Here is a 55,842-nt window from a genome sequence, read left to right as displayed (position 1 = left end):
CATCAAGGCTACGGTGGATGGCAAGCTGGCGTTCTGGGGCCCGAAAATGGGCGCTGACGTTCCGGCCAAGACCATCGTGCCCGGCGTACTCAAGGGCCACAGCCTGACCCTGGAAGGGCAGAAGCTCGAAGTCATCGGCCTGGACGGCAAGCAACCGGATCGCAGCTTTGTCTGGATTCCGTCGATCAAGGCGGTAGTCGGTGGTGTGGTGGTCGCGGAAAACATCCACGTATGGATGGCCGATACCCAGACCCCGCAGTCCCACCAGGACTGGCTGAGCACCCTGAAGACCATTGAGGGCCTGCAGCCCAAGACTGTGATCCCCGGGCACTTCCTCGGCGACAGCGCACGCTCCCTGGCCCCGGTGCACTTCACCGCGGACTACATCAAGGCCTTCGATGAAGAGACGGCCAAGGCCAAAGACTCCGCTGCGCTGATCGCGGCCATGAAAAAGCGTTACCCGGACCTGGGCGAAGACAGTTCCCTGGAACTGAGCGCCAAGGTTGCCAAGGGCGAAATGAAGTGGTGAAACCGGTTTGACCCGCTCCCCTCGGGGAGCGGATGCCCCTGTACTCTTTCAGAACCCAGCCAACTGGAGACATGTCATGAGCAAGATCGCAATCATTGGTGCCACCGGCCGTGCCGGCAGCCAACTGTTGGAAGAGGCCCTGCGTCGTGGTCACAGCGTCACCGCCATCGCCCGCAACACGGCGAAGATCGGCCAGCGTGCCGGCGTGCTCACCCGCGAAGTGGATGTGGCCGACAGTGCTGCATTGCAAGCGGCGGTAGCCGGCCACGATGTGGTGATCAGTGCCGCGCATTTTTCCACCATCCCGGCCGATGCCATCATCGATCCGGTGAAAAAGGCCGGGGTCAAGCGTCTGCTGGTGGTGGGCGGTGCCGGTTCGCTGTTGCTGCCCGGTGGTGGCAAGGTCATCGACAGCCCCGGTTTCCCGGAGGAGTACAAGGCCGAGGCCAGCGCCGGTGGCGTGTACCTGGACACCTTGCGCAAGGAACAGGATCTGGACTGGACGTTCCTCTCGCCATCGGCGGAGTTCGTTGAGGGTGAGCGCACCGGGCAGTTCCGCCTGGGCCAGGACGATCTGCTGGTCAATGCCCAGGGGCGCAGTTGGATCAGCTTCGCCGACTACGCCATCGCCATGCTCGATGAAGTGGAGAAGCCGGCCCACCGCCGCCAGCGCTTCACCGTCGGTTACTGATGAGCGGCCGATTGCCCCGGTAGCCGCCTGCCGTTGGCGGTTATCGGGGAGTTCCGATCAGTGTTGAAGGCCCTCGCGGGCCTTTTTGCTGTCTGCCGGCAGCAGGGGTTTCTCATTCAGCGCTGTTTGGCCTGCTCCACCAGCCAGTCCAGCAGTTCCTGCAAGGCCGCCGCAGGCCCTGGGTGCTCCGGGTAGACCAGATAGTACGCCTGGCCCGTCGGGATCTTCAGTTCAAAAGGCATGACCAGCCGTCCGGCACTCAGGTCGTCGCCAATCAACGCCCAGTCGCCAATCGCCACGCCCGTTCCCTGGGACGCCACGGACATCGCCAGGTCCAGGGTCTCGAAATGCTGACCCTTGCCCAGGGTATTGAGTGGCGTGCCGGCGGCTTTCAGCCAACTTTGCCAGTCCCGTTGATCGTGGGAGGGATGCAGCAGCAAGTGCTGTTGCAGGTCCGCCGGGTTCTTGAGGGGCACCGGGCCCTCCAGCAGCGGTCGCGAGCAGACCGGCGTCAGTTGTTCATTGAACAGGTGACGCGAACCCAGGGTCGGGGACGGCGGGGCACCGTACATGACGGCGGCATCGAAGGGTTCGCGGCTGAAATCCACGCCGTGCTGAATGGTGGTGGTCAGTTGCACCGGTACATCCGGGCGCTCCCTCTGCCACTGCAGCAGCCGTGGCAGCAGCCAGCGCATCACACAGGTCGGCGCCTTGAGGCGCAGGTTGCGGCTCTGCCCACCGATGTCATCCACCGCGCCATTGATCAGTTCGAATACCTGCTGCACCCGCGGCAACCATTGCGCCCCTTCGTTAGTGAGGCTCAAGCCCCGGGCATGGCGCTGGAACAACGGATAACCCAGATGGCTTTCCAGGCCGGCAATTTGTCGGCTCACCGCTCCTTGGGTGATGTGCAACTGCTCGGCAGCGCGCGTGAAATTGCAGCACTGGGCGGTGACCAGAAAGGTGTGCAGTGCGGGCAGGGGAGGCAAGCGTTTCATGGGCAGCCAAGGCATGACGTGAGGACATGGCTAGTATGACTTTTTATCCATTGTTGCGGCTACAGCCTCACCGTTCCAATAGCCCTCCCGACGTCTGCTGAGTTTTTCAGTCGGCAGTCAGTCGGGTATTCCACCAATAAGAAGGGCGATGAGATGGCGACGTGCGGCGAAGTACTGGTCAAGTTACTTGAAGGTTATGGGGTTGAGCAGGTGTTCGGCATTCCTGGGGTGCATACCGTCGAGTTGTATCGCGGCCTGGCCCGCTCGCCCATCCAGCATGTCACCCCGCGCCATGAGCAAGGTGCCGGTTTCATGGCCGACGGCTACGCCCGCACCAGCGGCAAGCCCGGTGTGTGTTTCATCATCACCGGCCCCGGCATGACCAACATCACCACCGCCATGGGCCAGGCTTATGCGGACTCGATTCCCATGCTGGTGATCTCCAGCGTGCAGACCCGCAGCCAGCTGGGTGGCGGGCGCGGCAAGCTCCATGAGCTGCCGAACCAGAGTGCGCTGGTCAGCGGCGTGGCGGCGTTTTCCCATACCCTGATGAGCGCCGACGAGTTGCCAGTGGTGCTGGCCCGGGCTTTCGCCCTGTTCCAGGCTGGACGCCCACGTCCGGTGCATATCGAGATTCCTCTCGATGTACTGGTTCAGGATGCCGATCATCTGCTGGCCAGCGAGCCGGTAACCATTGCCCGTGCCGGTGCTGCCCCGGACGCTGTCGCCCGGATGAGTCAACTGCTGGCGACGGCCAAGCGCCCGCTGATCCTGGCCGGTGGCGGCGCCATTGATGCGGCCGCTCCCCTGACCCGTTTGGCGGAACTGCTGCAGGCTCCGGTGGCCCTGACGATCAACGCCAAGGGCATGTTGCCGTCGGCCCACCCGCTGCTGATTGGCTCCACCCAGTCATTGGTGGCAACCCGTGCCCTGGTGGCCGAGGCCGACGTGGTGCTGGCCATAGGCACCGAACTGGCGGAAACCGATTACGACGTGACCTTTGCCGGCGGCTTTGAAATTCCCAGGGCCTTGCTGCGGATCGATATCGATGCCGATCAAACGGTGCGCAACTACCCACCGAAAGTGGCACTGGTGGCCGATGCCGGGAACGCAGCCCAAGCCCTGCTGGCAGAGCTGTCCCGGCATACCTTGAGCGAGCGCAGCAGCGACTGGGGCCAGGCCCGCGCCGCGGCCTTGCGCAGCGAACTCGAGAACCTGTGGGACACGCCGACCCGGGCCCAGACCCTGTTCCTGGAAACCGTGGTCCAGGAGTTGCCGGAGATCGTCCTGGTGGGCGATTCCACTCAGCCGGTGTACAGCGGCAACCTGACGTTCAATCCTGAGCAGCCGCGGCGCTGGTTCAACTCGTCCACCGGCTACGGCACCCTGGGTTATGCCTTGCCGGCCGCCATCGGTGCCTGGCTCGGGGGCGCTTCCCAGTCCAGCTCGCGGCGGCCGGTGGCTTGCCTGATCGGCGACGGCGGCTTGCAGTTCACCCTGGCGGAACTGGCCTGCGCCGTGGAAGCACGCACGCCGATCATCGTCCTGCTGTGGAACAACCAGGGTTATGAAGAGATCAAGAAATACATGGTCAATCGGGCCATCGAGCCAGTCGGCGTCGACATCTACACCCCGGATTTCATTGCCGTGGCCAAGGGCCTCGGGTGCGCAGCCGAGCGCATCGACAGTGTCGAACAACTGCGTGCGGCCCTGCGCATGGCCGTTGACCGCCAGGGACCGACCTTGATTGAAGTTGACCAGAATCGCTGGACTCAAGGAGTACAGGCATGAGTTCGCCGCACCTGTTGAACGGTGTGTACATCGACGGCCAATGGTCGGCAGGCAGCGAGCACCTGCAGGTGATCAACCCGTCCACCGAGGCGCCCTTGGCCTGGGTGGCGGGCGCCGGGCCGCAAGCCGTGGATCAGGCGCTGCAGGCCGCTACGGCGGGGCTTGCCCGATGGGCGCAAAGCAGTGGCAGCGAGCGTGCCGCGGTGCTGCGCAAGATCGCTGCCGGCGTGGCCGAGCGCCGGGAGCGACTGATGCACTTGCAGTCGAGCAACAACGGCAAGCCGCAGTTCGAGGCGGCCATGGATGTGGACGATGTCATTGCCACCTTTGAGTACTACGCCGGGCTGGCCGAGGGGCTGGACGTTACCCAGGATGCGAATGTGCCGCTGCCCAGTGAGGATTTCAGTGCGCGCCTGCGTCGTGAGCCCTGTGGCGTGGTCGGGCTGATCGTGCCGTGGAACTTCCCTATGGTCACCACGGCCTGGAAGTTGGCGCCAGCCCTGGCCGCCGGCTGCAGCGTGGTGCTCAAGCCCTCGGAAGTCACCCCGCTGCCGGAGCTGGAACTGGCGGCGATCATCGCCGAAAGCGGCTTGCCCAACGGGGTGTTCAACCTGGTCTGCGGGACGGGCCTGGCGGTCGGTGCGCCTTTGGCGGCGGACCCGCGAGTGGCGAAGATTTCCTTCACCGGCAGTAATGCGGTGGGCGTCCAGGTCATGCAGCGGGCGGCGGAAACCGTCAAGGGCGTGAGCCTGGAACTGGGGGGCAAGTCATCCTTGCTGGTGCTGGCGGATGCCGACCTGGACCTGGCGGTGGAACTGGCCTGTGGCGGTGGCTTCTTCAATGCCGGGCAGATGTGCTCCGCCACCAGCCGGGTACTGGTCGCCGACGAGCTGGCCGATGAATTCCTCTTGCGGCTCAAGGCCCGGGCCGAAGGCATTCGGGTGGCCGACCCGTTCGACCCCGAGGTGGTCATGGGCGCCCTGGTGAACCAGGCGCAATACCACAGAGTACTGGCGCACATCGATCGTGGCCTGAATGTCGGTGCCAAGCTGGTCTGTGGCGGCGGCCGCCCGGCCGGGCTGCAGCAGGGCTTTTTCATCCAGCCCACGGTGTTCACCGAGGTGCCGCTGGACAGTGCCCTGTGGCGTGACGAAATCTTTGGCCCGGTGCTCTGTGTGCGCAGTTTCAGCAGCGAGCAAGAGGCGATCGAACTGGCCAATGACAGCGAGTTCGGCCTGGTGGCCAGTGTGGTGGGGGCGGACGTGGACAATGCCGAGCGGGTGGCCAATGCCCTGCAGGCCGGCCTGGTGTGGATCAACGCCCCCCAGGTGATCTTTCCCCAGACTGCCTGGGGCGGCTACAAGCAGAGCAGCATCGGCCGCGAGCTGGGCCCCTGGGGCTTGCAAGCCTTCCAGGAGCTCAAACACGTAATCCGCGCGCTGTAGGCGCCGGCTTGCCGGTGAACCCGGGTTACCCGCCAACCCGCAGGCGCGCCATGTCCCGCAAGGGCGGCGCGCCAAACAGTCGGCTGTACTCACGGCTGAATTGAGACGGGCTTTCATAGCCGACTCGATACCCCGCCGCCGAAGCTTCCAGACCTTCGGCCAGCATCAAGCGCCGGGCTTCCTGCAGACGCAGCTGTTTCTGGTACTGCAAGGGACTCATGGCGGTCATCGCCTTGAAGCGGTGGTGCAGGGTCGACACGCTCAGGTTCACTTCCCGGGCCAGGTCATCGATGCGCAACGGCTGCACGAAATTGCCGTTGAGCCACTTGATGGCCTGGTTGACTCGGTGACCCTGGCTGTTGGCGGTGGCGATCTCGTACAGACGGTGGCCCTGGGGGCTGCGCAGCAGGCGATAGAGAATTTCCCGACGCACCAGCGGCGCGAGCATGGCGATGTCTTTCGGGGTGTCCAGCAGGCGGGTCAGGCGCAGCACGGCGTCCAGCATCGCCGGGTCCAGGCGCTCTACGTACAGGCCCCGTCCGGTGGGCCGGGCGGGCACGCCCAGAGGGCCGGCGTCGGCGATCAGTGCATTGATTTCCCCGGGGTCGATGTCCAGGCGCAGGGCCAGGATCGGCTCTTGCGGCGAAACGATCGCCACCTTGCCGCTCAGTGGCACGGAAACCGACACCACCAGGTAATTCAGCGGGTCGTAGTTGTAGCTTTCATCGGCCAGGCGCACTTCCTTGCGGCCCTGGGCCATGATGCACAGCGCCGGTTGCGCCAGCACCGAGCCGAAGTGATGGGAAGTGCTGTGGCGCGAGACAAACAGCGAGTCGATGGCAGTGGCATAGCTGCCATCTTCAGTGGTGTTGCGCGCAATGATCGCGGCCAGTTCTACGCGCTGGCGTTCCATCTCCGGAGCCAGGGGCGGCGGCAGGGTATCCAGTGATGACATGGGGCGCCTCGGGGTGTTTGCAGTCGACACAGCTTAAGTTTGTGCAAGAGTCGCGGGTAGGCGAATTCTGCGTAAAACTTGCCTGATCCTGCTGCTTGCGCGCGAGATAGACAAGATGAGCCGATGCTCGGGGGCTTCACTTGCTTGAAACACCGTTGTAACGCTTCTGTGCCCTGTCGCCGCCCATGCGCTGCAGCAGCGGGCTTGTCGCAGGATTGGGCAAATCAACGGCAGAAATCGACTAACGCGCAAGTGGGCCCGCCCCGTATCGTTGATTCTGTCGCAGCCCGTCCCCGGCTGCCTCGACAACACCCTGGGAGGGTTCCACATGTCCACGCATATTCCCGTCAGTCACATGGCTTTTGTTCGGGCCCGGGCCGGGCGCTCCACTGAGTTGGGTGCGCGCTTGAGCAGCCTGATCGAACCATCGCGCCAGGCCAGCGGTTGCCTGCACTTTGCTCTGCAGCATTCGCAGTGCGATGCCGACCTGTGGCTGGTGTCCGGCTTCTGGAGCAGCCAGCAGAGCATGACCGCCTATTTCAACTCGCCAACCATGGCCATCTTCGCCGAGCTGGTGCAGGACCTGGTGGTCAACAGCCTGGACTTCCACACCTTCAGCACGGTGTCGGCGCTTGAGGCTCATGGAGAGTACGCGCAGCTACAGCGTGCGCCGCTGCACAAGCTGGCCAGTTGAAGGTTTAGAATGGCCGACTTTCCATTGGCCAGGATCAGCAACATGGCACGTAAAGAGTTTGCACACTACGAAGCAGTTTCCGCTGTGGTTCCAGGGGAGGGGGGATACAGCGCAGCGATCGCCGTCAAAGCCCTGGGCGCTTCAGGGGCTCCACGCTTTCATAAAGTCCTGGTTGAGCAGACATTCAAGACCGCTCACGAAGCCGACCAGGCTGCCGCGCAACACCTCGAACAGCTGGCCGACGTCGATCAAGACGGCGAACTGAGCTTTCACCGTCACTGAGTCGCCGAACTACCTGACCGCTCCTGGGCGGTGCATCTTGAACAGGGCTTCTGGTCCCAACTGGAAGTAGTCCGCCGGTCCGCCGCCGCGCAGAATGGGTTCTGCCGCGGCGGTATCGTAGATCCCGTCCTTGAGCAGCCACTTGGCGATATGCACGGCGACCACTTCGCCGAGGATCAGCCAGCTCGGCACCGGCTCCTTGTCCGCACGCTGCAACTGAATGATCTGGGTGACCTTGCATTCGAAGGACACCGGGCTCTGGGCAACCCGGGGCACGCTGATGATCTTCGAGGCCACGGTCTTCAACCCGGCCAGTTCGAACTCGTCGACCTCGGCGGGGACCGCGGCGCAGCTCTGGTTCATCTGCTCGGCCAAGGGCCGGGTGGCCAGGTTCCAGGCGAACTCTCCGGTGGCCTCGATGTTATTCAGGCTGTCTTTGCGCCCGACGCTGGAGAACCCGATGATCGGCGGAATGTAGTTGAAGGCATTGAAGAAACTGTAAGGCGCCAGGTTCAGCCGGCCTTGTGCATCCTGGGAAGAAATCCAGCCAATGGGACGCGGGCCGACGATGGCATTGAACGGGTCATGGGGCAGGCCGTGGCCTAGGGCAGGTTGGTAAAAGTGGATATCGTCGGACATGGCTCAAGGTTCCTGCTGTGGGGCGAGTGAAGGGCGCCATAGTGCAGTGCGCTCTGGTCGAATTCCAGCGTCCGGGCCTCGGTTGATCCAGGGGGCGAAAGATTTTCCTCGGCCAGAAAAGACTAAGCCCGGCCGAAGCCGGGCTGTGGTGTCAGGTGAATCGATCAACTGATGGTGGCGGAACCGGTGCGGTCATAGCCGTCGGCAGCGAGGGTGGCGGAACCGGTGCGGTCGTAACCGTCGGCAGCGAAGGTAGCGGAACCGGTGCGGTCGTAGCCGTCTTCAGCGAGGGTGGCGGAACCGGTGCGGTCATAGCCATCGGCAGCGAAGGTGGCGGAGCCGGTGCGGTCGTAGCCGTTTTCAGCGAGGGTGGCGGAACCGGTGCGGTCATAGCCGTCGGCAGCGAAGGTGGCGGAGCCGGTGCGGTCATAGCCGTCGGCAGCGAGGGTGGCGGAACCGGTGCGGTCGTAACCGTCGGCAGCGAAGGTAGCGGAGCCGGTGCGGTCGTAGCCGTTTTCGGCGAAGGTGGCGGAACCGGTGCGATCGAAACCGTCAGCGGCGAAGGTATTGGCAGTCAGTACCGACAGGGTCAGGGCGAGGATCAGTTTGCTTTTCATGGTGGTGACTCCAGGTTTGTTGAGGTGTTTGCGTTGGGCTTGGAATGAATCCTACTCCTGTAAATTTGATTAAAAAGCGCAAATTAATGCTAATTAAAATCGAATTTACCGATATGTAGGCCGTCATTCCTGACCACCGATTACCGCACCCAGGCCTCACTACAGATACGTGCCAAGTCGCAACTTGGATTCACTGTCAGACTGCGCATGCGTCATTAACTGATCATTAATTGTTCAGGTGGCGGATAAAACAGCACAAAAAACCTTCAGTGGTTCTTTCAGCCAGCCCCATGACGAGACTCACTCGTAGGCGTCGCCGTGAGTTTCCTTGCCCGTGAACAAACTCCCCCAGATCACTCAGGCCTTCTGGGTCATGAACATCGGCGCGACGATCCCGGATAACACCGCAGGTGATCTGTCGTTGATGGCCCGGCCGTTTGGCGCGAATGTGCGCGACTTCCTCAGCAAGCCCCATGAAAAGGGTGGCCTGGACTTCGGCATCATCGGCTCGTTGGCGGGATTGGCGGGGATTGTGTTGGTGATGATCGTGGGGGCGACCTGGGCCCAGAACCGCTATGGGTGCCAGGGCATCGCCGCACTTGCCTGATCTGTTGATCATCTGTAGGAGCCGGCTGGCCGGCGAAAGCCTCCCCACAGATCGCGCAAAAAGCGCCCGGGCCTTGCACCCGGGCGCCGTTTTTCTATCAGTCGGTCTCGATCCGCGAATGCTTGCGGGTGTCCTTCATGGTCGCGTAGACCAGCAACGAACAGGCAATACAGGCGGTGACGTACCAGTAGTAGCCGGTTTCCATGCCGATGCTCTTGAACCACAGGGCGATGTATTCCGCGGTGCCGCCAAAGATCGATACGGTCAGCGCGTAGGGCAGGCCCACGCCCAGGGCACGGATTTCAGTGGGGAACAGCTCGGCCTTCACCACCGCGTTGATCGAGGTGTAGCCACTGACGATGATCAGTGCCGCCATGATCAGGAAGAACGCGCCCCACCAGGTCTGGATGGTGTGCAGGGTGGTGAGGATCGGCACGGTGAACAGGGTGCCGAGGATGCCGAAGGCAATCAGGATCGGCCGCCGGCCCACCTTGTCCGAGAGTGCACCGATCACCGGCTGCAGGCACATGAACAGGAACAGCGTGGCGGCAGAAATGGTGGTGGAGTCGGAAATGCTCATGCCGACGGTGTTCACCAGGTATTTCTGCATGTAGGTGGTGTAGGTGTAGAAGGCCAGGGTGCCGCCCATGGTCAGGCCGACCACGGTCATCAGTTCCTTGGGATGACGCATCAGGGTGCGCATCAGGCTTTCTTTTGGCTTCTCTTTCTTCTTGGTGAAGGACTCGGTTTCTTCCATGCCGCGACGCAGGTACAGGGCCACGACCGCACACAGGGCACCGATGCCGAACGGAATCCGCCAGCCCCAGGATTGCAGCTCCTCGGTGGTCAGAATGTTCTGCAGCACGATCAGTACTCCCAGGGCGATGAGCTGACCGGAGATCAGGGTCACGTACTGGAAGCTGGAGAAGAAGCCGCGACGTTCCTTGGTCGCCATCTCGCTGAGGTAGGTGGCCGAGGTGCCGTATTCACCGCCCACCGACAGGCCCTGCATCAGGCGCGCCAGTACCAGCAGGATGGGGGCGCCGACGCCGATGGTTTCGTAACCCGGGGTCAGGGCAATGATCAGCGAGCCGAAGCACATCAGCAGCACCGAAGCCATCAGCGCGGCTTTACGGCCTTTGCGGTCGGCGTACAGGCCCATCAGCCAGCCACCGATCGGGCGCATCAGGAAGCCCACGGCGAAGATCGCGGCGGTGTTCAGCAGTTGTGCGGTGGTGTCGCCCTTGGGGAAGAAGACTTTGGCGAAGTACAGCGAGAATGCCGCGTAGACGTACCAGTCGTACCACTCGACCATGTTGCCCACGGAACCGCTGAAGATCGACTTCAGGCGGCTGGCGGTGGTCTTTTCGGTGGCGGATGCAGCCGCCGACCCGGCAGGCAGGGTATTAGAGATATCCATGACGGACCCTTCTATTCATTGTTTTTGTGGAGCGCGCGCAAGCGCAGCCTGCTGGGGCTATAGCAGGACCTGTGCCAAGGACAAGAGGCCCGGGCTAGAGGGGTTTGATCGGTGGTGATGAGCGGAAATCCGCCTATGGGTGCCTGTGGGGTAGGCGGGAAATTGCCGAAAGGTGCGCGGCACCTGGGAGGCGCGTTCGGGCGGTTTGCCGTTTGCGGGTGTGGGTGGGGCTGCACCTGGCTTGAGGGCCTGTTCGCCGGCAAGCCGGCTCCTACAGGCGGGGGTTATGGGTCTTTGAGGAACATTTCCCGGGTCAGGCCGTGACGCTGCATTTTTTCATTCAGGGTCCGGCGCGGCAGTTGCAGTTCGTTGAGCACGGCCTTGATCTCGCCCTTGTGGCGAGTCAGGGCTGCGCGCAGGCACTGGGCTTCGAAGGCTTCTTGCTGCGCGGCCAGGGATTGGCCGGCTTCGAGGACTTCGGCTTCCGGCTCCCCGAGGCCCAGCACCTGACGCTCGGCGGCGTTGGCCAGTTCGCGCACGTTGCCTGGCCAGTCGTGACTGAGCAGGCGGCTCAACTGGGCGCCACTCAAGGGCGCGACGCTGCGCCCCAGGCGCTCGGCGGCGGCCTGGGCGAAGTGTTCGTAGAGCTGTGGAATATCCTCGCGGCGCTCACGCAGTGGCGGCAGGCGCAGTTCGGCGACGGTCAGGCGATAGGCCAGGTCTTCGCGAAAGCGTCCGGCTCGGGCCTCCTCCAGCAGGTCGGGCTTGGTGGCGGCGATCACCCGCAGGTCGACCTTGATGCTCTGGTTGGAACCCAGGCGTTCCAGTTTCTGCTCCTGCAGCACCCGCAGCAGCTTGACCTGCTGGGCCAGGGGCATGCTTTCGATCTCGTCGAGAAACAGCGTGCCGCCATGGGCGTACTCCAGCTTGCCGATGCGCTTGCCCTGGGCGCCGGTGAAGGCGCCGCTTTCATGGCCGAACAACTCGGCCTCGAACAGCTGCTCGGGGATCGCTGCGCAGTTCAGGGCGACAAAGGGCTTGCCGGCCCGGGGACCGAAGTCGTGCAGGCAGCGGGCGATCAATTCCTTGCCGCTGCCGGTTTCACCTCGGATCAGCACATTCACGGGCAAGGCGGCCAGATCCAGTACCTGGCGGCGCAGGGTCTGCAGGGCTCGGGACATGCCGAGCAGGGTGGCGTCGAGCTTGGCCCGGCTGTCAGCCTGCTGGTGCAGGCGACGGTTTTCCAGGACCAGGCGGCGTTTGTCCAGGGCCCGGCGCAGGCTGCTGAGCAGGGTGTCGGGGCTGAAGGGTTTTTCCAGGAAATCATAGGCACCGTCGCGCATGGCCTCGACCGCCATGGGCACGTCACCGTGACCGGTCAGCAGGATGATCGGCAGGTCGGGGTCCAGGCGCTGGACCTGGGCCAGCAGCTCCAGGCCGCTGATACCGGGCATGCGCACATCGCTGAGGATCACCCCGGGGAAGTTCTTCGGCAGTTGCGCCAGGCAATCCTCGGCGCGGCTGAACAGCTGGACCTCGAACCCCGACAGGCTCAGCCATTGTTCGACGGCGGTACGGATGCTGGCCTCGTCATCCACCACGATTACCGAGTTCAGCATTGGATGTGCGCCTCCAGATCGATGGGCAGGCTGAGAGTGAACACCGCGCCCTGATCCTGGTTGGCGGCGCTCAAGCGTCCCCCCAGTTCATGGACGATGGCGTAGGACACGGCCAGCCCCAGGCCCAGGCCATCGCCCACCGGCTTGGTGGTGAAGAACGGGTCGAACACGCTCAGCAGGTGCTCTTCGGCGATCCCGCCGCCGTTGTCGGCGACCCGCAGTTGCCACAATTGGTCCTCGGCTTCGAGGCTGATCTGCAGGTGCTTTTCAGGCTTGTTCTGCATGGCGTCGAGGGCATTGCGCAGCAGGTTGATCAGCACCTGCTCCAGGCGGATGGCATCACCGCGAACCCAGGCCGGGCGGGTCAGGTGCAGCTCGATCTGGATGTTTTCGGCACGCAGCCGGGTTTCCAGCAACTGCAGCGACTGGTCCACCACCGCAGCCAGATCCAGGCGTTCGCGCAGGCCGCTGGGGCTCTTGCGGGCGAAGGTCTTGAGGTGGCTGGTAAGGGCGGCCATGCGGGTCAGCATGTCGTCCAATGGTCGCAGGGCTTTGTAAGCCTCATCCACCCGGCCGTGATCCAGCAGCAGCCGCAGCGTGGCAAGCTGCATGCGCTGGGCGGTCAGGGGTTGGTTGATTTCATGGGCCAGGGCCGCGGACATCTGCCCCAGGGCGGCCAGCTTGGCCGATTGCACCAGGCCTTCCTGGGCGGTGCGCAGATCCCGAGTGCGTTCCTGGACCAATTGCTCCAGCTCTTCACGGTTGCGTTGACGGATTTTCCCCAAGCGCCAGCGTTGGCTGAGGAACAGCAACAGGAACACCAGGGTCAGCCAGGCACCGGCGGCCGCCAGCCCGGCATTGCGGCTTTCCTCGAAAGCGCTGGCCGGCTTGCGCAGCAGGTGCAGGGTCCAGCCTTCGGCGGTCAGTGGCAGGGATTCCCAGAGATAGTTGGCCACGCCCTCGGGGCCTTCGACCTGGACCAGTCTGCTGTTGTCGTCGAATATTTGCAGGGTCGTATGTTGCAGCGCCGTCAGCGGTTGCTTGTCGTACTGACGGGTCAGCTTGATCTCCGCCAGGTCGTTTGCGGACAGCGGTTGCAACTGCCGGTAACGCCAGCCGGGCTGGTTGGCGATAAAGATGATGCCCCGGGCGTCGCTCACCAGCAGGGTGTCGTTGCCCTGGCTCCATTCATGCTCCAGTTCGGGGAACTCCAGCTTGACCACCATGGCCCCGAGGAAGTCCTCGTTGTCGGCCTTGACCGCGCTGGAGAGGAAATACCCCGGAATGCCGCTGGTGACGCCCACGGCGTAGAAACGCCCGCTGCCCTGGCTGCGGGTCTGCTTGAAGTAGGGGCGAAAACCATAGTTGTGGCCGACATAGCTGCTGGGCAGTCGCCAGTTGCTGGCCGCCACGGCCAGGCCTTCATGATTCAGCAGTTCCAGGGTCGAGGAGCGGGCGGCGCCGTTGATCTTTTCCAGTTTGCGGTTCAGTGCATCCTGGGTGTCTGCCGTCACCGGGCCCTGAAGTGCCGAACGCAGTTCCGGGTCCAGGGCCAGCACCGCTGGCAGGGCGCGATAGCGTTCGATCAGGGTGTGCAGCGAGTTGGCATACAGCCCTAGCTGTTCATTGGCTCGGGCGGCATCCTCCACCAGCGTCTGGCGTTCGGCGTGGCGCATGGCCAGGCCGGCGCTGATGACGGTGCCAGCGAGAATAACCAGGATATAGAACGTCAAGCGGAGAGGGCGAGAGATCTGGGCCATGAGTCGGGGCAGGCTGCAATGGGGGCGGGAACGATAGCATGAGCGACGGGTGGAACGTTGATCGCCGACAGTGTCGCGAAAGGGCGCGGCATAAAAAAAGCGACGGGCTGTTGTCTCAACAGTACCGCCGCTTTGGCCAAACGTGAGAAGGGCTTACTGCACTTCTACCGCCAGGCTGTCACTGATCTTTTTCTGCCAGATGGCAGGACCTGTGATGTGGACCGACTCGCCCTTGCTGTCGACGGCGACGGTCACTGGCATGTCCTTGACCTCGAACTCGTAGATCGCTTCCATGCCCAGTTCGGCGAAGGCCAGGACCTTGGACTTCTTGATCGCCTGGGCCACCAGGTAGGCGGCGCCGCCGACGGCCATCAGGTACACGGCCTTGTTGTCCTTGATCGCGTCGATGGCGGTCGGGCCACGCTCGGACTTGCCGATCATGCCCAGAAGGCCGGTCTGCTCGAGGATCTGCCGGGTGAACTTGTCCATCCGCGTGGCAGTGGTCGGGCCGGCCGGGCCCACCACTTCGTCGCCCACCGGATCAACCGGGCCGACGTAGTAGATGAAGCGACCCTTGAGGTCTACCGGCAGGGTTTCACCCTTGTTCAGCATCTCCACCATGCGCTTGTGCGCCGCGTCGCGACCGGTGAGCATCTTGCCGTTGAGCAGCACGGTCTCGCCCGGCTTCCAGCTTTGCACGTCTTCCGGGGTCAGGGTGTCGAGGTTGACCCGACGTGCCGACGGACCGGCTTCCCAGACGATTTCCGGGTAGGCGTCCAGAGGTGGCGCTTCCAGTGCGGCCGGGCCCGAGCCGTCGAGCACGAAGTGCGCGTGACGGGTGGCGGCGCAGTTGGGGATCATGCACACCGGCAGGGAGGCGGCGTGGGTCGGGTAGTCCATGATCTTCACGTCGAGCACCGTGGTCAGGCCACCCAGGCCCTGGGCGCCGATGCCCAGTTGGTTGACCTTCTCGAACAGCTCCAGGCGCATTTCTTCAATGCGGTTGGACGGGCCGCGAGCCTTGAGCTCGTGGATGTCGATGGATTCCATCAACACTTCCTTGGCCATCACCGCAGCCTTCTCGGCGGTGCCGCCGATGCCGATGCCCAGCATGCCCGGTGGGCACCAGCCGGCACCCATGGTCGGTACGGTCTTGAGGACCCAGTCGACGATAGAGTCGGACGGGTTGAGCATGGCCATCTTCGATTTGTTCTCGGAGCCGCCGCCCTTGGCCGCCACGTCCACTTCCACGGTGTTGCCGGGAACGATGGAGTAGTGGATCACCGCCGGGGTGTTGTCCTTGGTGTTTTTCCGGGCGCCTGCCGGGTCGGCCAGGATGGAAGCGCGCAGGACGTTTTCCGGCAGGTTGTAGGCGCGACGCACGCCTTCGTTGATCATGTCGTCCAGGCTCATGGTGGCGCCGTCCCAGCGCACGTCCATGCCCACGCGAACGAACACGGTGACGATCCCGGTGTCCTGGCAGATCGGCCGGTGGCCGGTGGCGCACATGCGCGAGTTGATCAGGATCTGTGCCATGGAGTCACGAGCGGCCGGCGATTCCTCGCGCAGGTAGGCCTCGTGCATCGCCTGGATGAAGTCCACGGGGTGGTAGTAGGAAATGAACTGCAGGGCGTCGGCAACGCTCTGAATCAGGTCGTCTTGCTTGATCACGGTCATGAGTCGCGCTCCTCTAAAAGACGGGAACATTTAATAAGGTGGCTGCAGCAGGGTGTATCGGTCGGTTGCAGACACCTTCTAAGGCACGCCGGACAGACAACTGGCGCGACGCTAAAAAGGCGCGGCAGTATACCGCGCCTGGGGGCCCGGCACACCCGCCAGCCGGGCAAACGAAAGTCGCCCATCGGATGGGCACTGTTCTTGCCTGAATCAGCGGCAAAACCGCAGAACACGGCTTAAAATTTGGATAGTCATTTGCCGGGCGCAGCACTAAAGTTGCAACTGGCCAGCAGGGTAGGAAACTCTTTAAGCCTCCTTTCTCACGGTGAGTCAACGATTGACCCATAAAGCCATCCAGAGCTTGTTACTCAAGCGCTTCACCATTGCTGCGGGCACCTACGGACTGATCCTGCTGCTGTTCTGGCTGGCGGTTCTCGCGGGGCACTATCGCGCCTCCACCAGCAGTGCGCTGTTGGCCTCGGGGTTGGTGTTGGCCACTCAGGGCCTGCTGTGCTGGGTGTTCATCAGCGGGCGCAACCTGCGCTTTGCCGACCCCAGCCTGACTGAAGTCCAAGTGGTCCTGGGCATTGCCTGGCAGACCTGGCTGATCGCCCACCTGGATCAGGCCCGGGGCGCTTTCCTGGTGTTCTATATCCTGCCGCTGCTGTTCGGCCTGTTCCATTTATCCCGCCGGGCCTACCTGCGTTGCGCGGCGCTGATCTTCTTCTGTTTTGCCGGGGTCAACCTGTGGGACGGCTATCGCTTTGTCCTCGACGATCCCCAGCTGGCGGCGCTGCAAGTCTGTGTGCTGCTGGTGATACTGGTGTGGATGTGCCTGTACGCTGCCTATGTCCAGGCGTCGCGTTCGCGCATGCGGCAGCGGCGTTTTGCCTTGCAGGCCCATCAGGACACCTTGCGGGGGATGATGCGGCAACTGGAAGATCTGGTGGCTACCGATGAGTTGACCGGGCTGTTCAATCGCCGGCACTTCCTGCGTATCGCCAGCCGTGAGTTGCAGGCCATGGACCAGGAGCAGATGCATGGGCTGGCGCTGATCGACCTGGATCATTTCAAGCGCATCAACGATCTTCACGGCCATGCGGCAGGAGATCAGGTGCTGCAGGCGTTCGCCGCGGTGGCCACGGCCTGCCTGCGGGACGGTGATGTACTGGCCCGCTACGGCGGTGAGGAGTTTGTGGTGCTCCTGCCCGACTGTGATGCCGAGCGCCTGACCTCCTGTTGCGAGCGTCTGCGCCTGGCCTTCATGGAGGTGCAACTGGTGGGCCTGAATGTGCGTGACCTGAGCCTGTCGGCAGGGATGACCCTGCTGCAGGCCGGTGATGATCTGGACAATGCCCTGCAACGCGCCGATCAGGCGCTGTACCGGGCCAAGCGCGACGGCCGCAATCGTTGTTCCGCCGCCTGGGAAAACCTCGATGCCTGAATTGACCGTGGGCAGCCGGCGCTGGTCGGTGGCACCCGCAAGCAACCTGCTGGATGCCTTGAATCAGGCCGGTGTGGCGGTGCCCTACAGTTGTCGCGCCGGCAGTTGTCATGCCTGCCTGGTGCATTGCGTCCAGGGCCTGCCCAACGACAGTCGGCCGGATGCCCTGAGCGATGAACAGCGCCGCCGCGGCTGGCGCCTGGCCTGCCAGTGCCAGGTGGTGGAGGACCTGCAGGTCGAGACTTTCGATCCGTTGCGCGATGGCCGGCCAGCCCAAGTGGTCGGGCTCGACTGGCTATCGCCCACAGTCCTGCGCTTGCGTCTGCAACCTGAGCGGCCATTGCGTTATCGCGCCGGCCAGCACCTGGTGCTGTGGACCACCAGCCAGATCGCCCGGCCGTATTCCCTGGCCAGCCTGCCGGAAGAGGACCGCTTCCTGGAGTTTCATCTGGACTGCCGGCATCCGGGACAATTCAGCGACGCCGCACGCCAGTTGCAACTGGGCGACCCGATCCGCCTGGGCGAGTTGCGCGGTGGCGCCTTGCACTACGATCCGGACTGGCAGCAGCGACCGCTCTGGCTGCTGGCCTCGGGAACCGGCCTGGCGCCCTTGTTCGGGGTGTTGCGCGAAGCCTTGCGTCAGGATCACCAAGGCCCTATCCGCATCATTCACCTGGCCCATGACGCCACCGAGCATTACCTGGCCAAACCCTTGGCAGCCCTGGCAGCGAACCGTCCCCAGCTGAGTGTGGAGCTGTGGCAGGGGGCGCAGCTGACGACGGCCCTGGCGCAACTGCGACTTGTTTCCCGGCAAACCCAGGCCTTACTCTGCGGGCACCCCGACAGTGTCGATGCCTTTGCCCGACGCCTGTATCTGGCGGGGCTGCCGCGCAATCAACTGCTGGCCGATGTGTTCCTGCCCCGTGGTTGAGCGCTGATTTTTCCAGAGCGAGATCTTCATGACCGATGCCATCGAGCTGCAACGCGAGGGCGGGCTGCTGACCCTGCGCCTGAACCGCCCCGACAAGAAAAACGCCCTGACCCGTGCCATGTACAGTCGTCTGGCGCAAGCCCTGGCCGAGGCGGACGCCGATCCGCAAATCAATGCCCTGCTGATCTGCGGCAGCAGTGAATGCTTTACCGCCGGCAACGACATCGTCGACTTCCTGCAACAGCCGCCCAGGGACCTCGACAGCCCGGTGTTCCAGTTCATGCGCAACCTGCTCGATTGCCGCAAGCCGGTGGTGGCTGCGGTGGCCGGCGCGGCCGTGGGCATTGGCACCACCTTGTTGCTGCACTGCGATCTGGTCTATGTCAGCCGTGATGCACGGTTGCGCATGCCGTTCGTCAACCTCGGGCTGTGCCCGGAATTTGGCTCGAGCCTGATCCTGCCGCGCTTGCTGGGACAGGCCAAGGCCGCTGAGTTGTTGCTGCTCGGCGAAGGCTTCAGCGGTGAACAGGCGGCGGCCTGGGGCATTGCCACTGCGGCCCTGGGAGATGGCGCGGCAGCCCTGGCCAAAGCCAGGGAGGCGGCATTGCGTTTCAGCCAACTGGCGCCGGAGGCGGTGCAAGTGAGCAAGCGCCTGATGAAGGCTCCCTACCGTGAGCAACTGCGCCAGGTAATAGAAGAAGAGGGCGCGCAGTTCACTCAGCGCCTGCGTTCACCAGAAGCCATCGCCGCCTTGTCGGGTTTTTTCGCCAAAGGCTGACACCTGTCGCTACAGGGAAGGACGGACATAAAAAAGCCCCGGGGTTTCCACCACCGGGGCTTTTGCGTTCAGCGAGCCAGGGCTCAGACCATCGGGTCGCCAACGTGCAGGATCTTCATGCCATTGGTGCCGCCGGTGGTGTGGTAGCTGTCGCCCTTGGTGAGAATCACCCAGTCGCCTTTCTCTACTACGCCGCGCTTGAGCAACTCGTCGATCGCAGCCTGGCTGACCTGCTCAGGCGGCAGGGAAGCCGGATCGAACGGGATGGTGTAGACGCCGCGGAACATGGCTGCACGCGCCTGGGTTTCACGGTGCGGGGAGTAGGCATAGATCGGCACCGAGGAACGGATGCGCGACATGATCAGCGGGGTGTAGCCGCTTTCGGTCAGGGCGATGATGGCCTTCACGCCCGGGAAGTGGTTGGCGGTGTACATGGCGGCCAGGGCGATGCTCTGGTCGCAGCTTTCGAACACCTTGCCCATGCGGTGGCTGGAGGTCTTGCTGGTGGGGTGTTTTTCCGCACCGACACAGATCCGCGCCATGGCCTGGACCGCTTCCAGCGGGTAGGCACCGGCGGCGCTTTCTGCCGAGAGCATGACCGCGTCGGTGTAGTCGAGCACGGCGTTGGCCACGTCGGACACTTCGGCACGGGTCGGCATCGGGTTCTGGATCATCGACTCCATCATCTGGGTCGCGACGATCACTGCCTTGTTGTGGCGGCGCGCGTGAAGAATGATTTTCTTCTGGATGCCCACCAGCTCGGCGTCGCCGATTTCCACACCCAGGTCGCCACGGGCCACCATCACGGCGTCACTGGCGTTGATCAGGCCGTCGAGGGTTTCGTCGTCGGCCACGGCTTCGGCGCGTTCGATCTTGGCCACCAGCCAGGCCGTACCACCGGATTCGTCACGCAGTTTGCGCGCGTATTCCATATCGGCAGCGTCGCGAGGGAAGGACACGGCCAGGTAGTCGACTTGCATTTCGGCGGCCAGCTTGATGTCGGCCTTGTCTTTCTCGGTCAGGGCCGGAGCGGTCAGGCCGCCGCCACGACGGTTGATGCCTTTGTGGTCGGACAGCGGGCCGCCGACGGTCACCACGCAGTGCAGCTCGGTGGCGGTGGCGGTTTCCACGCGCATCACCACACGGCCGTCGTCCAGCAGCAGCTCGTCATTGACGCCGCAGTCCTTGACCAGATCCGGGTAGTCGATGCCGACGATGTCCTGGTTGCCTTCGGTTAGCGGGTGCACGGTGGAGAAGGTGAACTTGTCACCGATCTTCAGTTCGATACGCTTGTTGGCGAATTTGGCGATGCGGATTTTCGGGCCTTGCAGGTCGCCGAGGATGGCCACAAAGCGGCCGTGCTTGGCGGCCAGGTCGCGGACCAGTTGGGCGCGAGCCTTGTGCTCGTCCGGAGTGCCGTGGGAGAAGTTCAGACGGGCAACATCCAGGCCCGCGAGAATCAACTGTTCGAGAACTTCCGGCGAGTTACTGGCTGGGCCAAGGGTGGCAACGATTTTGGTACGACGAACGGACATGCACGGACTCCTGAGTTCAAGCGCAACGAGAGGCTACTATGCTCCGAAGTTGTAGTCATTGTTCGTTTGCACTACTTATTGCTTTGTTTGTTTACCGCAACAACCTTGAAGATTTTTGCCGATGAGTCGATACACTGCACAAGACAGGAGATACCCCATGCGATTCGTACTCATTGCTATCTTGGCCGTCAGTGTTGTCGGCTGCACCCGCTGGTCCATGAACCATCATTTGAATAACGCCTACCGCGCTTATGACCGCGGCAACTGCGAGAGCGTGATGCTCGAGTTGAGCCAGGTCGACCGCAACAGCCGTGCGCGGCCTTACATCCAGCCGGAAGTGTCGATGCTGCGCGGGCAATGCCTGGAGCGGCAGAAGTTGTTTGTCGATGCGGCGCAGACTTATCAGTTCATCATTACCCAGTACCCCAGCAGCGAATACGCCTACCGTGCTCGTGCCCGCCTGGACACCTTGCAGCAACTGGGGCATTACCCGGCAAACGGTGCAGCACAAGTTCGCCGTACAGCGTTGTAAGCGATACCGGTCAGGGGCAGTGTAATTGCCCCTCGCGCTTGAGCTAACATTTGTACAGGTTGTTCGAACACTGCACGGTTCCTGCCTGGCGCAGTGGCGTTGAAATCCTTGTGAAGATTTTCCTCGCACCTCGAATCCGGGAGAACGAGCCGCTACTCAAGGCCCGTTCCGAAGCACTAGTGCGGTCATGCTTAATGACCTTTCATAGCGATACCCAGCATGTTCACGGAACCTCGGATCGAGCGGCATCAACTGCCGTCCTACTTGAAAGTCTTCAACCGGTTTACCGACAAGCCTGTCGGTTACCTGGGCAATATTTCCGCTGACGGGCTGATGTTGATCAGCCAGTTGCCGATGCTGATCGGTGCCGAGTTCGAGCTGCGGGTGAAAGTCCCCGGCAGTGATGGACAGACGCAGTTCATCGATTTCAGCGCCTGTTGCCTGTGGTGCCATGAGGACCTGACCCCTCACCAGTACGACAGCGGTTTCAGCCTGCTGCGGGCGACCGCCGAATTCGCTGAACTGGAGCAGGCCTTGCGGCACTACTTCAGCTTCCATCCGTTGCAGACATCGGCCTGAATGTCGCGGCAGCCCACTACAGGCTGCCGGCTTTCTTCCAGCTCAGATACCGGCTGACCAGCTCCGCCCCCAGCTCGCCTGGACGGGCGTCGAGCAGGGCGATGCCGTGGGCGCTCAGGCGTTCATGCAGTTCGGCCCGGCTATTGAGGTAGTTCACGGCGGCGCTGTAGATCAGCGCCTCGGGCAAGGTCTGTACTGGGCTTTGGCGCAACTGATCGAGCACTTCCTCGCGCAGGCTGGCCACCAGTACCCGGTGCTGGCGGCTGATGCGTTTGACTGCAGTCAGCAACTCCTGGTCGTCTTCATCCCGCAGGTTGGTGACCAGTACCACCAGCGCCCGACGCTTCTGCCGCGCCAGCAATTCACTGGCTGCAGCCTGGTAGTCGGCTGGACGCTGGCTGGTGTCCAGGTCGTAGACGCCGTTGAGCAGCACACTCAGTTGGGCCGAGCCCTTGACTGGCGCAAGGTAGCGCGAGCGTTCTCCGGCAAAACTGTAGAGGCCTACTGCATCCCCCTGGCGCAGCGCGACATAGCTGAGCAGCAGGCAAGCGTTGAGGGCATGGTCGAAGTGCGCCAGCTCGCCGTCCTGGCTGCGCATGCGGCGTCCGCAGTCGAGCATGAAGATGATCTGCTGGTCGCGTTCGTCCTGATACTCCCGGGCGATGGGCGTGCGCTGGCGGGCGGTGGCTTTCCAGTCGATCTGTCGCAGGCTGTCGCCTTCGCGAAACTCCCGCAGTTGATTGAACTCCAGGCCCAGCCCGCGGCGTTGCAACTGGCGCACACCGAGTTGGCTGAGCCAGTTGTCCACTGCCAGCAACTGCGCGCCATAGAGGCGGGCGAAGTCCGGGTAGACCCGCGAGCTGTCGTGGACTTTCAACCGTCGTCTGGCGCTCCACAGGCCCAAGGGGCTGGGCAGGCTGACTTCACACTGGTGGAAGTTGAAATGCCCTCGTTGCAGCGGTCGCACGCTATACCCCACACGGCTGACCTGGCCCGGCTCCAGGCTCACCGATTGTGGCAGGTGCTCAAAGCTCAAGCCCTGGGGCGGATGGTCGAACAGTTGCACCTCAAGCGCTTGCCGATAAGGGTGGCGGATCTCCAGTTGCACTTCGCTCCAGCGTCCCAGTGGCAGGCTGCCGGGCAACTGACGCTGTATTTCGGGCGACGCCAGGCGCGACAAGCGCAGGGCATCCAGCAGCGCCAGCAGCAACAGCGCCAGCAACAGGCCCCAGGCGATCGAGTCCAGGCGCGGCACCGCCTCGATACCCAGGGCACGCACCGTTCCCAGAAGGATGTACAGGCCGGTCAGGGTGCCCAGCCAGATCAGCAACAGACGAGTCGGCTTCATCAGTGTGGGCGGCTCACAGGCGCGGTGCCGGAATCTGCTCAAGCATCTGCTTGAGCACCTGTTCCACCGACAGCCCTTCGATATCCAGCTCCGGAGCGACCCGTACCCGATGCCGTAGCACGGCCAGGGCGCAGCCCTTGATGTCATCCGGGATCACGAATTCGCCGCCCCGCAGCAGGGCCCGGGCCCGGGCTCCGCGCACCAGGGCAATGGAGGCACGCGGGCCAGCGCCCAGTGTCAGTCCCGGCCAGCTGCGGGTGGCCCTGGCCAGGCGCACGGCATAGTCGAGCACCTGTTCGTCCAGGGGCAGTTCACTGGCGATGCGCTGCAGGGCCAGCACGTCCTTGGCCTGGAGCACGGTACGCAGGGGCTGTACATCAAGCATGTCGGCGCGGGTCGAGCGAGCCACCTGGCGAACCATGTTCAGCTCCTCCTCGGCGTCCGGGTAGTCCATCCGCAACTTGAGCATGAAACGGTCCAGTTCGGCTTCCGGCAGCGGGTAGGTGCCTTCCTGCTCGATGGGGTTTTGGGTCGCCAGGACCATGAATGGCTGGGCGATGGGCAGGGCCCGGCCTTCCAGGGTCACTTGGCGTTCCTGCATGGCTTCCAGCAGCGCGGCCTGGGTCTTGGCCGGGGCGCGGTTGATTTCGTCCGCCAACAGCAGATTGGTGAACAGCGGACCCTTGCGCAGTTTGAACTGCTCGGTCTGCAGGTCGTACACCGCGTGGCCGGTGACATCGCTGGGCATCAGGTCCGGGGTGAACTGGATGCGTGCAAACTCTCCGCCAAAGCAGCGGGCCAGGGCCCGTACCAACAGTGTTTTGCCCAGACCTGGGACGCCTTCGAGCAACACGTGGCCACCGGCGATCAGCGCCGTCAGCACATCATCGATCACGGCCTCCTGGCCGATCACCACCTTCTGCAGTTCCTGGCGCACCGCCTGCGCCAGCTGGCTGGCCCGTTGCCGCTGCTGGGCCGCATGGACCTGGGGCTGAGGCGCCTCGGAGGAGTCAAGGGATTCGACGGGTTGTTCGCTCATAGGGCATTCCTGAGAGTTTGCAGGTGGGCGACCTGGTGGCTGAAATCAGCACCGGAAAGGCGCTGCCCGGACACCGGTTGCAGGGCTTGGCGCACAGCATCGACAGGCTGCTGGCTGAGCAGGGCGAGGACGTCCCACTGGGCTTCGGGTTCCAGTTGTTCGAAACCCGGATGGCGACGTCGTGCCCGGCGCCGGATATCCAGTTGCAGGGCCTGCAGCAGTGGGCCCTGGCCGCCATGGCGCAGGATGAAATCGGCACTGGCGCGCAGGTGTTCACGCAGTTGACGCCGGGCCTTGGGGGCCGGCGCCAGCAAAGGCCCCTGGCGGCTACCGGCCTGCCACAGCCACAGGCCGATCAACAGCGCCAGGGCTACCAACGCTTGGGGAAAATAGCGCCAGAGCAATTGCCACAGGCTCGGGTGGTCGGTGTTGAACAGCAGGGTCACGGCCGTATCGGTATTGAGGTACCACAGCAGCCAGGCGTTGTCGTACAGGCCGATGGCCGGGGTTTTCCAGATGTCGGCGTCGGTCAGCACGGTGACCGAGCCCTGGCCGTAGTCGAGCTGGATCATGTGGGTGGCCACGCCGCTGTTGGCCCAGGACTGGGCCAGGCTGTCAGGGTCGTCCAGGTGGAAGGCGGTGTCGAAGCCGATGTAGGCCGGGGCCTGTTCGTCTTCCAGATAGACTTTGGTCAGCTTTGGAAAGGCGTCGTTGGCTTCCTGTTCCGGCGGCTCCTCGAGGTCTTCACTGAGCTGTTGATGGATCTGCACCCGATCCAGCAGCAGGTCACCGCTTTGCTGGGTGTCATCGTCCCACAGGGCTTCGGCGACAAAAATCAGCCGGCCACCGGCACGGGCCCAATCCAGCACCTGGTCGGCCTGGCGCGGGCTCATGTTCGAGCGCTCCCCCAGCAACAGCAGGCTGTTGCCGGCGGGCTTCAAGGTGGCCAGTACTTCCAGGCCGTTGGCGTGATCGACCTTGAGGCCGCGTTCGCGCATAAACATCTCGGCGGCCAGGTAGGGATTGGCGCGGGCTTCGGGCGACGGGCCGTGATCGACGAGTTCCTGATAGGGCGTGGCGTGGCGGTACAGGTAGTAGCCGGCGGCTCCCAGTACCAGGACCAGCAACAGGGCCAGGCTGCCCCAAAGATAGCGCTTCATGCTGGCGCTCCTGGGCCGAACAGACTGCGCCAGGCGTCGCACAGTTGCGGCTGCAGATCGGCGCCGGGAATCCGGTGACCGTAGGCCATGTTCTGCCAATGCTCCGTCAGTTCGCGGCTGAAGGCTTCCAGGGGCGGTTGTTGCAAGGTCTTGATCCGCTCCAGTACCTGGCCTTCGGTATCGGCCACGCTCAGGGGCAGATGAAAGTCTTCCAGCAGGCGACTGAGCAGTGCCCTGTAAAGCAGGCCCAGGGCCTCCCGGGGCTGGCTGGACCAGAGCTCCTCGGCGCGGGCAGCCACATCCGCAGGCAAGGTTTCGCTGCTGACGTCCAGGCCGAACAGTTGCTGGGGGATCGCGGCGGGGCGTTTTTTGCGCGGTAGCGGACGGCGGCTGACAAAGGCTCGCAGCCAATCGCGGTAGCGCCAGATCAGCCAGCCCAGGGCCCCTAGCAGCAAGGCCCAGAGGAGGATTTCCAGGCCCTTGGCGAGGCTACCGAAACTGTTGTTGTCGAGGTTCTCAAGCAGGCTCTTGAGCCAGCCCGGCGGCTTGTCCTTGGCGTCTTTCTTCTGTGCCTGCTCTTCGCCGAAGCGGTAGCGGGTGACCGACTCCTGGTTCTTGAACGGCGGCTTTTCCAGGATGCCCTGGATGCTGTCCTTCGAGGCTTTGCTGGTCAGCGGTTGCTGCAGCAGTCGTGGCGCTTCGGGGCCAGCCACGGAACTGCTGGGAGTGGCTGCCCAGATCGATGCGCCCGGCATCGCCAGCATCAGGCCGGTCACCAGCAGCAGCGCCGCGACGCCCGCCAGACGCTGGCGCAGGCGGCGGAAAACCAGTTCGATGTCCCAGGCCTCTAGCTCGGTGCGGCGGTTGAGGTACAGGCTGAAGCCACAGGCCACGTAGATGGGCTCCCAGATCACCAGGACCAGAGCGTAGAAGGCGTTGGTCAGGTGTTCCAGCCAGAACCAGTCCTGCTGGGCGGCGATGACCAGGCTCTGCCAGCTCCAGTCCAGTTCGATCTGTTGCGGCAGCAGCAGGTAGAACAGCACCATCAACCCGATCCACAAGGCGCCTTCCAGGTGCATGCCGATCAGGGTCAACCAGCGTGCGGCCCCGGCATTGCGCTGCAGCAGGACCGCCAGGCGTTGTTGCCGGGCATCGCCACTCAGGCCTTCAAGTTGCACCACCGGCATGACAAAGCTGCGGCTCATGCTGAAGCGGCGCCAGGTCAGGCTGGCCAGCAATTGTGGCTTGAGCAGGCGTGGCCACTGCCTCAGCGCCTCTGCCAGGCTTGGGGTTTCACCGAACAGGGCTTTGGAGAGGATGAACAGTGGCAGGCGTTCGAAGGCCGGTTTCAGCCACCAAAACAACAGCACTGCCAAGGATGGGGATTGCCACAGCAGCAGGCTCAGCAGGGCGAACACCGGCAGGCTGACGATGGCCCAGCTGGTCATCAGCAGGCGCCGGTGACGCTGGCTCAGCAGTATCCCCAGGTCCATGGCTTCCCAGGGGTTGCGTGGGCGGATCGTCACGCTGGCGTCACTCAGGCGCATGGGATTCACGTCCGGCCAGGGTCAGGTACGCCACCACCAGGCTCCACAGGGCGGCGCCGACGCTGTATTTGATCCAGGGCGCGGGCCAGGTCATGGAGGACCAGTAGGCTTCGATAAAGGCCGCGATCAGCAGGAATACGATAACCCCGTAGACCAATTGCACGCTTATCCGCGCAGCCTGCAACAGGGCTTCGCCGCGGCTCAGGCGACCGGGGGCGATCAGTGCCCAGCCCAGTTTCAACCCGGCCGCACCGGACAGGGCAATGGCGCTCAGCTCGAAGGCGCCATGGCCGATGACGAAGGGCCAGAAGGTCTGGCCGAAGCCGATCTGGGTCAGGTGGCCGGCGATGGCGCCGATCATCAGGCCGTTGAAAAACAGGAAGAACACGCTACCCAGGCCAAACAGCAGGCCGCTGGCGAAGGTCTGAAAGGCGATGCCGATGTTGTGCATGATGTAGTAGCCGAACATCACCCAGTCCTGGCTTGAGGCGCGTTCGGCGACCCGTCCCAGGCGTCCGTCGGTGGGCTCGTACATGCTCTGCATTTCCGACACCTGCTCCGGGCTCACCAGGCTATAGACCAGTTCGGGGTAGAGGTACACCAACAGGCCGATACCCAGCAGGCTGCCGAAGAACAGCAGGCTGGCGATCAGTACCAGGCGCCACTCCTGGCGCACCAGACGCGGAAAACCGGCCAGTATGAAGCCCAGGACGTTGGCGCTGATGGCGGTGCGTTGCCGGTACAACTGCTGATGGCCGCGCAATGCCAACTGCTGCAATGGATCGATCAGGTAACTGCTGTAACCGCGCTCCTGGGCCAGGGCCAGGTGCTGGCACAGGCGGCGGTAGTCCTGGACGAAGTTCTGGCAGTCCTCGGCTTTGACCCGGCGTCGCTCCAACTGGTCCAGCAGATGCTCGAACTGTTGCCATTGCGCCTGATGACGGTTCTCAAAAAGGCTTTGTTTCATGTCGTTCCCAGAAAACCGCGGGCGATGCCGTTGAGTTCGGCAGTGGCCTGGGCGGTGGGTACATGCAGCGGTTGTGCGAGGATCGCCGCCAGTTCCCGGGTGCGCTCGGCCGACAGTTGATTCTGACGTTCGGCAAACCCGAGAATCGCCCGTTGTTCGTTCAGGCTCAGGGCAAAAGGCGCGGAGCGGGGGACGGCGGGTGGCAGTTCCGGGCGCTTGACCGACTGCTCGCGATAGATCACCAGGGTGCCGGCGGCCAGGTCGCCCAGGCGCTTGAAGGTCGGATGCTGCAGGCAACTGATCGCGCCAAGGAAGTAGCCGAACGGCAACATGTCGGCAAAGCGCAGCAGGTTGCGGGTCAGGGAGGCGCTCCAGCCAATGGGGGTGCCATCGTCCTGAACCACTCGCAGTCCCATTATTTGCTTGCCGGGAGAGCGGCCCTGGTTCAGCACCTCGAACAGCACCATGTACCACCAGCTGATCAGAAATAGCAGGATCGAACCGAGACCGATGCCGATCTCGCCGAAAAAGCCCAGCACAATGAACAGCAGGCCCAACACCAGCCCGCGGATGCCCAGATCGAGGGCAAACGCCAGGGTACGCACCAGCAATCCCGCCGGTCGCAGCGGCAGATCGATGCCCTCGGGGGTTTCGACCTGATACCGCGTATCCAGTGGCGGGTGCAGCGATGCGTTCCTTGGCGTTGCTGTCGTCTCAAGCATGGGCAACTTTGGGGCTTGGCCTGGTAGAGAAAAATCCAGCGCAGATGCTAGCAGTGTCCGAGGGGCAAACGACATCATTAACTGCTAATTCAACGTGGCGCTCTGCGTGCCGCCGGTTCGCGCGGCTGGCCCTGGGGATGCTTGAGCGCCTAGACTGCGGCGGTCTTTCAGTTCAGGAACAGGCCGTGACTTCCCTCTTTTGGTACGACTACGAAACCACCGGCATCAATCCTCGCAGCGATCGCCCGTTACAAGTGGCCGGTATTCGCACCGATCTGGCGCTCAATGAGATCGACGAGCCGGTCAACCTCTACTGCCAGCCCAGCGACGATATCCTGCCGCACCCGGTGGCCTGCATGATCACTGGCATCACCCCGAGCCGTCTGGCGGCGCAGGGTTTGAGCGAGGCGGATTTCATGACCCGGGTGCACGGGCAACTGGCGCGCCCTGGGACTTGCGGCGTTGGCTACAACACCTTGCGTTTCGACGATGAAGTGACCCGCTACAGCCTGTACCGCAATTTCTTCGATCCCTATGCCCGTGAATGGCAGGGCGGCAACAGCCGCTGGGACCTGATCGATGTGGTGCGTACGGCCTACGCTCTGCGTCCCGAGGGGATCGTCTGGCCGCAGGAGCAGGGGCAGGTGACCCTCAAGCTGGAGCGCCTGACCGCTGCCAATGGTATCGACCACGGCCAGGCCCACGATGCACTGTCCGATGTCCGCGCCACCATTGCCTTGGCGCGTCTGATTCGCGACAAGCAACCCAAGCTCTATGACTGGCTGTTTCAACTGCGCAGCAAGCAGCGGGTGATGGATCAGATCCGCCTGCTGCAGCCTCTGGTGCATATTTCCGGGCGTTTCTCTGCGGCCCGGCACTACATCGGGGTGGTGCTGCCCCTGGCCTGGCACCCACGCAACCGCAATGCGCTGATCGTTTGTGATCTGCATCTGGATCCGCAGGGGCTGCTGGATCTGGATGCCGAAACCTTGCGTCAGCGTTTATATACGCGGCGCGAAGATCTTCTGGAGGGTGAGCTGCCAGTGCCGTTGAAACTCATCCATATCAATCGCTGCCCGGTAGTGGCGCCCTTGAATGTCTTGCGCGTGGAGGATCAACAACGGCTGCACTTGGACATGGAGCAGTACCAGCGCCGTGGCTTGCTTTTGACTGAAGCCCAGGAAGTTTGGCGGGATAAACTTTCGGTGATTTATGGCCCTGACGAGTTCGCGGCCAGCGAGGACCCGGAGCAACAGTTGTACGACGGCTTTATTGGTGATCGCGATCGGCGTTTGTGTGAGCAAGTGCGTGAGGCTGATCCGTTGCATTTGGCTCAGCAACAGTGGCCATTTGATGATGAGCGCTTGCCTGAATTGCTCTTTCGCTACCGTGCCCGCAACTTTCCAGAGACATTGGATAAAACTGAGCAAGAGCGTTGGCGCGGGTTCTGTCAGCAGCGTTTGCTTGACCCGAAACTCGGCGCGCCCAATACCCTGGAAAGTTTTGCTCAGGGACTTGAGCAATCGTTGTTAAGTGCTGATCCGAAGCAGCGCCAGGTGCTGGATGAGTGGCGCGAGCATGTTCGGGCCTTGGCTGGGCGCCTGGCTCTTTGAACGATGGCCCCGGCTCTGGAACAGGTTGCCGGGGCATAAAAAAACGCCAGCGGGCTGGCGTTTTTCAATCGGACTGCAGGAGCCCGGGCGCTCACTGGCAAGGCTTAGCCCAGCAGGGTTGCCCAGCCTTCAACCACATCGCCGCCCCACTTGGCTTTCCACTCTTTCAGAGTCTTGTGGTTGCCACCTTTGGTTTCGATGACTTCACCGTTGTGCGGGTTTTTGTACTGTTTAACTTTACGAGCACGCTTGGTGCCGGTGGTTTTTACTGCGGCGCGTGGTGCTTTAACTTTCGAGTCCGGATCCAGCAGGGCGATGATGTCGCGCAGGGACTTGGAGTACTCGCCCATCAGGCTGCGCAGTTTGCCTTCGAATTCCAGTTCGGTTTTCAGTTTGTCGTCTTGGGACAGGTTTTTCAAACGTGCTTGCAGTTCTTTAATGGCTTCTTCTGTAGCACGGTATTCGTTGATCAGGGACATGTGGACTACCTTATTGAGCGCTGAGTGGCTGGGTGACAATGTCGCAATAATAGTCAGAGAGTATGTGCAAGTAAACATAATACCGCTGTTTTATTTGTCTCTCTTAGTGTGTTTAGACGTAAAAATCATTTCGGTATTTAATAGGTCGAAGGGTTCAACTGCGCTATTCACAAACTAGTTGTGCGCTATTGGCAAGTGTCGGTATCTGTCGTTGCAGTGGCTGTGGATTAGGCGTTTCAAGCGGCGATTGCCAATCTAATCAAGGCCCGGCGCGCAATGGATACTGCAGTTTTTTCGCGCAGTGGCTAGAATGGCGACCTTTGCGAAGTTCTGGAGTTTCCCCCTCATGCGCACCTTTCGGTTGGTGATTTCTTGCCCTGACCGCGTTGGCATCGTTGCCAAAGTCAGTAACTTTCTGGCCTCCCATAACGGTTGGATCACCGAAGCGAGCCATCACTCGGACAACCTCAGTGGCTGGTTCTTCATGCGCCACGAGATTCGTGCCGATTCCCTGCCTTTTGGCCTGGAGGCTTTTCGCGAGGCATTTGCGCCGATCGCCGAAGAGTTCTCGATGGACTGGCGAATCACTGATACCGCCGAGAAAAAGCGTGTGGTGCTCATGGCCAGTCGCGAGTCCCATTGCCTGGCCGACTTGTTGCACCGCTGGCACAGCGATGAGCTGGACTGTGAGATCGTCTGTGTGATCTCCAACCACGATGACCTGCGCAGCATGGTCGAGTGGCACGGTATTCCTTATTACCACGTACCGGTCAATCCCCAGGACAAGGAGCCGGCTTTCGCCGAGGTCTCGCGTCTGGTCAAACAGCACGACGCCGAAGTGGTGGTGCTGGCGCGCTACATGCAAATCCTGCCGCCGGCGTTGTGCAGCGAATATGCGCACAAGGTGATCAACATCCACCACAGCTTCCTGCCGTCCTTCGTCGGTGCCAAGCCTTACCACCAGGCTTCTCTGCGTGGGGTGAAGCTGATTGGTGCCACCTGCCACTACGTCACCGAAGAGCTGGACGCCGGTCCGATCATCGAGCAGGACGTGGTACGGGTCAGCCACAGCGACAGCATCGAGGACATGGTGCGTTTCGGTCGTGATGTGGAGAAGATGGTCCTGGCCCGCGGCCTGCGCTACCACCTGGAAGACCGTGTGCTGGTGCACGGCAACAAGACCGTGGTGTTCTGATTGAAAAAAAACCAGGAGCGGGGGTTCAATATCCCGCTCCTGGTTCTGTAAATCAAGAGGTCAGCCCGATGACCGATCCACTGGATAAAGCCACTTCCCAGGCCCCCGCGACCCTCGGCGAGGGGTGCTTGAGCCGCTATGACCCCGATGAACTTGATGCCGATGACGGCACCGAGTTTCCGGGTGCCGCCCAACTGTGGGAACAGTTGCAGCAGGAGCTCGCGCCGCAACCGCAGTGAGTGGTTTGCCGGCAAGCCGGCTTCTATTTTAAAGCTTGGCAATCGGCTCCTCGCGTAGGAGCCGACTCGCCGGCGAAAGGGCCCTGAGGCCCGTCATCAAATCCTGAAACTGCCTACCAGATGCTTCAAGCGCGCTGCTTGCTGTTCCAGATCGGAGCAGGCCCGCAGTGTCGCCTGGAGGTTTTCCACGCCTTCCTGGTTCAGCGTATTGATTTCGGTGATGTCCATGTTGATGGACTCCACCACCGAAGTCTGTTCCTCGGTGGCGGTGGCCACCGACTGGTTCATGCCGTCGATTTCACCAATGCGCTGGGTCACGCTGTTCAGGCGTTCTCCGGCCTGGTTGGCGATCTCTACGCTGTCCTGGCTGTGACGCTGGCTGTTGCTCATGGTGCTCACCGACTCGCGGGCGCCCACTTGCAGTTCCTCGATCATGGTCTGTACCTGCTGCGCCGACTCTTGGGTGCGGTGCGCCAGGTTGCGCACTTCGTCGGCAACCACGGCAAATCCGCGGCCGGCCTCACCTGCACGGGCGGCTTCAATGGCGGCGTTGAGTGCCAGCAAGTTGGTCTGTTGGGAAATGCTGGTGATGACTTCGAGAATCTGCCCGATGTTCACGGTCTTGCTGTTCAGGGTCTCGATGTTGCTGCTGGAGGCGCTGATCATGTCCGACAGCTGGTTCATCGCCTGGATGCTGCGATCCACCACCTGCTGGCCGTCTTCAGCCAGGTTGCGGGCGTCGCTGGCCTGCTGCGAGGCCTGGGCGGCATTACGGGCGATTTCCTGGGCCGCGGCCCCTAGTTGATTGATGGCAGCAGCGACACTGTTGGTGCGACTGGCCTGCTCATCGGAGTTGAGCATCGATGAGTTGGAGGCGCTGACCACCCGCAGGGCTACTTCGTTGACATGTTCGGTGGCCGAGGAGACTTCGCGGATTGAACCGTGGATACGTTCGACAAAACGGTTGAAGGCGGTACCGAGGATGCCGAATTCGTCCTGGTTGTGGATGTTCAGGCGGCGGGTCAGGTCGCCTTCGCCATCGGCAATGTCTTGCATGGCGCGGGTCATCACATGCAGGGGCTGCATGAGCAGGCGAATCAGCAGGCCCAGCAGGGCGATGGTCAGGGCCACGGCGGTCAGGGTGGCGATCAGGGCCGAGGTACGGAATTCGCTGAGCATGGCGAAGGCCTTGTCCTTGTCCACCGACAGGCCGATGTACCAGTTCACCGAAGACAGGCCCTTGATCGGGGTGAAGGTGACGATGCGGGTTTTGCCGTCGACGCTGACCTCACTGAGCTCGCTGCTGATGCGCGGGGTGTCCTGGGGATAGACGTCCTTGAGATTCTTCATCACCAGGTTCTTGTCCGGGTGCACCAGGATCTTGCCGTCGGCGCTGATCAGGAAGGCGTAGCCCATGCCGTCGAAGTCCAGGGCATTGATGCTGTCGGCAATCACCTGCAGGCTGAGGTCGCCGCCCACTACACCAACACGCTGGCCGGCCTTGATCACGCTGTCGACAATGGAAATCACCAGTTGGCCGGAGGCCAGGTCGATATAGGGTTCGGTCAGGGCCGAGCCATTGGTGCTCTCCGCACTCTTGTACCAAGGACGTGCGCGAGGGTCGTAGCCGTCGGGCATCTTGCTGTTCGGGCGGATGATGAAGGTGCCATCCTTGTTACCCAGGTAAGCCCCCATGAAGGTTGAGCTCACGGACTTCTGTTCCAGCAGATTGCTGACATTGGTCGGGTCGGGGTTCAGCGCTACCGATTGCGAGATGTTCTCGATCAGCAAGGCGCGACCGGCGAGCCAGGTCTGAATATTTTTTGCCGTAACGTCGCCCATTTCCTGAAGATAGTTGTCCAGATCATCACGAATGGCGTTGCGTTGCAGGTAATCGTTGTAGAGCGTGAATAGCGCAAATGCAGCTATGACGATCAGCGAGGCGGCAAGCAGGATCTTGTGGCTGAAGCGCAGATTTTTGTTCATGGCTTGGTGTGTCCGCTAAGGTCTTTGAGTCCAGGGCATCGGGTTGGAAAAGCGCGCAGAATGGGCGGTGTTATAAGTAAGCTGATATCTCCATCTATCCCAAAGGAATTACCTGACCTTTATTTCAGATACTTCTGATCCATCATTTCTTCATATCGACCGTGTAAGGCCAAAGCTTAACCAGGGGTGACAAAATGCCTGATTCATCGCAACTCGTTATCGGTGCCGACCTTGGTGGTCAGCCGATCGCTCAGGCCATGCGCCTGGCCAACCGCCATGGCCTGGTGGCGGGCGCCACCGGCACTGGCAAGACTGTGACCTTGCAACGCCTGGCCGAGGCCTTCAGTGACGCCGGGGTGGCGGTGTTCGCCGCGGATATCAAAGGCGATTTGTGCGGGCTGGGGGCGGCGGGCAATCCACAGGGCAAGATCGCCGAACGGATCGCCGGCATGTCGTGGCTTGAGCATAAGCCTCAGGCGTATCCGGTAACGCTGTGGGATATCCAGGGCCAGTCCGGTCATCCCTTGCGCACCACCTTGAGCGAAATGGGCCCATTGTTGCTGGGCAGCCTGCTTGAACTCACCGACAGCCAGCAGTCTGCGCTGTATGCCGCGTTCAAGGTGGCGGACCGTGAAGGGCTTTTGTTGCTGGATTTGAAGGATCTAAAGGCGCTGCTCAATCACCTTAAGGACAACCCTCAACTGCTGGGAGATGACGCGGCGCTGATGACCACAGGTTCCAGTCAGGCGCTGTTGCGGCGCCTGGCGACCCTGGAGCAACAAGGGGCGGAAGCTCTGTTCGGTGAGCCAGCGTTGCAACTGGAAGATATTCTGCAACCGGCAGCCGATGGTCGTGGGCGGATTCATCTGCTCGATGCCAGCCGTCTGGTGCACGAGGCACCGAAAGTCTATGCGACCTTCCTTTTATGGCTGCTGGCTGAATTGTTCGAGCAACTGCCGGAACGCGGTGATGCGGACAAGCCTGTGCTGGCCCTGTTTTTCGATGAGGCCCACTTGCTGTTTGCGGGCACTCCCAAGGCTTTACAGGATCGACTGGAACAGGTGGTACGGCTGATTCGTTCCAAGGGGGTGGGGGTGTATTTCGTGACCCAATCGCCAGGGGATCTGCCGGACGATGTGCTGGCTCAACTGGGCTTGCGTATTCAGCATGGCTTGCGGGCGTTCACCGCCAAGGAGCAGAAGTCGTTGCGGGCTGTGGCCGATGGTTTCCGTCCAAACCCGGACTTTGACGCGCTGGCGGTGCTCACTGAGCTGGGTATCGGCGAGGCGCTGGTGGGTACTCTGCAAGACAAGGGCACGCCGGAGATGGTCCAGCGCGTGTTGGTGGCGCCTCCGCAATCGCGAGTCGGACCTTTGACCGAGGCTGAGCGCAAGGCCCTGATCGCCAGTTCGCCGTTACAGGGGCGTTATGACAAGCCTATCGATCGTGAGTCTGCCTATGAGGTGTTGATGGGGCGCAAGGACCTGGCACCTGAAGCGCAGGCGACGCCCGACAAGCCCGGCGCTGAAGAACCGAGCCTGGCTGATCGGGCGGGTGAGTTCCTCGGCACGGCGGCCGGGCAGGCGTTGAAGTCAGCCATGCGTCAGGCGGCCAATCAGTTGGGCCGGCAATTGGTCAGGGGGCTGATGGGGTCGTTGCTGGGTGGCAGCAAGCGGCGCTGAAGCCTGGCGTCTGGGTCAGCCCCGTGGTTTGGCGTGGCTGGCCAGGCGCTCCAGGGCGGCACGCAGATTGGGATCGGTGATGCCTTCTGCTGTGGCCTGGATGGTTTCGGCGGCGTTGTTCGACAGATCCATGGTGTGCCCCACTGCGCCCTGTTGGACCGTGGGTGGCTGGACCTTGAACAGGATGCGCGTGAGGTTGCTGAACTCGTTGAACTCCTGCAATTGGCGCTGCAGGCGTTTTTGCTGATAGCGCAGGCGCGTAGCCCAGTGGCCATCGGTGACGATCAGCAGCAAGTTGCCTTCTCGCCAGGAGGCGACGTGGCAATGTTCGCGAGCAGCCGGTTGCAACTGGCTCTCCAGCAGGCGCTGCAGATGTGCCAGGCGCTGGGCGTGGCCGAGTATGGCTTTGAGTGGCTTGGCTTCGCGAAGAAGAACGGCAGGCGCGCGTGCCGTAAGGGGGCGAAATGCCATGATCAGAAACCTGAAGTTACAGAGGCGCCATGGTAGCAGAAAGCGCCCGGGGCACCGCTTTCATTGCTTTTTCGTACTTTGACTACTTTCTGACGCTTTGCTGATCGTAATCATTAAGTTCTGTGGTCAATGGGCTTGAAGTTCGGCAAAAAGCCCTTATTTTAGGTGAGCCCCGTCACAGCGCTGTGCCAGCATCGTGGAATAACGCCACTTTCCTCACCATCGTTTCCGGGTAGAATGCTCGTTCGCATGCGGCCATGAGGGCTGCTCGGGCGACTCACGGGGCCGCCCTCCAACCCTATGTGTGGAAGATCCTGCCGATATGTTTGCGCCTTTGTTAAAGAAACTTTTTGGAAGCAAGAACGAGCGTGAAGTCAAACGCATGCTCAAGACGGTACAAATCGTCAATGCCTTCGAAGAGCAAATGGTGGCCCTTTCGGACGATCAATTGCGTGCCAAGACTGCCGAGTTCAAGGCCCGTATCGCCAAGGGTGAAACCCTCGACAAACTGCTTCCCGAAGCCTTCGCGGTCGCCCGTGAAGCCGGTAAGCGCGTCATGGGAATGCGTCACTTCGACGTGCAGTTGATCGGTGGCATGACCTTGCATGAAGGCAAGATCGCCGAGATGCGTACCGGTGAAGGCAAGACCCTGGTGGCAACCCTGGGCGTCTACCTCAACGCACTGTCCGGTAAGGGCGTGCACGTAGTGACGGTGAACGACTACCTGGCTCGCCGTGACGCCAACTGGATGCGTCCGCTTTATGAATTCCTCGGCCTGACTGTTGGCGTGGTCACGCCGTTCCAGCCGCCGGAAGAGAAGCGCGCCGCCTACGCCGCCGACATCACCTACGGCACCAACAACGAATTCGGTTTCGACTACTTGCGCGACAACATGGCTTTCAGCATGGAAGACAAGTTCCAGCGCGAGCTCAATTTTGCGGTGATCGACGAAGTCGACTCGATCCTTATCGACGAAGCCCGTACCCCGTTGATCATCTCTGGTCAGGCTGAAGACAGTTCCCGCCTGTACACCGAAATCAACAAGCTGATCCCGCGTCTCGAGCAGCACATCGAGGAAGTGGAAGGCCAGGTCACCAAGGCTGGTCACTTTACTGTCGACGAGAAGACCCGTCAGGTCGAACTCAACGAAGCCGGTCACCAGTTCATCGAAGAAATGCTGACCCAGGTCGGCCTGCTGGCGGAAGGCGAAAGCCTGTACTCGGCCCACAACCTGGGCTTGTTGACTCACGTCTATGCCGGCCTGCGTGCCCACAAGCTGTTCAATCGCAACGTCGAATACATCGTCCAGGATGGCCAAGTGGTCCTGGTGGACGAGCACACCGGCCGGACCATGCCGGGGCGTCGCCTGTCCGAAGGCCTGCACCAGGCCATCGAAGCCAAGGAAAACCTCAACATCCAGGCCGAGAGCCAGACCCTGGCCTCGACCACTTTCCAGAACTACTTCCGTCTGTACACCAAGCTGTCCGGCATGACCGGCACCGCCGACACCGAAGCCTTCGAGTTCCATCAGATCTACGGCCTGCAGGTGATGGTGATTCCGCCGAACAAGCCGCTGGCTCGTAAGGACTACAACGACCTGGTGTTCCTGACCGCGGACGAAAAATACGCCGCGATCATCAATGACATCAAGGAGTGCATGGCCCAGGGCCGTCCGGTACTGGTAGGTACTGCGACCATCGAAACTTCCGAGCACATGTCCAACCTGCTCAACAAGGAAGGCATCGAGCACAAGGTCCTGAACGCCAAGTTCCACGAGAAGGAAGCGGAAATCATCGCCCAGGCCGGTCGCCCGGGGGCCTTGACCATCGCCACCAACATGGCCGGTCGTGGTACCGACATCCTGCTGGGTGGTAACTGGGAAGTGGAGGTCGCCTCTCTGGAGAACCCGACGCCTGAGCAGATCGCCCAGATCAAGGCCGACTGGCAGAAGCGTCACCAGCAAGTGCTGGAGTCCGGTGGCCTGCAGGTAATCGCTTCCGAGCGTCACGAGTCGCGCCGTATCGACAACCAGCTGCGTGGTCGTGCCGGTCGTCAGGGTGACGCCGGTTCCAGCCGTTTCTACCTGTCCCTGGAAGACAGCCTGATGCGCATCTTTGCCTCTGACCGGGTGAAGAACTTCATGAAAGCGTTGGGCATGCAGTCCGGCGAGGCGATCGAGCACCGCATGGTGACCAACGCCATCGAGAAGGCTCAGCGCAAGGTGGAAGGCCGCAACTTCGACATCCGTAAGCAATTGCTGGAGTTCGACGACGTCAACAACGAGCAGCGTAAAGTGATCTATCACATGCGCAACACCTTGTTGGCTGCGGACAACATTGGCGAAACCATCGCCGATTTCCGCCAGGACGTGCTCAACGCCACCGTCAGCGCGCATATTCCGCCGCAATCGCTGCCCGAGCAGTGGGACGTGGCCGGTCTGGAAGAGTCGATCCAGAGCGGTTTCGGTGTAAGCCTGCCGATCCAGCAGTGGCTCGACGAAGACGATCACCTGTACGAAGAAACCCTGCGCGAGAAGCTGCTCAACGAGTTGATCGCCGCGTACAACGAGAAAGAAGACCAGGCCGGTGCCGAAGCGCTGCGTTCTTTCGAGAAGCAGATCGTACTGCGGGTGCTGGATGACTTGTGGAAAGACCACCTGTCCACCATGGACCACCTGCGCCACGGTATTCACCTGCGCGGTTATGCGCAGAAGAACCCGAAGCAGGAGTACAAGCGCGAGTCCTTCACCCTGTTCTCCGAGTTGCTGGATTCCATCAAGCGCGACTCGATCCGCGTCCTGTCCCATGTGCAGGTTCGTCGCGAAGATCCGGCCGAGGAAGAGGCACGCCTGCGTCAGGAAGCCGAGGCACTGGCTCAGCGCCTGCAGTTCGAACACGCCGAGGCTCCGGGTCTGGATCAGCCGCAAGCGCAGGAAGAAGGGGTGGATGTCGATGTCGCCCTGGCTACCGCGCCGGTGCGCAACGAACAGAAACTGGGACGCAACGAACTGTGCTACTGCGGTTCGGGCAAGAAGTACAAACACTGTCACGGCCAGATCAACTAAGATCCTCGCCAGACACTGAAACACCCGCGCCGTGACGGCATCCGCCGTCGCGGCGTTTTTCCATTTGCAACACCGTCTTTTGAGACGACGGTGCAGACACCTGATAAGAGGAGCGCATTCATGGCTGTTGGTCTTGGTCCTTTGCCTACGTTGCACCCGGTTGCCGGTTTTGAGCTCGGTATCGCTTCGGCCGGCATCAAGCGCCCCGGGCGCAAGGATGTGGTGGTCATGCGCTGTGCCGAAGGCTCCACCGTAGCCGGTGTGTTCACGCTCAACGCGTTCTGCGCCGCGCCGGTGATCCTGGCCAAGCAGCGTGTGCAGGGGGCGGTGCGTTATCTGCTGACCAACACCGGTAATGCCAACGCCGGTACCGGCGAGCTGGGCCTGGCTGCTGCCACCCGCACTTGCGCCAAGCTGGCGGAGCTGACCGGCGTCGATGCCAGCGCTGTGCTGCCGTACTCCACTGGGGTGATTGGCGAACCGCTGCCGGTAGAGAAAATCGAGGGGGCTCTGCAAGCCGCACTGGATGACCTGTCCGTGGACAACTGGGCGGCTGCGGCCACCGGGATCATGACCACTGACACCTTGCCCAAGGGCGCCAGCCGCCAGTTCCAGCACGATGGCGTGACCATCACCGTGACCGGTATCAGCAAGGGGGCGGGGATGATCCGTCCGAACATGGCCACCATGCTCGGCTACATTGCCACCGATGCCAAAGTCTCCCGGGAAGTGCTGCAGAACCTGTTGCTGGACGGTGCCAACAAGTCGTTCAACCGCATCACCATCGACGGCGATACCTCCACCAACGATTGCTGCATGCTGATCGCTACCGGTCAGGCCAAGCTGCCGGAAATCACTAAGGCCGAGGGCCCGCTGTTCGCTGCCCTGAAGCAGGCGGTGTTCGAGGTGTGCATGGACGTGGCCCAGGCCATCGTCCGTGATGGCGAAGGTGCAACCAAGTTCGTCACCGTTGAAGTCAACGGCGGTGGCACTCACCAGGAATGCCTGGACGTGGGCTACACCGTGGCTCACTCGCCGCTGATCAAGACCGCCCTGTTCGCCTCCGATCCGAACTGGGGCCGCATTCTCGCCGCCGTCGGCCGTGCTGGCGTAGCGGATCTGGATGTCAGCAAGATCGATGTGTTCCTCGGTGAAGTCTGCATTGCCAGCCGTGGTGCGCGTGCTGCCAGCTACACCGAGGCCCAGGGCGCGGCCGTGATGCAGCAGGAAGAAATCACCATTCGCATCGAATTGGGGCGTGGTGCGTGCAGCGAAACCATCTGGACCACTGATCTGTCTCACGAGTACGTGAAGATCAACGCGGAATACCGCACTTAAGCACCTCTCCGGCAACGCTGCTCCAGCCACTGTGGGAGCCGGCTTGCCGGCGAAGCGCGCATCTCAACGCCTGGTCCGTGAGGGCCAGGCCCAATGCCTGATCAGAGGAAACAGTGCGGTGAAACGAGTACATGTGGCTGCGGCCGTCATCCGGGATGCCAGCGGCAAGATCCTGATTGCCCGGCGTGCCGATACTCAGCATCAAGGTGGCCTGTGGGAGTTTCCCGGAGGCAAGGTCGAGGCTGGCGAAGCGGTACAAACCGCGCTGGCCCGCGAGCTGCAGGAAGAGTTGGGTATCGTCGTACAGACGGCGCGCCCGCTGATCAAGGTGCAGCACGATTACCCGGATAAACAGGTGTTGCTGGATGTCTGGGAGGTTTCGGCATTCAGCGGCGAGCCTCACGGCGCCGAAGGCCAGCCCCTGGCCTGGGTCAGCCCTCGTGAGCTGGCCGATTATGAATTCCCCGCGGCCAATCAGCCGATTGTCGCTGCAGCGCGTTTACCCGCTCACTACCTGATTACCCCAGAAGGTCTGGAAACTCCGACCTTGCTGCGAGGCATGCAGAAGGCCATTGCCCAGGGCAGCAAGCTGATTCAGTTGCGCGCCCCTGGTGGCTACGATCCGCAGTACCGCGATCTGGCGGTGGACGCAGTGGGCCTGTGTGCGGGCAAGGCGCAGTTGATGCTCAAGGGGCCTTTCGAGTGGCTGGGGGATTTCCCATCTGCCGGCTGGCACATTACTGCGGCGCAATTGCGCAAGTACGCCAGTGCCGGACGGCCTTTTGGCAAGGATCGCTGGTTGGCCGCCTCCTGCCATAACGCCGAGGAGCTGTCCCTGGCGCAGCAGATGGATGTGGATTTCGTGACCTTGTCCCCGGTGCAGCCGACCCAGACTCACCCCGATGCCCAACCCCTGGGCTGGGAGCAGGCGCAGCAGTTGCTCAGTGGTTTCAACAGGCCTGCCTATCTGCTGGGAGGCGTGGGGCCTGCCGAGTGCCAGCAAGCCTGGGAAGCCGGTGCTCAAGGTGTTGCCGGTATCCGTGCCTTCTGGCCCCAGGACTGAAGGCATCCTCTGTTGCAGTGCTGGCTAGCGGCTGTCTATGGAGCGGGCTTGCCAGCGCATCGTCGGCCGTTGCCCAAGGCCCGTGGTCCTGATCGCCGGCAAGCCCGCTCCTACGCGGAGGGTTTGGCGGCGGCCTGCCAGAGGATTTCGGCGATGCCCTGGCGCTTGGCAATCAGGCGCGCCGCGACAAACAGCAAGTCCGACAGGCGATTGATGTAGGCCAGTCCCACTCCCTGCAAGGGTTCCACGGCATTCAGGTGTTGGCAGCGACGCTCGGCGCTGCGAGCCAGGCTGCGGCAAACGTGGGCCTGGGCGATCAGTGACGAACCACCGGGCAGGATGAAGTTCTCCAGGGGGCCCAGCTCTTCATTCCAGACATCGATGGCCGTCTCAAGACGTTCCACCTCGGCCTCATTGAGGGCTTGATACACCGGCATTGCCAGTTCGCCCCCCAGATCGAACAGCCGGTGCTGACAGGGGGCCAATACCTCGATGATTTCCTTGAAGCCCTGGCAGGTATCAACCTGCTCTTCCAGGCCGGCCAGGAGCAGTCCCAACTGGCTGTTCAAGGTGTCGACCTCACCGATGGCTTCCACTCGAGGATGATCCTTGGCAACCCGGCGGCCGTCTCCGAGTCCGGTTTCGCCTTTGTCGCCGGTGCGGGTGTAAATCTTCGACAAGCGAAAACCCATGCTTAGTTCTCCAGTGGTAGGGGTTCTTGAATCTGGGGCTGGCTGCTGGCCAGGGGCAGGCGCAAGGTAAAGCAGGTGCCTTGGCCCCGGGTCGATTGCACTTCCATTTGCCCCTTGTGGTTGTTGGTGATGATGAAGTACGACACCGACAGTCCGAGTCCGGTGCCCTGGCCGATCTCCTTGGTGGTGAAGAAGGGCTCGAAGGTGCGTTTGCGCACGCTTTCGCTCATGCCGACGCCGTTGTCTTCCACCTGGATTTCCGCCCAGGGCGGATTCAGCTTGGTGCGCAGGATGATACGACCGGGTTCGCTGTCGTCCTCACGCTGGTGAATGGCCTGGGCGGCGTTCTTCAGCAGGTTGAGCAACACTTGCTCCAGCTCGTTGGCGGTGCCGGGCACGGGCCCCAGGTTCGGGTCGAACTGACGGATAATCGCCTGCCCCTTGAAGTCGAAGCCTATGGCCAGGTCAAAGTCATTGCTGGCGATTTCCACCGCTTGATCAATCAGTGCCGGCAGATCGCAGGGAGCCATCTGGCGATTGCTGCGCCGGCTGAAACTGAGCATGTGGGTGACGATCTTGGCGGCGCGGGCCCCGGCTTGTTGAATACCATCGAGCAACTGCGGCACTTCGCGGCTTTCCAGATAGTGGTTGACGGTTTGCAGTTCGACGCCGATCTGCTGCGCGTGTTCGAGGTTCTTGGGCAGATCGGGAGACAGCCGGCGACGAATGTTCTGCACGTTGTGCAGGATCGCTCCCAAAGGGTTGTTGATCTCGTGGGCCATGCCGGCCGCAAGACCACCCACCGACAGCATCTTCTCTGATTGCACCATCATTTCTTCCAGGGACAGGCGCTGGGTGATGTCGTCGATCCGAATCACCACGCCGCGACCGGCGCCGCCCATCAGTGGGTAGAAGGTCAGGGCGTAGTGCTTGGCTTCCTCATCCTTGAACCAGGTCACCCGCTCGACCTTGGTGACGGTGTGCTGCTCGACGGTTTCCTTGAGTTGCGGCAGGAACGGCTTGAGGGGTTCGAAGGCGAGGAAGATCGGCTGGTTCAGGGCTTCGTCCAGGCGGGTGCCGGACAGGGCGCTGGCCTCCTGGTTCCATTGGGTGACGTACAACTGCTCATCCAGGGCGATCAGCGCCGAGGGCATGGAGTCGATGATGCTGTTGAGGTAGTTCTGGAAGCCGGTGAGTTTCTTCTCGATCTTGCTGCGCACCTGGACTTCCAGTTCCAGCTTGCGGTTGGTATGGCGGGTTTCCTCCGCCAGCCCCTGGGCCTGATCGTAGGCGGCCTGGGAGTCGTCCCGGGCACGCTTGAGCTGTTGTTCCCGGGCTTCGATGCGCGACAGCATGGTGTTGAAGGCTTCCGCCAGGCTGCCGATTTCATCGTGGTTGCCTCGGGAGGCGCGCAGGGAGTAGTTCTCTTCGCGAGTCACCTGGCGCGAAAGCACCTCGAGCTGGTGAATGGGCTGGGTGATCAGGCGCTTGATCTGCCGGGCGATGATCAGCCACAGCAACACGCTGAAAATCAGGATCCCCAGGCTTGCGGTGAGGGTGCCCGTGTAGAACGCCATCGGCAGTTCGCTGGTGGCCACCAGCAGCAGATGGCCAGGCGCCTGGCCCGGGCGGGGCAGGGCAATCACTTGGTTGCTGCGAAACTCGGTCAGTTGCCAGGCTTCGATGTGTCGGTAACGTTCGGGCAGCTTGAGGTGTTCACCGTGTTGCAGTTGGGCCAGGCGCATGCCCTTGCCGTCATAGAGAGCGGCCGCCCGCAGGGGGGTATAGCTGTCCAGCTCGCTGAGCAGCTTTTGCGCATCCTCGGGAGAGTTCAGGGCCTGTGCCGCCAGGGCCGGGTTGGACACCAGCCGACCGATGGTCTGTAGCGCCTGGGGCGCCATGCTTTCCTGGGATATCCAGTAAGCGGCGCTGATAAAGGTCAGGTTGGCGACCAGCAGCACGGTGGTCAGCAGGACAAGCAGGGCAGCCAGGAGCTTTTGGCCCACGGGCAGGTTTTCAAGACGCTGGCGCAATGGCATCGGCTGTATCGCTGGAAATGAGCAAGTGGGCAGCGTAGCCGCTGCTCAGTCGCTGGGCAATCCGAGTAAACGCAGGTGACTCACCAGGCGTTGCTGCAACTGTTGCAGATGAGGCAGTTGCAAGCGGTGACGGGCGGCGGCCTGGCAGGCGTAGCCCAGTAAATAGCTGATTTCGGTCCGCCGTTGACTGGCCACATCCTGATGCATCGAGGAGTAGTTGGCAGCGGTGGCCTGGATGACCCGCTCCACCTCCTGCTGCAGGTTCTGCGCCGCAGTAGGTTGGCCGCAGCATTGCAGCAACTCGCTCAGCTCGGCGCACAAGGTTGCCACTTCGCATTGGTGTTGCTGCAGGCCGCCGTTGCGACAGTCGTGCAGCACCGTCAAAGGATTGATCGCACAATTGAGCGCCAGCTTGCGCCAGAGTCGGGTCAGTATCTGGGTGCTCCATTCGTGGGGGATGCCACTGCTGCTCAACTCATCCAGCCAGATCGGCGGGGTAGGGTGGCCTGAGTCGCCCAGCCAGGTGTAGCCATGGCCGGCGAAGACTACTCGCCAGTCACCGTCGCGAAATGCGCCTTCGGTGCTGGAGGCGGCGATGCAGCGCGCTTGGGGCACTCTGGCGGCCACTGCGTCCTGGCTGCCCAGGCCATTTTGCAGCAGGATCAATTCGGCTCCCTGGGCCAGGCGGGGGGCGATGCTTGCTACCGCGGCTTCGGCGTCGTAGGCCTTGCACGCCAGCAGCAGGCGATGGATGGGGGCGGTGCTATCGCAGGTTTCCCCGGGTATGGCCTGCAAGCTGCTTTGGCCCTGCTCCACCAGGGTCAGGCCGCCTGCCGCCTGATAGGCCTGCAGGCGTGACTGATCGCGCAGGATCAGGCGCACGGGCAAGCCGGCGCGGGCCAGGCGGGTGGCCCATAAGGTGCCGAGGCTGCCGGCGCCGAGAACATGCCAGGTCGTGGACATCAAGTTTTCGCTCTGTTTCGCAGCCCCGCAAAGGGCGCGCGGTGAAGGAGTGGAAAGACCCGTTATAATGAGCGCGGATTTTAACCGCAAGCCGGGCGTGTTCGATGTTTTGAACAGCGCCCCTTTTTATTTGGAGAGAGTACATGCCGTCGTTTGACGTGGTATCCGAACTGGACAAGCACGAAGTCACCAACGCGGTGGAAAACGCCGTCAAGGAACTGGATCGCCGCTATGACCTCAAGGGCAAGGGCAGCTTCGAGTTCAAGGACAAGGAACTGACCGTCAACCTGACCGCCGAAGCTGAATTCCAGCTCGAGGCCATGATCGAGATCCTCAAGCTGGCCCTGGTCAAGCGCAAGATCGACGTCCAGTGCCTGGAGGTCAAGGACGCTTTTGCCTCGGGCAAGGTGATGAAGCAGGAAGCCGTATTAAAGGAAGGCATCGATAAAGAGCTGGCGAAGAAGATCGTCGCCCATATCAAGGATGCCAAGCTGAAAGTGCAGGCGGCGATTCAAGGCGAGCAGGTACGGGTTACCGGCAAGAAGCGCGACGACCTGCAAGAGGCCATCGCTGCTCTGCGTGCCAAGGAATTCGGCATGCCGCTGCAGTTCAACAACTTCCGCGACTGACCCACTTCTCCGGGAACCTCTAGAGCTTTTTGGCGTCCGAGGCCGGAGCAATGGCAGAAACGATTGAGCTCCAGGTGAGCCGGTCGTTCTGCCGGTCAGTCATGCACGCCGCAACCCCGGGAATCTGGAGAGATAGATGGATTTGAACGCTGAAGTAGACAACCTGGTCCGGGCTTCCCAAGCCTGGATTCCCATGATCATGGAATACGGCAGCCGGGTGCTGCTGGCGGTAATCACCCTGGCCATCGGCTGGTGGCTGATCAACAAACTGACTCATAAAGTGGGCAAGTTGCTGGCGCTGCGCAATGCCGACCTGGCGTTGCAGGGTTTTATCAGCAGCTTGGCCAACATCATTCTCAAAGTGCTGCTGGTCGTCAGCGTGGCCTCGATGATTGGTGTCGAAACCACCTCTTTCGTCGCCGCGATCGGTGCTGCCGGTCTGGCCATCGGCCTGGCCTTGCAAGGCAGCCTGGCGAACTTCGCCGGCGGGGTGCTGATCCTGCTGTTCCGCCCATTTCGTATTGGCGACTTCATTGAGGCCCAGGGCATCAGCGGTAGCGTGGACAGCATTCAGATCTTCCACACCGTGTTGCGTACCGGTGACAACAAGACGGTGATCGTGCCTAACGGCAACCTGTCCAACGGCATTATTACCAACTACAACCGTCAGCCGACCCGCAAGGTGGTGTTCGACGTGGGTGTGGACTACGACGCGGATCTGCAGAAAGCCCGCGAGGTGCTGCTGGAGTTGGCGAAAGACGAACGTGTGCTGGCCGATCCTGCACCGGTAGCTGTGGTGTCCACTCTTGGAGACAGCGCGATTACTCTGTCGCTGCGGGTTTGGGTCAAGACTGAGGACTACTGGGACGTAATGTTCCAGTTCAATGAACTGTCCCGTGATCGCTTGAAGGCAGCGGGAATCGATATTCCCTTCCCGCAGCGAGTGATTCGTGTGGTTCAGGAAGCCGCAGTGTAGTAAGTCAGTTTCAAAAGTTGGCCGTACAGTCAACTAATGCTGTTCAAGACAAGGGGCTATCGGCCCCTTGTTTGTTTTTGAGGTTCCACCAAGAGCTAGTAGTGGGGGCAGATTTTGCAGACTGTTATATAGCAACTGTCGTTGATCACTATGTTAGTTAGCTTGCTATTTTATTTTGTCTTCCGCCTGATACTTTTAATGATCAAAAAAAAGCCGCCGCCCTGATTAGGGGCGGCGGCTTCTATAGATATTGCGTGTTAGCGCAATCTGCTGGGCAGCGTTATTACAAGATGCTCAGCGGGTACTCTACGATGATACGAACGTCGTTGTTATCTGCGGTGTAATCAGTGTTGTAAGCACCGTTTGCACGGTACACAGCACTACGCAGGCGGAACGACAGGTCTTTGGCTGGACCTTCTTGCATCACGTACTTGGTTTCGAAGTTGAACTCGTTTTCCTTGCCTTCGGTGTTCGACGAAGTGGTGATGTTGTCACCCTTCACGTAACGGGCCATGAAGCTCAGGCCAGGAACACCCAGAGTCGCCATGTTCAGGTCGTAGCGAGCCTGCCAGGAGCGCTCGTCTTCGCCGATGAAGTCGGAGATCTGGATGGAGTTGGCCACAAAGATAGTGCCGTTGCCGTCAACACCGTACTGGTAGTTGGTATCACCAGTAGAGCGTTGGTGGGCGATGGTGAATTTGTTCGGGCCGATGCTGTAGGCTGCTGCCAGGCTCCACAGTTTGTTGTCCAGCTTGCCGTACAGTTTCTTGCCATCGTCCGTGGTGCGATAGCCGTTGAAGTCGAGGTTCAGCGACTGGCTATCGGCGATCGGGAAGGTGTAGTTCAGGTTGATGTACTGCTTCTTGAAGTAGTCATCGACCTTGGACGTTGCCACGCCACCGACGAAGTTATCGGTGAACTGGTAGGTAGCGCCAGCGAAGTCAGCGGCAGTCAGGCCTGGGTTTTTCAGGCCGGTTTTGCTGCTACGACCGTTGATGCTGTCGTTGTACTGACCGGTCTGCGAACGCAGGGCGGTGAAGTGACCCGCATTCAGCTCCAGGCCTTTGATCTCGTTACTGGTGATCAAGGTACCGGTGGCGACTTCTGGCAGGAGACGGCTGTCGTCGGTGGAGAATACTGGGCTGGCAACCATTTGATTACCGTACTTGAGTACGGTATCGGAGATGCGGAACTTGACTGCGCCACCTACAGCGGACGAGTCTTTTTCAGGCTCGCCCAGGCGATTGTTGGCTGCCATGCCGTTACCGGAACGACCAGCACCACCATCCAGCTTGATCACACCCATGGCGAAAGCGTCAACGCCTACACCTACGGTGCCTTGAGTGAAGCCGGAATTGTACTGCAGCAGTTCACTCAGGCCGGTGTCTTGGCGATAGCCGCTTTTGAAAGTGCCATCGCTACGCTCACGGTTACCTGCACCGTTCTTGAAGTCACGGTTCATGTACTCAAGACGGGTTTTCGCGGTCAGGGTGCTGTCTTCGATAAAGCCCTTTGCGTCGTCCTGGGAGGACGCGATTGCGAACTGCGAGGTGCCTGCTGATACAGCCAGGGCGATCATGCTCCACTTCATCACGCGCATCGTGATTTGCTCCTTTGGTTTTAGAAGAGTACTGCCGTCCCACCTGTTTTATTATCTGGGCGGCTCTTTCTTTTTGTGTCGGCGCAAACTTATATCACGCTGACAATGTTGGCGATACTTGCCTATCTATCCTTTCAGCTTCTTTACGACCCTGTCGCAAATTGCTCGATTGGTGTCGCAATTCTGCAGCCAGTCTGTATCCGGACCAACAACTTATGCAGTGTTCTTCGAAGCAATATCACGAGGAATTGAGCCCCCCATGTACACACTCTACAAAGCACCGCGGGGCAACCCTGCCACTATTATTATGAGTCTGTGACGGGCCACTTCGGGTGGTCCGCCGCAGACAATGTCGGGTTGAATGCAACAAGCGTGCACAAACCGATTTTGCCCCGTATTTTTTCTGCTGGGCGGCATGCTGACCTGTAAAAACCGCATAAAATCGCTCTTCCAAGCGTCTTTTTGTTTGGCTTGACGCCATGCTCTTCCTGGTGCAGGGCTGTGCAATAAGTTGCACAGCGTGCCAAAACGTTACCGCCGCACACTGCAAAGTGAGTAGACGGCGGATGCTTGAGGATTCCAGCGTAGACCGTCTGTACGATTCTGGTGCAAAACTTTTGCAACGCTGTGCACGGTTCATACAGTCATGGGCAAGTAGGGTGAGGAACATCAATGGCTTGGCCAGTCACTTTTCGGGTGTTTCCTGTGCCTTGTACGCAAATGGTGCGAAGCGCCGGAAAGTGTCCTGCTGTGGGGCGTGGCTCTTGCATTGAGGTGGCTCCTTGCCAAGTGGTGCGGGGGCGCTATCCGGGCTCAGGCTCATTGATCATGAAGCCCGATGCATTCGCAGGTATGCTGCGCGTCTGTCGCCTGGCCAGTGCCGTTGATGCTGAAAACCAGGCTGGAATGAGTTGAGCGGGAGTAAGCGCGGTGTTCACTTTAGATTCACGGCTGCAACAAGACACATTGCCCATTGGGGATTTCCCCCTCTGCCGGTTGTTGCTGTCCAATGATGCAAACTATCCCTGGTTCATCCTGGTGCCACGTCGGGAAGATATCAGTGAGTTGTTTCAGCTGGATGTCACCGAGCAGCAGCAACTGTGGCGGGAAACCACGGCTCTGGCTGAAGTGCTCAAGGACTCCTTCGACGCCGACAAGATGAATGTGGCGACCCTGGGTAATGTGGTCAGCCAGTTGCATATGCATGTGATCGTGCGTAAGCGTGATGATGCCGCCTGGCCCGCGCCGGTTTGGGGCAAGCATCCGGCCAAGCCTTATAGTGCGCAGCAGGTTGAGGCGATCCGTGATCGGTTGCGGGTGGTGTTGGCCGATGATTTCCAGTTTCTGGAGGACTGAACTATGAGCCTGGAAGAGCGTGTAACCGATCTGGAGAGCCGTCTGGCGTTCCAGGATGACACCATTCAAGCCTTGAACGATGTACTGGTATCGCAACAGAAGGTTGTGGAACGCCTGCAGTTGCAGATGAGTGCCTTGCTCAAGCGTCAGGAAGAAATGGTCGGGCAGTTCGAATCTTTCGAGGAGGAGGCGCCGCCGCCACATTATTGAGGGAGAGCAGGTGTCTTTGATGCATAAAAAAACCGCGCCTTGGCGCGGTTTTTTTGTGGGCGCGGATCAGCGGCGTGGCAATGCGGCGATGACATCTTCGGCTTGCAGGCCCTTGTCGCGGTTCATCACCGAAAACTCTACGCGCTGGCCTTCTACCAGGACACGGTGGCCTTCTCCGCGAATGGCGCGAAAGTGCACGAAGATATCGTCGCCGGAGTCCCGGGAGATAAAGCCGAAACCCTTGGAGGTGTTGAACCACTTCACGGTACCGGTATCGCGATTGCTCATGTCGTAAGTAGGCGCAGTGGAGGCCGCCGGTGAGGACTTGTAAAAGCTGATGGCCAGATGCAGGGCCACGGCGAGCACAGCGATCAACAAACTGGCCAGGACTGCCGGTTGGCCGCCAATGACAGGCATGGGTGCCAGCAGGGTGAGGGTTTGCAGGACCACAACCAGCACCAGCAGGGCACTGACCAGGTTCTGCAGATGATGGCGCGAGCCTTTGTTCCAGTAAGGGATAACTGGAGCGAGGATCAGGTTGAGCAGGCCGAAAAGGGCCAGGTAAATAGCATCGGGTTGTTGCAGGTAGGGAATTGCGTCGGATCTAAGGCTCGGAATCAAGGACAGCAGCAAAGCTGCAATGCCTGTCAGCAGGTGGACGATTTTCAACATTTTGATTAACTCACGTTAAGAAGGAAGCACAAGGAAGAGCTGATCACGCACGGTTCGCTTCTGAACAAATAGGTGAGGCGGTGGTTACGTACGCGGTGTCAGCCTATGCGCGCTGGCCGAAGAAATAGGCAACAGCGACACGGGCTCTATTTAACAGCAAAGCCCAGGCCTTCTCAAATCAGCAGCGGCCCGTTGGCGGGGGGGCGCAAATGCCGTGGCTCAGGCGGTGGGTTCGCAGTATTGGGCAAAGGCCTGTTCTAGACAGATGGCAGAGGGTTTTCCAAGGAACGTCGGTTTTTCCCTGCTGTCAAAATCGGCTCGAACTCAAGGCTTAAACGCCTTGGCTGGGCCGCGAGACAATCCACCGCAGGCTGATCGACGATCCTGGTCGGCGAGGGAGCATTACTCTTGCTAGAGTGGTCCGGCAGCTGATTGGGTGAATCCATCCCGTTAATGGAGAGAAACATGGCAATTGATATCGGTATCAGCGAAGAAGATCGTAAATCCATCGTCGACGGCCTTTCCCGTCTGCTTTCGGATACCTACGTGTTGTACCTGAAAACCCATAACTTCCATTGGAACGTCACCGGTCCACAGTTTCGTACTCTGCACCTGATGTTCGAAGAGCAATACAACGAACTGGCCCTGGCCGTCGACCTGATTGCCGAACGTATCCGTGCCTTGGGCTTCCCGGCTCCGGGCGCTTATTCCATTTATGCCCGACTGTCCTCGATCAAGGAGGAGGAGGGCGTGCCGGCGGCTGAAGAAATGATCAAGCAGCTGGTGGCCGGTCAGGAAGCGGTAACCCGCACCGCCCGCGGCATCTTTCCGTTGCTGGACAAGGTCAGCGATGAACCGACGGCGGATCTGTTGACCCAACGTATGCAGGTGCATGAAAAAACCGCATGGATGCTGCGTTCTTTGCTGGAAAATCGTTAAGCCTGTAATCGCGAATGGCGCCCTGGGCGTCATTCGCGCCTTTTCACAGCGTCCGCTATCTATATGGTCATACGGCTGCACAGGGCCGATTTAATGGATATAATCCCGCTCTTTGCTAAGTAGCCCGAGCTTTGGCGTGGGCTCTGGCTGTAGTTCAAGCAGTAATCTGGATCGCCGAGACGCCCCCCATGCCCATGTACGACTACCAATGCGCTTCCTGTGGTCATCAGTTGGAAGCCATTCAAAAGATCAGCGCCGCGCCGCTGGTCGACTGCCCTGCCTGCCAGGCGCCTGAGCTGAAAAAGATGCTGTCCATGCCTGGTTTCCGCCTCAGCGGTACCGGCTGGTATGAAACCGACTTCAAGACCGGCTCCAAGAAGAACCTGGCCGGTGGCGACAAAGCTGACTAAGTTGAACGACACGCGCGAGTTCTTGCACTATCCGGCACCTCATGGTGCGCAAGGCCTCCATCGAATTTCGAATTACGAGAAGTGAAACCACTACCATGATGCGCAGCCATTATTGCGGCCAACTGAACGAAAGCCTGGAAGGTCAGGAAGTAACCCTTTGCGGATGGGTCCACCGTCGCCGTGACCACGGCGGGGTGATTTTCCTCGATATCCGTGATCGTGAAGGTCTGGCCCAGGTGGTGTTCGACCCGGACCGCGCTGAAACCTTCGCCGCCGCCGACCGCGTGCGCAGTGAATACGTAGTCAAGATCACCGGCAAGGTGCGTCTGCGCCCGGCCGGTGCCGGCAACGCCAACATGGCTTCGGGCATGATCGAAGTCCTGGGCTACGAGCTGGAAGTGCTGAACGAAGCGGAAACCCCGCCGTTCCCGCTCAACGAATACTCCGACGTGGGTGAAGAAACCCGTCTGCGCTATCGCTTTATCGACCTGCGCCGTCCGGAAATGGCCGAGAAGCTGCGTCTGCGTTCGCGCATGACCACCAGCATCCGTCGCTACCTGGACGAGAACGGTTTCCTCGACGTCGAAACCCCGATCCTCACTCGCGCCACCCCTGAAGGTGCTCGCGACTATCTGGTGCCGAGCCGTACCCACGCCGGTAGCTTCTTCGCCCTGCCGCAATCGCCACAGCTGTTCAAGCAATTGCTGATGGTGGCCGGCTTCGACCGCTACTACCAGATCGCCAAGTGCTTCCGCGACGAAGACCTGCGTGCCGACCGTCAGCCTGAGTTCACTCAGATCGACATCGAGACCAGTTTCCTCGACGAAAAAGACATCATGGGCCTGACCGAAGGCATGATCCGCAACCTGTTCAAGGAAGTGCTGGGTCTGGAGTTCGGCGAATTCCCGCACATGACCTTTGAAGAAGCCATGCGCCGCTACGGTTCCGACAAGCCAGACCTGCGCAACCCGCTGGAACTGGTGGACGTTGCCGATCAGCTCAAGGAAGTGGAATTCAAGGTCTTCAGCGGCCCGGCCAACGATCCGAAATGCCGTATCGCCGCCCTGCGCGTTCCTGGCGGGGCGAGCATGCCGCGCAAGCAGATCGATGATTACACCAAGTTTGTTGGCATCTACGGTGCCAAGGGCCTGGCGTACATCAAGGTCAACGAGCGCGCCAAGGGTGTTGAAGGCCTGCAATCGCCGATCGTGAAAAACATTCCGGAAGCCAACCTGAACGTGATCCTGGATCGCGTGGGTGCGGTCGACGGCGATATCGTGTTCTTTGGTGCCGACAAGGCCAAGATCGTCAGCGAAGCCCTGGGCGCCCTGCGCATCAAGCTCGGTCACGACCTGAACCTGCTGACCTGCGAATGGGCTCCGATGTGGGTAGTCGACTTCCCGATGTTCGAAGAGAACGACGACGGTAGCTTCACCGCCTTGCACCACCCGTTCACCGCACCGAAATGCTCGCCTGAGGAGCTGGAAGCCAACCCGGCTACCGCTCTGTCGCGCGCTTACGACATGGTTCTGAACGGCACCGAGCTGGGTGGCGGTTCGATCCGTATCCACCGCAAGGAAATGCAGCAAGCGGTGTTCCGCCTGCTGGGTATCAGCGAAGCCGAACAGGAAGAGAAGTTCGGCTTCCTGCTGGACGCCCTCAAATACGGCGCGCCGCCGCACGGTGGCCTGGCCTTCGGTCTGGACCGTCTGGTCATGCTGATGACCGGCGCCCAGTCGATCCGTGAAGTGATCGCCTTCCCGAAAACCCAGAGCGCGGCCTGTGTCATGACTCAGGCACCGGGTCTGGTGGATGCCAAGGCTCTGCGCGAGCTGCACATCCGTCTGCGTGAACAGCCTAAGGCTGAATAAGCCGGCCCGATAAGGCGCACCTTCGGGTGCGCTTTTTCTATGGGTCGAGTTTTTGTTGTCCGTACCCGCCAAGTGGCGCGGGCAATGTTTCAAAGAGAATTTGGAGCAAGTTATGGCAGGTCATTCCAAGTGGGCGAACATCAAGCACCGCAAAGAGCGTCAGGATGCCAAGAGAGGCAAGATCTTCACCAAGTGGATTCGTGAGCTGACTGTTGCCGCCCGCCAGGGCGGTGGCGACCCGAACTCCAATCCACGCCTGCGCCTGGCCCTGGACAAGGCCCTGGGCGCCAACATGAGTCGCGACATCATCGATCGTGCCATCGCCCGTGGCACCGGCGCTGCCGGCAGCGACGACGTGGTCGAGCTGACTTATGAAGGTTACGGCCCCAACGGCGTGGCGGTGATGGTCGAATGCATGACCGACAACCGCAACCGTACAGCGGCTGCTGTTCGTCATGCCTTCAGCAAGTGCGGCGGCAATCTGGGCACCGACGGTTCGGTGGCCTATCTGTTCGAGCGCAAGGGGCAGATCACCTTCGCCGAAGGTGTCGATGAAGACGCGCTGATGGAAGCGGCGATGGAAGCCGATGCCGACGACGTGGTCACCAATGAAGACGGTTCCATCGACGTGTTCACCTCGTTCGCCGGTTTCTATGGCGTGCGCAATGCCCTGGAAGCGGCAGGTTTCACTGCTGCGGACGCAGAAATCGTCATGCTGCCCACCACCAGTGCCGAACTGGATCTGGAAGGCGCGGAAAAGGTTCTCAAGCTGATCGATATGCTGGAAGACCTGGATGACGTGCAGAACGTCTATTCCAACGCCGATATTCCTGAGTCGGTCGCCGAGCAGCTCGGCTGATTCAACTGCACTAACCTTGAGGCCGGATGTGCGAAGCCGTGAGTGTTACGCGGCGGGGTGCCTCCGGCTTCTGCCTTTTCGCTGTTCCGGTCGTGGCCGGCAAGCCTCTTTACTCAAGCAGCAGGCGTTATGACTCTTATTCTTGGCATCGACCCCGGTTCGCGCATTACCGGCTATGGCGTGGTTCGAGACACGGGGCGCGGCTGTGTATACGTGGCCTCCGGTTGCATCCGTACCGGAGCCGGCGAATTGCCAGAACGGCTGCAGATCGTCTATCGCGGTGTTCGTGAGGTCATCCAGACCTACGGTCCGGTGACCATGGGGATCGAGAAGGTGTTCATGGCGCGCAATGCCGACTCGGCGCTGAAGCTCGGTCAGGCACGTGGCGCGGCGATTGTCGCCGGCGCCGAAGAAGGACTGGAGATTGCCGAGTACACCGCCACCCAGGTCAAGCAGGCCGTGGCCGGTACCGGTGGCGCCAATAAGGAACAGGTGCAAATGATGGTCATGCACCTGCTCAAATTGACCACCAAGCCGCAGATCGATGCCTCGGACGCCCTGGCCATCGCCATCTGTCACGCCCACACTCGTTCCAGTCTGCTGCCTCATGGGCTGGGAACGGCACGCAGTCGTGGCGGTCGCTTGCGTCTCTGATAGCATCAGCGCAGTCATTTTAGGAGTGGAGCGTTGCGCGGCCGAGTCCCCGGCCCGCACGCTTGCTCTGTGAGTCGCCAGCTGCGGGCTGGCCATCGCCTAAGGATCTGAAACGTGATTGGACGCTTGCGCGGCACTCTGGCTGAGAAACAGCCGCCGCACCTGATTCTTGATGTAAATGGGCTGGGGTATGAAGTCGAAGTGCCGATGACCACCTTGTATCGCCTGCCGTCGGTCGGCGAACCCCTGACCTTGCACACCCATTTGGTCGTCCGCGAGGATGCGCAGTTACTCTACGGCTTCGCCAGCAAGCGCGAGCGAGACTTTTTCCGGGAGTTGATCCGTCTCAACGGTGTGGGCCCGAAACTGGCCCTGGCCTTGATGTCCAGCCTTGAGGTGGATGAGCTGGTGCGTTGCGTGCAGGCCCAGGACACCTCGGCCTTGACCAAGGTGCCCGGGGTCGGCAAGAAAACCGCCGAGCGCTTGCTGGTGGAGCTCAAGGACCGCTTCAAAGCCTGGGAAACCGTACCGAGCAT

General features: G+C 61.3%; 51 protein-coding genes and 2 pseudogenes (2 of these 53 cut by a window edge). 29 read left to right on the top strand and 24 right to left on the bottom strand.

Annotation, left to right across the window (positions count from 1 at the left end; translation table 11 throughout):
• Both WIN67_RS23900 and WIN67_RS23895 read left to right on the top strand, forming a co-directional pair.
• On the top strand, positions 1–529 hold the 3' portion of the coding sequence (locus WIN67_RS23900; protein ID WP_273906793.1) for an MBL fold metallo-hydrolase. 356 nt of this gene lie to the left of the window's left edge; 529 of the gene's 885 nt are visible here — the last part of the coding sequence; its start codon lies beyond the left edge, outside the window; its stop codon occupies positions 527–529.
• 76 nt (positions 530–605) lie between these two features.
• A complete protein-coding gene (locus WIN67_RS23895; RefSeq protein WP_110651388.1) occupies positions 606–1,220 on the top strand; it encodes an NAD(P)-dependent oxidoreductase in 615 nt (204 codons plus the stop codon).
• Positions 1,221–1,336: 116 nt separating this feature from the next.
• Here the strand turns inward: WIN67_RS23895 and WIN67_RS23890 are convergent, their stop codons facing one another.
• Positions 1,337–2,218, bottom strand: coding sequence for a LysR substrate-binding domain-containing protein (locus WIN67_RS23890; protein WP_102860996.1), 882 nt, complete (start codon positions 2,216–2,218; stop codon positions 1,337–1,339).
• A gap of 153 nt (positions 2,219–2,371) precedes the next feature.
• Between WIN67_RS23890 and WIN67_RS23885 the strand changes: the two genes are divergently transcribed.
• Together WIN67_RS23885 and WIN67_RS23880 are read left to right on the top strand one after the other, a co-directional pair.
• Positions 2,372–4,009: a 5-guanidino-2-oxopentanoate decarboxylase gene (locus WIN67_RS23885; protein WP_339070117.1), complete on the top strand. Its 1,638-nt coding sequence runs from the start codon at positions 2,372–2,374 to the stop codon at positions 4,007–4,009.
• The gene (locus WIN67_RS23880; RefSeq protein WP_339070116.1) at positions 4,006–5,454 is read left to right on the top strand and encodes an aldehyde dehydrogenase family protein; all 1,449 of its coding nucleotides are present in this window, start codon (positions 4,006–4,008) and stop codon (positions 5,452–5,454) included. Before WIN67_RS23885 ends, WIN67_RS23880 begins: the two co-directional genes overlap by 4 nt.
• A 25-nt stretch (positions 5,455–5,479) precedes the next feature.
• On the opposite strand, the gene WIN67_RS23875 is transcribed toward WIN67_RS23880, so the two are convergent.
• Complete coding sequence (locus tag WIN67_RS23875; protein WP_102860520.1) at positions 5,480–6,409, bottom strand: AraC family transcriptional regulator; 930 nt, start codon at positions 6,407–6,409, stop codon at positions 5,480–5,482.
• 328 nt (positions 6,410–6,737) lie between these two features.
• Between WIN67_RS23875 and WIN67_RS23870 the strand changes: the two genes are divergently transcribed.
• Positions 6,738–7,103 (top strand): putative quinol monooxygenase, encoded by a 366-nt coding sequence (locus WIN67_RS23870; RefSeq protein ID WP_102880714.1) that lies wholly within the window; start codon positions 6,738–6,740, stop codon positions 7,101–7,103.
• Positions 7,104–7,112: 9 nt separating this feature from the next.
• Positions 7,113–7,385, top strand: a complete 273-nt coding sequence (locus WIN67_RS23865) for a hypothetical protein (protein ID WP_339070115.1) — start codon at positions 7,113–7,115, stop codon at positions 7,383–7,385.
• Positions 7,386–7,394: 9 nt separating this feature from the next.
• Here WIN67_RS23865 and WIN67_RS23860 read toward each other — a convergent pair whose 3' ends face one another.
• Together WIN67_RS23860 and WIN67_RS23855 are read right to left on the bottom strand one after the other, a co-directional pair.
• Positions 7,395–8,024: a flavin reductase family protein gene (locus tag WIN67_RS23860; protein ID WP_123394079.1), complete on the bottom strand. Its 630-nt coding sequence runs from the start codon at positions 8,022–8,024 to the stop codon at positions 7,395–7,397.
• A 164-nt stretch (positions 8,025–8,188) separates the two neighbouring features.
• Complete coding sequence (locus WIN67_RS23855; RefSeq protein ID WP_339070114.1) at positions 8,189–8,641, bottom strand: heme utilization protein; 453 nt, start codon at positions 8,639–8,641, stop codon at positions 8,189–8,191.
• Between the two features lie 421 nt (positions 8,642–9,062).
• On the opposite strand from WIN67_RS23855, the pseudogene WIN67_RS23850 reads away from it, so the two are divergent.
• A pseudogene (locus WIN67_RS23850) lies at positions 9,063–9,248 on the top strand (hypothetical protein); the annotation flags it as partial.
• Between the two features lie 97 nt (positions 9,249–9,345).
• On the opposite strand, the gene WIN67_RS23845 reads toward WIN67_RS23850, so the two are convergent.
• The 4 genes from WIN67_RS23845 to WIN67_RS23830 form a co-directional block, all read right to left on the bottom strand.
• On the bottom strand, positions 9,346–10,668 hold the full coding sequence (locus WIN67_RS23845) for an MFS transporter (RefSeq protein WP_047305837.1): 1,323 nt from the start codon (positions 10,666–10,668) through the stop codon (positions 9,346–9,348).
• 284 nt (positions 10,669–10,952) lie between these two features.
• Positions 10,953–12,287, bottom strand: a complete 1,335-nt coding sequence (locus WIN67_RS23840; RefSeq protein WP_110651394.1) for a sigma-54-dependent transcriptional regulator — start codon at positions 12,285–12,287, stop codon at positions 10,953–10,955.
• Positions 12,281–14,047 (bottom strand): ATP-binding protein, encoded by a 1,767-nt coding sequence (locus WIN67_RS23835; RefSeq protein WP_339070113.1) that lies wholly within the window; start codon positions 14,045–14,047, stop codon positions 12,281–12,283. Before WIN67_RS23835 ends, WIN67_RS23840 begins: the two co-directional genes overlap by 7 nt.
• 153 nt (positions 14,048–14,200) lie before the next feature.
• Positions 14,201–15,724 carry a fumarate hydratase gene (locus tag WIN67_RS23830; protein WP_102860526.1) on the bottom strand — a complete coding sequence of 508 codons (1,524 nt, stop codon included), beginning with the start codon at positions 15,722–15,724 and terminating at the stop codon, positions 14,201–14,203.
• A 337-nt stretch (positions 15,725–16,061) separates the two neighbouring features.
• On the opposite strand from WIN67_RS23830, the gene WIN67_RS23825 reads away from it, so the two are divergent.
• The 3 genes from WIN67_RS23825 to WIN67_RS23815 are packed head-to-tail and all read left to right on the top strand — an operon-like array spanning position 16,062 to position 18,877.
• Positions 16,062–17,168, top strand: coding sequence for a GGDEF domain-containing protein (locus tag WIN67_RS23825; RefSeq protein ID WP_102880707.1), 1,107 nt, complete (start codon positions 16,062–16,064; stop codon positions 17,166–17,168).
• Complete coding sequence (locus WIN67_RS23820) at positions 17,161–18,099, top strand: iron-sulfur-binding ferredoxin reductase (protein ID WP_102880706.1); 939 nt, start codon at positions 17,161–17,163, stop codon at positions 18,097–18,099. Before WIN67_RS23825 ends, WIN67_RS23820 begins: the two co-directional genes overlap by 8 nt.
• A gap of 28 nt (positions 18,100–18,127) precedes the next feature.
• Positions 18,128–18,877 carry an enoyl-CoA hydratase-related protein gene (locus tag WIN67_RS23815; protein ID WP_339070112.1) on the top strand — a complete coding sequence of 250 codons (750 nt, stop codon included), beginning with the start codon at positions 18,128–18,130 and terminating at the stop codon, positions 18,875–18,877.
• Between the two features lie 83 nt (positions 18,878–18,960).
• Here WIN67_RS23815 and pyk read toward each other — a convergent pair whose 3' ends face one another.
• Entirely contained in the window at positions 18,961–20,412 is a 1,452-nt protein-coding gene (gene pyk, locus WIN67_RS23810) for a pyruvate kinase (RefSeq protein WP_016963242.1), read from the bottom strand.
• A 157-nt stretch (positions 20,413–20,569) separates the two neighbouring features.
• Between pyk and WIN67_RS23805 the strand changes: the two genes are divergently transcribed.
• Both WIN67_RS23805 and WIN67_RS23800 read left to right on the top strand, forming a co-directional pair.
• Positions 20,570–20,944: a hypothetical protein gene (locus tag WIN67_RS23805; RefSeq protein WP_102860530.1), complete on the top strand. Its 375-nt coding sequence runs from the start codon at positions 20,570–20,572 to the stop codon at positions 20,942–20,944.
• Positions 20,945–21,163: 219 nt separating this feature from the next.
• Positions 21,164–21,523 (top strand): PilZ domain-containing protein, encoded by a 360-nt coding sequence (locus WIN67_RS23800; protein ID WP_102860531.1) that lies wholly within the window; start codon positions 21,164–21,166, stop codon positions 21,521–21,523.
• A gap of 16 nt (positions 21,524–21,539) precedes the next feature.
• Here WIN67_RS23800 and WIN67_RS23795 read toward each other — a convergent pair whose 3' ends face one another.
• The 6 genes from WIN67_RS23795 to WIN67_RS23770 are packed head-to-tail and all read right to left on the bottom strand — an operon-like array spanning position 21,540 to position 28,306.
• Positions 21,540–22,871: a DUF58 domain-containing protein gene (locus tag WIN67_RS23795; RefSeq protein WP_102880704.1), complete on the bottom strand. Its 1,332-nt coding sequence runs from the start codon at positions 22,869–22,871 to the stop codon at positions 21,540–21,542.
• Positions 22,872–22,884: 13 nt separating this feature from the next.
• Entirely contained in the window at positions 22,885–23,910 is a 1,026-nt protein-coding gene (locus WIN67_RS23790) for an AAA family ATPase (protein ID WP_102860533.1), read from the bottom strand.
• The gene (locus tag WIN67_RS23785; RefSeq protein ID WP_273906802.1) at positions 23,907–25,070 is read right to left on the bottom strand and encodes a DUF4350 domain-containing protein; all 1,164 of its coding nucleotides are present in this window, start codon (positions 25,068–25,070) and stop codon (positions 23,907–23,909) included. The genes WIN67_RS23790 and WIN67_RS23785 overlap by 4 nt, the downstream gene beginning before the upstream one ends.
• A complete protein-coding gene (locus WIN67_RS23780) occupies positions 25,067–26,617 on the bottom strand; it encodes a DUF4129 domain-containing protein (RefSeq protein ID WP_273906803.1) in 1,551 nt (516 codons plus the stop codon). The genes WIN67_RS23785 and WIN67_RS23780 overlap by 4 nt, the downstream gene beginning before the upstream one ends.
• Positions 26,604–27,584: a stage II sporulation protein M gene (locus WIN67_RS23775; protein ID WP_102880701.1), complete on the bottom strand. Its 981-nt coding sequence runs from the start codon at positions 27,582–27,584 to the stop codon at positions 26,604–26,606. Before WIN67_RS23775 ends, WIN67_RS23780 begins: the two co-directional genes overlap by 14 nt.
• The gene (locus tag WIN67_RS23770; RefSeq protein ID WP_102880700.1) at positions 27,581–28,306 is read right to left on the bottom strand and encodes an RDD family protein; all 726 of its coding nucleotides are present in this window, start codon (positions 28,304–28,306) and stop codon (positions 27,581–27,583) included. Before WIN67_RS23770 ends, WIN67_RS23775 begins: the two co-directional genes overlap by 4 nt.
• 185 nt (positions 28,307–28,491) lie before the next feature.
• Between WIN67_RS23770 and sbcB the strand changes: the two genes are divergently transcribed.
• Entirely contained in the window at positions 28,492–29,919 is a 1,428-nt protein-coding gene (sbcB, locus tag WIN67_RS23765; RefSeq protein WP_110594884.1) for an exodeoxyribonuclease I, read from the top strand.
• A 104-nt stretch (positions 29,920–30,023) separates the two neighbouring features.
• On the opposite strand, the gene mvaT is transcribed toward sbcB, so the two are convergent.
• On the bottom strand, positions 30,024–30,398 hold the full coding sequence (gene mvaT / locus WIN67_RS23760) for a histone-like nucleoid-structuring protein MvaT (RefSeq protein WP_102860539.1): 375 nt from the start codon (positions 30,396–30,398) through the stop codon (positions 30,024–30,026).
• 346 nt (positions 30,399–30,744) lie between these two features.
• Between mvaT and purU the strand changes: the two genes are divergently transcribed.
• Together purU and WIN67_RS23750 are read left to right on the top strand one after the other, a co-directional pair.
• Positions 30,745–31,593, top strand: a complete 849-nt coding sequence (gene purU / locus WIN67_RS23755) for a formyltetrahydrofolate deformylase (protein ID WP_102880993.1) — start codon at positions 30,745–30,747, stop codon at positions 31,591–31,593.
• A gap of 68 nt (positions 31,594–31,661) precedes the next feature.
• Complete coding sequence (locus WIN67_RS23750; RefSeq protein ID WP_180988429.1) at positions 31,662–31,832, top strand: hypothetical protein; 171 nt, start codon at positions 31,662–31,664, stop codon at positions 31,830–31,832.
• A gap of 96 nt (positions 31,833–31,928) precedes the next feature.
• Here the strand turns inward: WIN67_RS23750 and WIN67_RS31210 are convergent, their stop codons facing one another.
• Both WIN67_RS31210 and WIN67_RS31205 read right to left on the bottom strand, forming a co-directional pair.
• Entirely contained in the window at positions 31,929–32,693 is a 765-nt protein-coding gene (locus WIN67_RS31210; protein ID WP_371826169.1) for a methyl-accepting chemotaxis protein, read from the bottom strand.
• Positions 32,694–32,786: 93 nt separating this feature from the next.
• A pseudogene (locus tag WIN67_RS31205) lies at positions 32,787–33,818 on the bottom strand (HAMP domain-containing protein); the annotation flags it as partial.
• 194 nt (positions 33,819–34,012) lie between these two features.
• On the opposite strand from WIN67_RS31205, the gene WIN67_RS23740 reads away from it, so the two are divergent.
• Positions 34,013–35,500, top strand: a complete 1,488-nt coding sequence (locus WIN67_RS23740; protein ID WP_213665862.1) for a helicase HerA-like domain-containing protein — start codon at positions 34,013–34,015, stop codon at positions 35,498–35,500.
• Between the two features lie 15 nt (positions 35,501–35,515).
• Here WIN67_RS23740 and WIN67_RS23735 read toward each other — a convergent pair whose 3' ends face one another.
• A complete protein-coding gene (locus WIN67_RS23735; protein ID WP_339070111.1) occupies positions 35,516–35,971 on the bottom strand; it encodes a DUF721 domain-containing protein in 456 nt (151 codons plus the stop codon).
• Positions 35,972–36,293: 322 nt separating this feature from the next.
• Between WIN67_RS23735 and secA the strand changes: the two genes are divergently transcribed.
• The 3 genes from secA to WIN67_RS23720 all read left to right on the top strand — a co-directional run bounded on the left by secA (position 36,294) and on the right by WIN67_RS23720 (position 41,436).
• Positions 36,294–39,035, top strand: a complete 2,742-nt coding sequence (secA, locus tag WIN67_RS23730; protein WP_102860544.1) for a preprotein translocase subunit SecA — start codon at positions 36,294–36,296, stop codon at positions 39,033–39,035.
• 120 nt (positions 39,036–39,155) lie between these two features.
• Complete coding sequence (gene argJ / locus WIN67_RS23725; RefSeq protein ID WP_339070110.1) at positions 39,156–40,373, top strand: bifunctional glutamate N-acetyltransferase/amino-acid acetyltransferase ArgJ; 1,218 nt, start codon at positions 39,156–39,158, stop codon at positions 40,371–40,373.
• 118 nt (positions 40,374–40,491) lie between these two features.
• Positions 40,492–41,436 (top strand): Nudix family hydrolase, encoded by a 945-nt coding sequence (locus tag WIN67_RS23720; protein WP_110594881.1) that lies wholly within the window; start codon positions 40,492–40,494, stop codon positions 41,434–41,436.
• A 110-nt stretch (positions 41,437–41,546) separates the two neighbouring features.
• Here the strand turns inward: WIN67_RS23720 and WIN67_RS23715 are convergent, their stop codons facing one another.
• Genes WIN67_RS23715 through WIN67_RS23705 form a run of 3 tightly spaced genes read right to left on the bottom strand, consistent with a single transcriptional unit; the run spans position 41,547 to position 45,130 of the window.
• The gene (locus tag WIN67_RS23715; protein ID WP_339070109.1) at positions 41,547–42,128 is read right to left on the bottom strand and encodes a cob(I)yrinic acid a,c-diamide adenosyltransferase; all 582 of its coding nucleotides are present in this window, start codon (positions 42,126–42,128) and stop codon (positions 41,547–41,549) included.
• A 2-nt stretch (positions 42,129–42,130) separates the two neighbouring features.
• A complete protein-coding gene (locus WIN67_RS23710; protein ID WP_102860548.1) occupies positions 42,131–44,167 on the bottom strand; it encodes a sensor histidine kinase in 2,037 nt (678 codons plus the stop codon).
• Positions 44,168–44,212: 45 nt separating this feature from the next.
• Positions 44,213–45,130 (bottom strand): putative 2-dehydropantoate 2-reductase, encoded by a 918-nt coding sequence (locus tag WIN67_RS23705; protein ID WP_102860549.1) that lies wholly within the window; start codon positions 45,128–45,130, stop codon positions 44,213–44,215.
• A 143-nt stretch (positions 45,131–45,273) separates the two neighbouring features.
• On the opposite strand from WIN67_RS23705, the gene WIN67_RS23700 reads away from it, so the two are divergent.
• Both WIN67_RS23700 and WIN67_RS23695 read left to right on the top strand, forming a co-directional pair.
• Positions 45,274–45,759: a YajQ family cyclic di-GMP-binding protein gene (locus tag WIN67_RS23700; RefSeq protein ID WP_102860550.1), complete on the top strand. Its 486-nt coding sequence runs from the start codon at positions 45,274–45,276 to the stop codon at positions 45,757–45,759.
• A gap of 136 nt (positions 45,760–45,895) precedes the next feature.
• Positions 45,896–46,735, top strand: coding sequence for a mechanosensitive ion channel family protein (locus WIN67_RS23695; RefSeq protein ID WP_339070108.1), 840 nt, complete (start codon positions 45,896–45,898; stop codon positions 46,733–46,735).
• Positions 46,736–47,018: 283 nt separating this feature from the next.
• On the opposite strand, the gene WIN67_RS23690 is transcribed toward WIN67_RS23695, so the two are convergent.
• Positions 47,019–48,335, bottom strand: a complete 1,317-nt coding sequence (locus WIN67_RS23690) for an OprD family porin (protein WP_273923006.1) — start codon at positions 48,333–48,335, stop codon at positions 47,019–47,021.
• Between the two features lie 930 nt (positions 48,336–49,265).
• Between WIN67_RS23690 and WIN67_RS23685 the strand changes: the two genes are divergently transcribed.
• Positions 49,266–49,691, top strand: coding sequence for an HIT family protein (locus WIN67_RS23685; protein ID WP_213665860.1), 426 nt, complete (start codon positions 49,266–49,268; stop codon positions 49,689–49,691).
• Positions 49,692–49,694: 3 nt separating this feature from the next.
• The gene (locus WIN67_RS23680) at positions 49,695–49,901 is read left to right on the top strand and encodes a SlyX family protein (RefSeq protein ID WP_102860554.1); all 207 of its coding nucleotides are present in this window, start codon (positions 49,695–49,697) and stop codon (positions 49,899–49,901) included.
• A 66-nt stretch (positions 49,902–49,967) separates the two neighbouring features.
• On the opposite strand, the gene WIN67_RS23675 is transcribed toward WIN67_RS23680, so the two are convergent.
• Positions 49,968–50,573, bottom strand: a complete 606-nt coding sequence (locus WIN67_RS23675; RefSeq protein ID WP_102860555.1) for a cold-shock protein — start codon at positions 50,571–50,573, stop codon at positions 49,968–49,970.
• Between the two features lie 465 nt (positions 50,574–51,038).
• Here WIN67_RS23675 and WIN67_RS23670 point away from each other — a divergent pair, with 465 nt between their 5' ends.
• The 6 genes from WIN67_RS23670 to ruvA form a co-directional block, all read left to right on the top strand.
• Positions 51,039–51,512 (top strand): Dps family protein, encoded by a 474-nt coding sequence (locus tag WIN67_RS23670; RefSeq protein ID WP_011063023.1) that lies wholly within the window; start codon positions 51,039–51,041, stop codon positions 51,510–51,512.
• Between the two features lie 188 nt (positions 51,513–51,700).
• Positions 51,701–51,922 carry an FmdB family zinc ribbon protein gene (locus WIN67_RS23665; protein ID WP_010457489.1) on the top strand — a complete coding sequence of 74 codons (222 nt, stop codon included), beginning with the start codon at positions 51,701–51,703 and terminating at the stop codon, positions 51,920–51,922.
• Between the two features lie 95 nt (positions 51,923–52,017).
• Entirely contained in the window at positions 52,018–53,793 is a 1,776-nt protein-coding gene (gene aspS / locus WIN67_RS23660; protein ID WP_011063022.1) for an aspartate--tRNA ligase, read from the top strand.
• 112 nt (positions 53,794–53,905) lie between these two features.
• Entirely contained in the window at positions 53,906–54,652 is a 747-nt protein-coding gene (locus WIN67_RS23655) for a YebC/PmpR family DNA-binding transcriptional regulator (RefSeq protein ID WP_102860556.1), read from the top strand.
• Positions 54,653–54,781: 129 nt separating this feature from the next.
• Entirely contained in the window at positions 54,782–55,306 is a 525-nt protein-coding gene (gene ruvC / locus WIN67_RS23650) for a crossover junction endodeoxyribonuclease RuvC (RefSeq protein ID WP_016963215.1), read from the top strand.
• Positions 55,307–55,420: 114 nt separating this feature from the next.
• Positions 55,421–55,842, top strand: partial view of a Holliday junction branch migration protein RuvA gene (ruvA, locus tag WIN67_RS23645; RefSeq protein ID WP_102880689.1) — the 5' portion only. 187 nt of this gene lie beyond the right edge of the window; the window shows 422 of its 609 coding nt (coding positions 1–422); it begins with the start codon at positions 55,421–55,423; its stop codon lies beyond the right edge, outside the window.

The sequence above is a fragment of the Pseudomonas idahonensis genome (genome assembly GCF_037903935.1).
GTDB classification, from domain to species: Bacteria; Pseudomonadota; Gammaproteobacteria; order Pseudomonadales; family Pseudomonadaceae; genus Aquipseudomonas; species Aquipseudomonas danubii.
Note: the sequence above shows the minus strand (reverse complement) of the source record. Positions and strands in the feature narration are given on the sequence as shown.

Bases quoted from the DNA above. Each gene is read 5' to 3' on its own strand.
- WIN67_RS23895 (WP_110651388.1), top strand. From the start codon at position 606: ATGAGCAAGATCGCAATCATTGGTGCCACCGGCCGTGCCGGCAGCCAA.
- WIN67_RS23890 (WP_102860996.1), bottom strand. From the start codon at position 2,218: ATGAAACGCTTGCCTCCCCTGCCCGCACTGCACACCTTTCTGGTCACC.
- WIN67_RS23885 (WP_339070117.1), top strand. From the start codon at position 2,372: ATGGCGACGTGCGGCGAAGTACTGGTCAAGTTACTTGAAGGTTATGGG.
- WIN67_RS23880 (WP_339070116.1), top strand. From the start codon at position 4,006: ATGAGTTCGCCGCACCTGTTGAACGGTGTGTACATCGACGGCCAATGG.
- WIN67_RS23875 (WP_102860520.1), bottom strand. From the start codon at position 6,409: ATGTCATCACTGGATACCCTGCCGCCGCCCCTGGCTCCGGAGATGGAA.
- WIN67_RS23870 (WP_102880714.1), top strand. From the start codon at position 6,738: ATGTCCACGCATATTCCCGTCAGTCACATGGCTTTTGTTCGGGCCCGG.
- WIN67_RS23865 (WP_339070115.1), top strand. From the start codon at position 7,113: ATGGCCGACTTTCCATTGGCCAGGATCAGCAACATGGCACGTAAAGAG.
- WIN67_RS23860 (WP_123394079.1), bottom strand. From the start codon at position 8,024: ATGTCCGACGATATCCACTTTTACCAACCTGCCCTAGGCCACGGCCTG.
- WIN67_RS23855 (WP_339070114.1), bottom strand. From the start codon at position 8,641: ATGAAAAGCAAACTGATCCTCGCCCTGACCCTGTCGGTACTGACTGCC.
- WIN67_RS23845 (WP_047305837.1), bottom strand. From the start codon at position 10,668: ATGGATATCTCTAATACCCTGCCTGCCGGGTCGGCGGCTGCATCCGCC.
- WIN67_RS23840 (WP_110651394.1), bottom strand. From the start codon at position 12,287: ATGCTGAACTCGGTAATCGTGGTGGATGACGAGGCCAGCATCCGTACC.
- WIN67_RS23835 (WP_339070113.1), bottom strand. From the start codon at position 14,047: ATGGCCCAGATCTCTCGCCCTCTCCGCTTGACGTTCTATATCCTGGTT.
- WIN67_RS23830 (WP_102860526.1), bottom strand. From the start codon at position 15,724: ATGACCGTGATCAAGCAAGACGACCTGATTCAGAGCGTTGCCGACGCC.
- WIN67_RS23820 (WP_102880706.1), top strand. From the start codon at position 17,161: ATGCCTGAATTGACCGTGGGCAGCCGGCGCTGGTCGGTGGCACCCGCA.
- WIN67_RS23815 (WP_339070112.1), top strand. From the start codon at position 18,128: ATGACCGATGCCATCGAGCTGCAACGCGAGGGCGGGCTGCTGACCCTG.
- pyk (WP_016963242.1), bottom strand. From the start codon at position 20,412: ATGTCCGTTCGTCGTACCAAAATCGTTGCCACCCTTGGCCCAGCCAGT.
- WIN67_RS23805 (WP_102860530.1), top strand. From the start codon at position 20,570: ATGCGATTCGTACTCATTGCTATCTTGGCCGTCAGTGTTGTCGGCTGC.
- WIN67_RS23800 (WP_102860531.1), top strand. From the start codon at position 21,164: ATGTTCACGGAACCTCGGATCGAGCGGCATCAACTGCCGTCCTACTTG.
- WIN67_RS23795 (WP_102880704.1), bottom strand. From the start codon at position 22,871: ATGAAGCCGACTCGTCTGTTGCTGATCTGGCTGGGCACCCTGACCGGC.
- WIN67_RS23790 (WP_102860533.1), bottom strand. From the start codon at position 23,910: ATGAGCGAACAACCCGTCGAATCCCTTGACTCCTCCGAGGCGCCTCAG.
- WIN67_RS23785 (WP_273906802.1), bottom strand. From the start codon at position 25,070: ATGAAGCGCTATCTTTGGGGCAGCCTGGCCCTGTTGCTGGTCCTGGTA.
- WIN67_RS23780 (WP_273906803.1), bottom strand. From the start codon at position 26,617: ATGCGCCTGAGTGACGCCAGCGTGACGATCCGCCCACGCAACCCCTGG.
- WIN67_RS23775 (WP_102880701.1), bottom strand. From the start codon at position 27,584: ATGAAACAAAGCCTTTTTGAGAACCGTCATCAGGCGCAATGGCAACAG.
- WIN67_RS23770 (WP_102880700.1), bottom strand. From the start codon at position 28,306: ATGCTTGAGACGACAGCAACGCCAAGGAACGCATCGCTGCACCCGCCA.
- mvaT (WP_102860539.1), bottom strand. From the start codon at position 30,398: ATGTCCCTGATCAACGAATACCGTGCTACAGAAGAAGCCATTAAAGAA.
- purU (WP_102880993.1), top strand. From the start codon at position 30,745: ATGCGCACCTTTCGGTTGGTGATTTCTTGCCCTGACCGCGTTGGCATC.
- WIN67_RS23750 (WP_180988429.1), top strand. From the start codon at position 31,662: ATGACCGATCCACTGGATAAAGCCACTTCCCAGGCCCCCGCGACCCTC.
- WIN67_RS31210 (WP_371826169.1), bottom strand. From the start codon at position 32,693: ATGCTCAACTCCGATGAGCAGGCCAGTCGCACCAACAGTGTCGCTGCT.
- WIN67_RS23740 (WP_213665862.1), top strand. From the start codon at position 34,013: ATGCCTGATTCATCGCAACTCGTTATCGGTGCCGACCTTGGTGGTCAG.
- WIN67_RS23735 (WP_339070111.1), bottom strand. From the start codon at position 35,971: ATGGCATTTCGCCCCCTTACGGCACGCGCGCCTGCCGTTCTTCTTCGC.
- secA (WP_102860544.1), top strand. From the start codon at position 36,294: ATGTTTGCGCCTTTGTTAAAGAAACTTTTTGGAAGCAAGAACGAGCGT.
- argJ (WP_339070110.1), top strand. From the start codon at position 39,156: ATGGCTGTTGGTCTTGGTCCTTTGCCTACGTTGCACCCGGTTGCCGGT.
- WIN67_RS23715 (WP_339070109.1), bottom strand. From the start codon at position 42,128: ATGGGTTTTCGCTTGTCGAAGATTTACACCCGCACCGGCGACAAAGGC.
- WIN67_RS23710 (WP_102860548.1), bottom strand. From the start codon at position 44,167: ATGCCATTGCGCCAGCGTCTTGAAAACCTGCCCGTGGGCCAAAAGCTC.
- WIN67_RS23705 (WP_102860549.1), bottom strand. From the start codon at position 45,130: ATGTCCACGACCTGGCATGTTCTCGGCGCCGGCAGCCTCGGCACCTTA.
- WIN67_RS23700 (WP_102860550.1), top strand. From the start codon at position 45,274: ATGCCGTCGTTTGACGTGGTATCCGAACTGGACAAGCACGAAGTCACC.
- WIN67_RS23695 (WP_339070108.1), top strand. From the start codon at position 45,896: ATGGATTTGAACGCTGAAGTAGACAACCTGGTCCGGGCTTCCCAAGCC.
- WIN67_RS23690 (WP_273923006.1), bottom strand. From the start codon at position 48,335: ATGCGCGTGATGAAGTGGAGCATGATCGCCCTGGCTGTATCAGCAGGC.
- WIN67_RS23680 (WP_102860554.1), top strand. From the start codon at position 49,695: ATGAGCCTGGAAGAGCGTGTAACCGATCTGGAGAGCCGTCTGGCGTTC.
- WIN67_RS23675 (WP_102860555.1), bottom strand. From the start codon at position 50,573: ATGTTGAAAATCGTCCACCTGCTGACAGGCATTGCAGCTTTGCTGCTG.
- WIN67_RS23670 (WP_011063023.1), top strand. From the start codon at position 51,039: ATGGCAATTGATATCGGTATCAGCGAAGAAGATCGTAAATCCATCGTC.
- WIN67_RS23665 (WP_010457489.1), top strand. From the start codon at position 51,701: ATGCCCATGTACGACTACCAATGCGCTTCCTGTGGTCATCAGTTGGAA.
- aspS (WP_011063022.1), top strand. From the start codon at position 52,018: ATGATGCGCAGCCATTATTGCGGCCAACTGAACGAAAGCCTGGAAGGT.
- WIN67_RS23655 (WP_102860556.1), top strand. From the start codon at position 53,906: ATGGCAGGTCATTCCAAGTGGGCGAACATCAAGCACCGCAAAGAGCGT.
- ruvC (WP_016963215.1), top strand. From the start codon at position 54,782: ATGACTCTTATTCTTGGCATCGACCCCGGTTCGCGCATTACCGGCTAT.